General features: G+C 69.9%; 62 protein-coding genes and 1 riboswitch (2 of these 63 running past the window's edge). Of the genes, 33 read left to right on the top strand and 29 right to left on the bottom strand.

Annotated elements, in window-relative coordinates; translation table 11 throughout:
* Positions 1-235: the 5' portion of a hypothetical protein gene (locus AB0H78_RS12715; protein WP_363234351.1), read on the bottom strand. 122 nt of this gene lie to the left of the window's left edge; only the first 235 of its 357 coding nucleotides appear in the window; the start codon lies at positions 233-235; the stop codon falls past the left edge of the window.
* 87 nt (positions 236-322) lie between these two features.
* Here AB0H78_RS12715 and AB0H78_RS12710 point away from each other — a divergent pair, with 87 nt between their 5' ends.
* The 3 genes from AB0H78_RS12710 to AB0H78_RS12700 are packed head-to-tail and all read left to right on the top strand — an operon-like array spanning position 323 to position 3,782.
* Complete coding sequence (locus tag AB0H78_RS12710) at positions 323-1,246, top strand: MurR/RpiR family transcriptional regulator (protein WP_363234350.1); 924 nt, start codon at positions 323-325, stop codon at positions 1,244-1,246.
* 12 nt (positions 1,247-1,258) lie between these two features.
* On the top strand, positions 1,259-2,212 hold the full coding sequence (gene murQ, locus AB0H78_RS12705) for an N-acetylmuramic acid 6-phosphate etherase (protein WP_363234349.1): 954 nt from the start codon (positions 1,259-1,261) through the stop codon (positions 2,210-2,212).
* A 46-nt stretch (positions 2,213-2,258) separates the two neighbouring features.
* On the top strand, positions 2,259-3,782 hold the full coding sequence (locus AB0H78_RS12700; protein ID WP_363234348.1) for a PTS transporter subunit EIIC: 1,524 nt from the start codon (positions 2,259-2,261) through the stop codon (positions 3,780-3,782).
* Between the two features lie 55 nt (positions 3,783-3,837).
* Here AB0H78_RS12700 and AB0H78_RS12695 read toward each other — a convergent pair whose 3' ends face one another.
* Positions 3,838-4,779, bottom strand: a complete 942-nt coding sequence (locus AB0H78_RS12695) for an NADP-dependent oxidoreductase (RefSeq protein ID WP_363234347.1) — start codon at positions 4,777-4,779, stop codon at positions 3,838-3,840.
* A gap of 210 nt (positions 4,780-4,989) precedes the next feature.
* On the opposite strand from AB0H78_RS12695, the gene AB0H78_RS12690 reads away from it, so the two are divergent.
* The 4 genes from AB0H78_RS12690 (at position 4,990) to AB0H78_RS12675 (ending at position 6,875) form a co-directional block, all read left to right on the top strand.
* The gene (locus AB0H78_RS12690) at positions 4,990-5,280 is read left to right on the top strand and encodes a hypothetical protein (protein ID WP_363234346.1); all 291 of its coding nucleotides are present in this window, start codon (positions 4,990-4,992) and stop codon (positions 5,278-5,280) included.
* Positions 5,277-5,519 carry a hypothetical protein gene (locus AB0H78_RS12685; RefSeq protein ID WP_363234345.1) on the top strand — a complete coding sequence of 81 codons (243 nt, stop codon included), beginning with the start codon at positions 5,277-5,279 and terminating at the stop codon, positions 5,517-5,519. Before AB0H78_RS12690 ends, AB0H78_RS12685 begins: the two co-directional genes overlap by 4 nt.
* Positions 5,520-5,652: 133 nt before the next feature.
* Positions 5,653-6,513 carry an NAD(P)-dependent oxidoreductase gene (locus AB0H78_RS12680; protein ID WP_363234344.1) on the top strand — a complete coding sequence of 287 codons (861 nt, stop codon included), beginning with the start codon at positions 5,653-5,655 and terminating at the stop codon, positions 6,511-6,513.
* A gap of 77 nt (positions 6,514-6,590) precedes the next feature.
* Positions 6,591-6,875 carry a hypothetical protein gene (locus tag AB0H78_RS12675; protein ID WP_363234343.1) on the top strand — a complete coding sequence of 95 codons (285 nt, stop codon included), beginning with the start codon at positions 6,591-6,593 and terminating at the stop codon, positions 6,873-6,875.
* A 9-nt stretch (positions 6,876-6,884) separates the two neighbouring features.
* On the opposite strand, the gene AB0H78_RS12670 is transcribed toward AB0H78_RS12675, so the two are convergent.
* A complete protein-coding gene (locus AB0H78_RS12670) occupies positions 6,885-7,394 on the bottom strand; it encodes a YceI family protein (protein ID WP_363234342.1) in 510 nt (169 codons plus the stop codon).
* 124 nt (positions 7,395-7,518) lie between these two features.
* Between AB0H78_RS12670 and AB0H78_RS12665 the strand changes: the two genes are divergently transcribed.
* From AB0H78_RS12665 to AB0H78_RS12650, 4 genes are all read left to right on the top strand, one after another.
* On the top strand, positions 7,519-8,031 hold the full coding sequence (locus tag AB0H78_RS12665; protein ID WP_363234341.1) for a MarR family transcriptional regulator: 513 nt from the start codon (positions 7,519-7,521) through the stop codon (positions 8,029-8,031).
* Between the two features lie 98 nt (positions 8,032-8,129).
* On the top strand, positions 8,130-8,312 hold the full coding sequence (locus tag AB0H78_RS12660; protein WP_363234340.1) for a hypothetical protein: 183 nt from the start codon (positions 8,130-8,132) through the stop codon (positions 8,310-8,312).
* A 130-nt stretch (positions 8,313-8,442) separates the two neighbouring features.
* Positions 8,443-8,778: a helix-turn-helix domain-containing protein gene (locus tag AB0H78_RS12655; protein WP_363234339.1), complete on the top strand. Its 336-nt coding sequence runs from the start codon at positions 8,443-8,445 to the stop codon at positions 8,776-8,778.
* Between the two features lie 95 nt (positions 8,779-8,873).
* Positions 8,874-9,248, top strand: coding sequence for a VOC family protein (locus tag AB0H78_RS12650; protein ID WP_363234338.1), 375 nt, complete (start codon positions 8,874-8,876; stop codon positions 9,246-9,248).
* Positions 9,249-9,462: 214 nt separating this feature from the next.
* Here AB0H78_RS12650 and AB0H78_RS12645 read toward each other — a convergent pair whose 3' ends face one another.
* On the bottom strand, positions 9,463-9,690 hold the full coding sequence (locus tag AB0H78_RS12645) for a hypothetical protein (RefSeq protein ID WP_363234337.1): 228 nt from the start codon (positions 9,688-9,690) through the stop codon (positions 9,463-9,465).
* Between the two features lie 117 nt (positions 9,691-9,807).
* On the opposite strand from AB0H78_RS12645, the gene AB0H78_RS12640 reads away from it, so the two are divergent.
* The 4 genes from AB0H78_RS12640 to AB0H78_RS12625 all read left to right on the top strand — a co-directional run bounded on the left by AB0H78_RS12640 (position 9,808) and on the right by AB0H78_RS12625 (position 12,234).
* A complete protein-coding gene (locus tag AB0H78_RS12640) occupies positions 9,808-10,653 on the top strand; it encodes a helix-turn-helix transcriptional regulator (protein ID WP_363234336.1) in 846 nt (281 codons plus the stop codon).
* Entirely contained in the window at positions 10,628-10,837 is a 210-nt protein-coding gene (locus AB0H78_RS12635) for a DUF397 domain-containing protein (RefSeq protein ID WP_363234335.1), read from the top strand. The genes AB0H78_RS12640 and AB0H78_RS12635 overlap by 26 nt, the downstream gene beginning before the upstream one ends.
* A 74-nt stretch (positions 10,838-10,911) precedes the next feature.
* Entirely contained in the window at positions 10,912-11,472 is a 561-nt protein-coding gene (locus AB0H78_RS12630; protein ID WP_363234334.1) for a TIGR03086 family metal-binding protein, read from the top strand.
* A 30-nt stretch (positions 11,473-11,502) separates the two neighbouring features.
* The gene (locus AB0H78_RS12625) at positions 11,503-12,234 is read left to right on the top strand and encodes a VOC family protein (RefSeq protein WP_363234333.1); all 732 of its coding nucleotides are present in this window, start codon (positions 11,503-11,505) and stop codon (positions 12,232-12,234) included.
* Between the two features lie 263 nt (positions 12,235-12,497).
* Here AB0H78_RS12625 and AB0H78_RS12620 read toward each other — a convergent pair whose 3' ends face one another.
* From AB0H78_RS12620 to AB0H78_RS12605, 4 genes are all read right to left on the bottom strand, one after another.
* On the bottom strand, positions 12,498-12,698 hold the full coding sequence (locus AB0H78_RS12620) for a hypothetical protein (protein WP_363234332.1): 201 nt from the start codon (positions 12,696-12,698) through the stop codon (positions 12,498-12,500).
* Between the two features lie 1,375 nt (positions 12,699-14,073).
* On the bottom strand, positions 14,074-15,066 hold the full coding sequence (locus tag AB0H78_RS12615; RefSeq protein WP_363234331.1) for an aldo/keto reductase: 993 nt from the start codon (positions 15,064-15,066) through the stop codon (positions 14,074-14,076).
* 52 nt (positions 15,067-15,118) lie between these two features.
* Positions 15,119-15,532, bottom strand: coding sequence for a cupin domain-containing protein (locus AB0H78_RS12610; protein WP_363234330.1), 414 nt, complete (start codon positions 15,530-15,532; stop codon positions 15,119-15,121).
* 49 nt (positions 15,533-15,581) lie between these two features.
* Entirely contained in the window at positions 15,582-15,905 is a 324-nt protein-coding gene (locus AB0H78_RS12605; RefSeq protein ID WP_363234329.1) for a carboxymuconolactone decarboxylase family protein, read from the bottom strand.
* A 214-nt stretch (positions 15,906-16,119) separates the two neighbouring features.
* Here AB0H78_RS12605 and AB0H78_RS12600 point away from each other — a divergent pair, with 214 nt between their 5' ends.
* From AB0H78_RS12600 to AB0H78_RS12590, 3 genes are all read left to right on the top strand, one after another.
* Entirely contained in the window at positions 16,120-17,025 is a 906-nt protein-coding gene (locus tag AB0H78_RS12600) for a helix-turn-helix transcriptional regulator (protein WP_363234328.1), read from the top strand.
* A gap of 184 nt (positions 17,026-17,209) precedes the next feature.
* Positions 17,210-18,091, top strand: a complete 882-nt coding sequence (locus AB0H78_RS12595; protein ID WP_363234327.1) for a hypothetical protein — start codon at positions 17,210-17,212, stop codon at positions 18,089-18,091.
* 56 nt (positions 18,092-18,147) lie between these two features.
* Complete coding sequence (locus AB0H78_RS12590; protein ID WP_363234326.1) at positions 18,148-18,726, top strand: Uma2 family endonuclease; 579 nt, start codon at positions 18,148-18,150, stop codon at positions 18,724-18,726.
* 71 nt (positions 18,727-18,797) lie between these two features.
* On the opposite strand, the gene AB0H78_RS12585 is transcribed toward AB0H78_RS12590, so the two are convergent.
* The 5 genes from AB0H78_RS12585 to thrC all read right to left on the bottom strand — a co-directional run bounded on the left by AB0H78_RS12585 (position 18,798) and on the right by thrC (position 24,207).
* On the bottom strand, positions 18,798-19,919 hold the full coding sequence (locus AB0H78_RS12585; protein ID WP_363234325.1) for an NADH:flavin oxidoreductase: 1,122 nt from the start codon (positions 19,917-19,919) through the stop codon (positions 18,798-18,800).
* Positions 19,920-20,088: 169 nt separating this feature from the next.
* The gene (gene groL / locus AB0H78_RS12580; protein WP_329120805.1) at positions 20,089-21,711 is read right to left on the bottom strand and encodes a chaperonin GroEL; all 1,623 of its coding nucleotides are present in this window, start codon (positions 21,709-21,711) and stop codon (positions 20,089-20,091) included.
* A gap of 310 nt (positions 21,712-22,021) precedes the next feature.
* Entirely contained in the window at positions 22,022-22,225 is a 204-nt protein-coding gene (locus AB0H78_RS12575) for a cold-shock protein (RefSeq protein ID WP_005315736.1), read from the bottom strand.
* Between the two features lie 417 nt (positions 22,226-22,642).
* A complete protein-coding gene (locus AB0H78_RS12570; RefSeq protein ID WP_363234324.1) occupies positions 22,643-22,918 on the bottom strand; it encodes a MoaD/ThiS family protein in 276 nt (91 codons plus the stop codon).
* The gene (gene thrC, locus AB0H78_RS12565) at positions 22,915-24,207 is read right to left on the bottom strand and encodes a threonine synthase (RefSeq protein ID WP_363234323.1); all 1,293 of its coding nucleotides are present in this window, start codon (positions 24,205-24,207) and stop codon (positions 22,915-22,917) included. The genes AB0H78_RS12570 and thrC overlap by 4 nt, the downstream gene beginning before the upstream one ends.
* A gap of 17 nt (positions 24,208-24,224) precedes the next feature.
* Positions 24,225-24,351: riboswitch (SAM riboswitch) on the bottom strand.
* A gap of 152 nt (positions 24,352-24,503) precedes the next feature.
* Here thrC and AB0H78_RS12560 point away from each other — a divergent pair.
* The 3 genes from AB0H78_RS12560 (at position 24,504) to AB0H78_RS12550 (ending at position 29,011) form a co-directional block, all read left to right on the top strand.
* A complete protein-coding gene (locus AB0H78_RS12560; RefSeq protein WP_363234322.1) occupies positions 24,504-25,457 on the top strand; it encodes a glucosyl-3-phosphoglycerate synthase in 954 nt (317 codons plus the stop codon).
* Between the two features lie 37 nt (positions 25,458-25,494).
* Positions 25,495-27,540 carry a hypothetical protein gene (locus AB0H78_RS12555; protein ID WP_363234321.1) on the top strand — a complete coding sequence of 682 codons (2,046 nt, stop codon included), beginning with the start codon at positions 25,495-25,497 and terminating at the stop codon, positions 27,538-27,540.
* A gap of 100 nt (positions 27,541-27,640) precedes the next feature.
* Positions 27,641-29,011, top strand: a complete 1,371-nt coding sequence (locus AB0H78_RS12550; RefSeq protein ID WP_363234320.1) for a trehalose-6-phosphate synthase — start codon at positions 27,641-27,643, stop codon at positions 29,009-29,011.
* Between the two features lie 36 nt (positions 29,012-29,047).
* On the opposite strand, the gene AB0H78_RS12545 is transcribed toward AB0H78_RS12550, so the two are convergent.
* From AB0H78_RS12545 to AB0H78_RS12530, 4 genes are all read right to left on the bottom strand, one after another.
* A complete protein-coding gene (locus AB0H78_RS12545) occupies positions 29,048-29,581 on the bottom strand; it encodes a hypothetical protein (RefSeq protein WP_363234319.1) in 534 nt (177 codons plus the stop codon).
* Positions 29,582-29,604: 23 nt separating this feature from the next.
* Positions 29,605-30,459: a trehalose-phosphatase gene (gene otsB / locus AB0H78_RS12540; RefSeq protein ID WP_363234318.1), complete on the bottom strand. Its 855-nt coding sequence runs from the start codon at positions 30,457-30,459 to the stop codon at positions 29,605-29,607.
* 281 nt (positions 30,460-30,740) lie between these two features.
* Positions 30,741-30,989, bottom strand: coding sequence for a DUF3263 domain-containing protein (locus AB0H78_RS12535; RefSeq protein WP_363234317.1), 249 nt, complete (start codon positions 30,987-30,989; stop codon positions 30,741-30,743).
* 13 nt (positions 30,990-31,002) lie between these two features.
* The gene (locus tag AB0H78_RS12530; RefSeq protein ID WP_363234665.1) at positions 31,003-32,223 is read right to left on the bottom strand and encodes an extracellular solute-binding protein; all 1,221 of its coding nucleotides are present in this window, start codon (positions 32,221-32,223) and stop codon (positions 31,003-31,005) included.
* A gap of 263 nt (positions 32,224-32,486) precedes the next feature.
* Between AB0H78_RS12530 and AB0H78_RS12525 the strand changes: the two genes are divergently transcribed.
* The 3 genes from AB0H78_RS12525 to AB0H78_RS12515 all read left to right on the top strand — a co-directional run bounded on the left by AB0H78_RS12525 (position 32,487) and on the right by AB0H78_RS12515 (position 35,593).
* The gene (locus AB0H78_RS12525; RefSeq protein ID WP_363234316.1) at positions 32,487-33,419 is read left to right on the top strand and encodes an ROK family protein; all 933 of its coding nucleotides are present in this window, start codon (positions 32,487-32,489) and stop codon (positions 33,417-33,419) included.
* Entirely contained in the window at positions 33,419-34,558 is a 1,140-nt protein-coding gene (gene nagA, locus AB0H78_RS12520) for an N-acetylglucosamine-6-phosphate deacetylase (RefSeq protein WP_363234315.1), read from the top strand. Before AB0H78_RS12525 ends, nagA begins: the two co-directional genes overlap by 1 nt.
* Positions 34,559-34,639: 81 nt before the next feature.
* The gene (locus tag AB0H78_RS12515; RefSeq protein ID WP_363234314.1) at positions 34,640-35,593 is read left to right on the top strand and encodes a 1-phosphofructokinase family hexose kinase; all 954 of its coding nucleotides are present in this window, start codon (positions 34,640-34,642) and stop codon (positions 35,591-35,593) included.
* Here the strand turns inward: AB0H78_RS12515 and AB0H78_RS12510 are convergent.
* Entirely contained in the window at positions 35,580-36,524 is a 945-nt protein-coding gene (locus AB0H78_RS12510) for a CBM35 domain-containing protein (protein WP_363234313.1), read from the bottom strand. The two genes, AB0H78_RS12515 and AB0H78_RS12510, sit on opposite strands and share 14 nt — an antisense overlap.
* Positions 36,525-36,575: 51 nt before the next feature.
* Positions 36,576-38,237, bottom strand: coding sequence for a diguanylate cyclase CdgB (cdgB, locus tag AB0H78_RS12505; RefSeq protein WP_363234312.1), 1,662 nt, complete (start codon positions 38,235-38,237; stop codon positions 36,576-36,578).
* A 302-nt stretch (positions 38,238-38,539) separates the two neighbouring features.
* Here cdgB and AB0H78_RS12500 point away from each other — a divergent pair, with 302 nt between their 5' ends.
* The gene (locus AB0H78_RS12500) at positions 38,540-39,094 is read left to right on the top strand and encodes a flavin reductase family protein (protein ID WP_363234311.1); all 555 of its coding nucleotides are present in this window, start codon (positions 38,540-38,542) and stop codon (positions 39,092-39,094) included.
* On the opposite strand, the gene arfB is transcribed toward AB0H78_RS12500, so the two are convergent.
* Positions 39,091-39,555, bottom strand: coding sequence for an alternative ribosome rescue aminoacyl-tRNA hydrolase ArfB (arfB, locus tag AB0H78_RS12495; RefSeq protein WP_363234310.1), 465 nt, complete (start codon positions 39,553-39,555; stop codon positions 39,091-39,093). The genes AB0H78_RS12500 and arfB overlap by 4 nt on opposite strands.
* 179 nt (positions 39,556-39,734) lie before the next feature.
* Between arfB and AB0H78_RS12490 the strand changes: the two genes are divergently transcribed.
* Complete coding sequence (locus tag AB0H78_RS12490) at positions 39,735-40,310, top strand: TerD family protein (RefSeq protein WP_363234309.1); 576 nt, start codon at positions 39,735-39,737, stop codon at positions 40,308-40,310.
* An 86-nt stretch (positions 40,311-40,396) separates the two neighbouring features.
* On the top strand, positions 40,397-41,404 hold the full coding sequence (locus AB0H78_RS12485; protein WP_363234308.1) for a hypothetical protein: 1,008 nt from the start codon (positions 40,397-40,399) through the stop codon (positions 41,402-41,404).
* A gap of 7 nt (positions 41,405-41,411) precedes the next feature.
* On the opposite strand, the gene AB0H78_RS12480 is transcribed toward AB0H78_RS12485, so the two are convergent.
* The 5 genes from AB0H78_RS12480 to AB0H78_RS12460 form a co-directional block, all read right to left on the bottom strand.
* On the bottom strand, positions 41,412-41,675 hold the full coding sequence (locus tag AB0H78_RS12480) for a hypothetical protein (protein ID WP_363234307.1): 264 nt from the start codon (positions 41,673-41,675) through the stop codon (positions 41,412-41,414).
* A 9-nt stretch (positions 41,676-41,684) separates the two neighbouring features.
* Positions 41,685-42,818: a hypothetical protein gene (locus AB0H78_RS12475; protein ID WP_363234306.1), complete on the bottom strand. Its 1,134-nt coding sequence runs from the start codon at positions 42,816-42,818 to the stop codon at positions 41,685-41,687.
* A 33-nt stretch (positions 42,819-42,851) separates the two neighbouring features.
* Positions 42,852-43,259 (bottom strand): hypothetical protein, encoded by a 408-nt coding sequence (locus AB0H78_RS12470; protein WP_363234305.1) that lies wholly within the window; start codon positions 43,257-43,259, stop codon positions 42,852-42,854.
* Between the two features lie 335 nt (positions 43,260-43,594).
* Positions 43,595-44,200, bottom strand: a complete 606-nt coding sequence (locus AB0H78_RS12465) for an ankyrin repeat domain-containing protein (RefSeq protein WP_363234304.1) — start codon at positions 44,198-44,200, stop codon at positions 43,595-43,597.
* A 175-nt stretch (positions 44,201-44,375) separates the two neighbouring features.
* Positions 44,376-44,930, bottom strand: coding sequence for a heme-binding protein (locus tag AB0H78_RS12460; RefSeq protein ID WP_363234303.1), 555 nt, complete (start codon positions 44,928-44,930; stop codon positions 44,376-44,378).
* Between the two features lie 227 nt (positions 44,931-45,157).
* On the opposite strand from AB0H78_RS12460, the gene AB0H78_RS12455 reads away from it, so the two are divergent.
* The 3 genes from AB0H78_RS12455 (at position 45,158) to AB0H78_RS12445 (ending at position 47,649) form a co-directional block, all read left to right on the top strand.
* On the top strand, positions 45,158-46,369 hold the full coding sequence (locus tag AB0H78_RS12455) for a sensor histidine kinase (RefSeq protein ID WP_363234302.1): 1,212 nt from the start codon (positions 45,158-45,160) through the stop codon (positions 46,367-46,369).
* Positions 46,366-47,028, top strand: coding sequence for a response regulator transcription factor (locus AB0H78_RS12450; protein WP_363234301.1), 663 nt, complete (start codon positions 46,366-46,368; stop codon positions 47,026-47,028). Before AB0H78_RS12455 ends, AB0H78_RS12450 begins: the two co-directional genes overlap by 4 nt.
* A gap of 123 nt (positions 47,029-47,151) precedes the next feature.
* Positions 47,152-47,649 carry a hypothetical protein gene (locus AB0H78_RS12445; RefSeq protein ID WP_363234300.1) on the top strand — a complete coding sequence of 166 codons (498 nt, stop codon included), beginning with the start codon at positions 47,152-47,154 and terminating at the stop codon, positions 47,647-47,649.
* A 9-nt stretch (positions 47,650-47,658) separates the two neighbouring features.
* Here the strand turns inward: AB0H78_RS12445 and AB0H78_RS12440 are convergent, their stop codons facing one another.
* Positions 47,659-48,324 carry a pentapeptide repeat-containing protein gene (locus AB0H78_RS12440; protein WP_363234299.1) on the bottom strand — a complete coding sequence of 222 codons (666 nt, stop codon included), beginning with the start codon at positions 48,322-48,324 and terminating at the stop codon, positions 47,659-47,661.
* A gap of 93 nt (positions 48,325-48,417) precedes the next feature.
* Between AB0H78_RS12440 and AB0H78_RS12435 the strand changes: the two genes are divergently transcribed.
* On the top strand, positions 48,418-49,419 hold the full coding sequence (locus tag AB0H78_RS12435; protein ID WP_363234298.1) for a zinc-binding dehydrogenase: 1,002 nt from the start codon (positions 48,418-48,420) through the stop codon (positions 49,417-49,419).
* An 85-nt stretch (positions 49,420-49,504) separates the two neighbouring features.
* Entirely contained in the window at positions 49,505-50,746 is a 1,242-nt protein-coding gene (locus AB0H78_RS12430; RefSeq protein ID WP_363234297.1) for a phospholipase D-like domain-containing protein, read from the top strand.
* Positions 50,747-50,876: 130 nt separating this feature from the next.
* Here the strand turns inward: AB0H78_RS12430 and AB0H78_RS12425 are convergent, their stop codons facing one another.
* Both AB0H78_RS12425 and AB0H78_RS12420 read right to left on the bottom strand, forming a co-directional pair.
* Positions 50,877-51,359 (bottom strand): GNAT family N-acetyltransferase, encoded by a 483-nt coding sequence (locus AB0H78_RS12425; RefSeq protein WP_363234296.1) that lies wholly within the window; start codon positions 51,357-51,359, stop codon positions 50,877-50,879.
* Between the two features lie 9 nt (positions 51,360-51,368).
* A complete protein-coding gene (locus AB0H78_RS12420) occupies positions 51,369-52,244 on the bottom strand; it encodes an aminoglycoside phosphotransferase family protein (RefSeq protein WP_363234295.1) in 876 nt (291 codons plus the stop codon).
* On the opposite strand from AB0H78_RS12420, the gene AB0H78_RS12415 reads away from it, so the two are divergent.
* Positions 52,243-52,980, top strand: a complete 738-nt coding sequence (locus tag AB0H78_RS12415; protein WP_363234294.1) for a rhomboid-like protein — start codon at positions 52,243-52,245, stop codon at positions 52,978-52,980. The genes AB0H78_RS12420 and AB0H78_RS12415 overlap by 2 nt on opposite strands.
* Here AB0H78_RS12415 and AB0H78_RS12410 read toward each other — a convergent pair.
* A protein-coding gene (locus AB0H78_RS12410; RefSeq protein WP_363234293.1) for a thioredoxin domain-containing protein crosses the window boundary here: on the bottom strand, positions 52,946-53,061 show its 3' portion. The gene runs 622 nt beyond the window's last position; 116 of the gene's 738 nt are visible here — the last part of the coding sequence; its start codon lies beyond the right edge, outside the window; it ends in the stop codon at positions 52,946-52,948. The two genes, AB0H78_RS12415 and AB0H78_RS12410, sit on opposite strands and share 35 nt — an antisense overlap.

Here is a 53,061-nt window from a genome sequence, read left to right as displayed (position 1 = left end):
AGAGCGGCCACCGCCCGTACTTCTCCAGCAGCGCGTCCTGTACGTCCTGAGCGACCAGCCCCAGCACGAACTCGGCGCCCTCGGGCCACTGCTCCACCCACCACCGCCGCTGCGTCACCGCGTCCTCCACCAGCGACACGACATCGGCATCGGCCACGTCGCGGGCCGCCAGATCGGCGAGTACGAGCGCGCGGGCCGCGTGCAGGGACTGTTCCAGGGGGCTCAGAGGATCCATACGTCCCATTGTCTCCTTGTCCCAGGTCACACGATCGGGACCTTGGGGGTCTTGACGGACGCCCACCTCTGAAAATATCTTTCAAATGTGACCAATCGAGTGAAGGAAATTTTCACCGGCGACAGCGCCCCGCCCGCCCCGGCCGCCCTCGCGGCCAAGGTGCGCACGCTCGCGCCGTCCATGACGCGCTCCATGCAGCGGGTCGCCGAAGCCGTGGCCGCCGATCCGGCAGGCTGCGCGGCCCTCACCGTCACCGGTCTCGCGGAGCTCACCGGCACCAGCGAGGCCACCGTGGTCCGCACCGCCCGCCTCCTCGGCTACCCCGGCTACCGCGACCTGCGCCTCGCACTGGCCGGCCTCGCCGCCCAGCAGCAGTCGGGCCGGGCGCCCGCGGTGACCGCCGACATCGCGGTGGACGATCCGATCGCGGACGTCGTCGCCAAGCTCGCGTACGACGAGCAGCAGACCCTCGCCGACACCGCGGCAGGCCTGGACACCGTCCAGCTGGGAGCGGCGGTCTCCGCCCTCGCCTCCGCCCGCCGCATCGACATCTACGGAATCGGCGCGTCCGGCCTGGTCGCCAACGACCTCGCCCAGAAGCTCCTGCGCATCGGCCTCATCGCCCACGCGCACACCGACCCGCACCTCGCCGTGACCAACGCCGTGCAGCTCCGCTCCGGCGACGTGGCCATCGCGATCACCCACTCCGGCTCCACCGGCGACGTCATCGAGCCGCTGCACGCCGCCTTCGAGCACGGTGCGACGACGATCGCGATCACCGGCCGCCCGGACGGCCCGGTCAGTCAGTACGCCGACCACATACTGACCACCGCCACCGCCCGCGAGAGCGAACTGCGCCCCGCCGCGATGTCGTCGCGGACCTCTCAACTCCTCGTCGTGGACTGTCTATTCATCGGCGTCACCCAGCGTACGTACGAGACGGCGGCCCCTGCCCTCGCCGCTTCGTACGAGGCACTCGCACACCGTCACTCGCCCCGCACCAGGAAGTAGAGCCGCACGACCATGACCTCCACCTCCACCACCCCCGCCGCCTCCGACGAGAACTACGGCGAGCTGCGCGCCCAGCTGGCGACCATGGCCACCGAGGCGTACCGCCCCGAGCTCGCCGAGATCGACACGCTCCCCACGCTCGACATCGCCCGGCTGATGAACGGCGAGGACGCATCCGTCCCCACCACCGTCGCCGCCCAGCTCCCGCGCATCGCGGCCGCGATCGACGACATCGCCGCCCGGATGTCGCGCGGCGGACGCCTCATCTACGCGGGTGCGGGCACGGCAGGCCGCATGGGCGTCCTGGATGCCAGCGAGTGCCCGCCCACCTTCAACACCGACCCCGCCGAGGTCGTCGGCCTGATCGCGGGCGGCCCGTCCGCCATGGTCAAAGCGGTCGAGGGCGCCGAGGACTCCAAGACCCTCGCGGCCGAGGACCTGGACTCCCTGGCCCTGACCGCCGACGACACCGTCATCGGCATCTCGGCCTCGGGCCGTACCCCGTACGCGATCGGAGCCGTCGAGCACGCCCGCGCCAAGGGAGCGCTCTCGGTGGGCCTGTCCTGCAACGCCGACAGTGCACTGGCGGCTGCCGCGGACCACGGCATCGAGGTCGTCACGGGCCCCGAACTGCTCACGGGCTCCACCCGCCTGAAGGCCGGCACGGCCCAGAAGCTGGTCCTCAACATGATCTCGACGATCACGATGATCCGGCTCGGCAAGACGTACGGAAACCTCATGGTGGACGTCCGCGCCTCCAACGAGAAGCTCCGCGCCCGCTCGCGCCGCATCGTGGCCCTGGCCACCGGCGCCGACGACGCCGAGATCGAAACGGCGCTCACCGCGGCCGATGGCGAGGTCAAGACGGCCATCCTCATGATCCTGGCCGAGCTCGACGCCCCCACGGCCATCACCCGCCTCACCACCACCAAGGGCCACCTCCGCGCGGCCCTGACCTCCCCCTGACCCACCACCCGCACCCGAACCCCCCGCACAGCAAGGCACCCGCACCATGGCTACTGACAAGAACCGCGCCACCGCCGCCGCGATCCTCCCCCTCGTCGGCGGTGCGTCCAACGTCTCCTCCATCGCCCACTGCATGACCCGGCTCCGCCTCGGTCTCGTCGACCGCACGCTCGTCGACGACGACGCGCTCAAGGCACTGCCGGACGTCATGGGAGTGGTCGAGGACGAGACGTACCAGATCGTCCTGGGCCCCGGAAAGGTCGCCAGGGTCACCCCCGAGTTCGAGGCGCTGGTCGCCGAGGGCAAGGCCGCGGCTCCCCAGCCGCCGGCACCCGAATCGGCCCACACGGCCGACGAGCTGGCAGCCCAGGGCGCAGCCATCAAGGCGGCGCAGAAGGCGAAGAACGCCACCCCGTTCAAGCTCTTCCTCCGCAAGATCGCCAACATCTTCGTCCCGCTGATCCCGGCCCTGATCGGCTGCGGCATCATCGCGGGCATCAACGGCCTGCTGGTCAACGCGGGCTGGCTCCCGGGCATCACCCCCGCCCTCGCCTCGATCGCGTCGGGCTTCATGGCACTGATCGCGGTCTTCGTCGGCTACAACACGGCGAAGGAGTTCGGCGGTACGGCGATCCTGGGCGGTGCGGCAGCGGCGGTCATCGTCTTCCCGGGCGTCGCGAACGTCACCGCGTTCGGCGAGAAGCTCTCCCCCGGACAGGGCGGCGTGCTCGGCGCCCTGGGCGCGGCGATCCTCGCCGTATACGTCGAGAAGTGGTGCCGCAGGTGGGTCCCGGAGTCCCTGGACGTCCTCCTCACCCCCACGATCACGGTCCTGGTGACCGGCCTGGTCACGCTCTTCGGCCTGATGTACGTCGCCGGTGAGATCTCCACCGCCATCGGAACCTCGGCCACCTGGCTCCTCGCCCACGGCGGCGCGGGTGCGGGCTTCATCCTCGGCGGCCTGTTCCTCCCGGTAGTGATGCTCGGCCTGCACCAAGCACTCATCCCCATCCACACCACGCTCATCGAGCAGCAGGGCTACACGGTCCTGCTCCCGATCCTGGCGATGGCGGGTGCGGGCCAGGTCGGCTCGGCGATCGCGGTCTACCTGCGACTCCCCCGCAACCTCTCGATCCGCAAGACGATCAAGTCGGCGCTCCCCGCAGGCTTCCTGGGCGTCGGCGAGCCGCTCATCTACGGTGTCTCGCTCCCGCTGGGCCGCCCGTTCATCACGGCCTGCATCGGCGGCGCGTTCGGCGGCGGCTTCGTAGGCCTCTTCAACCAGCTCGGCGACACGGTCGGCTCCACCGCGATCGGCCCCTCGGGTTGGGCCCTGTTCCCCCTCCTCCAGGGCAACCACGGCCTGGGCACGACGATCGCGATCTACGCGGGCGGCCTGCTGGTCGGCTACATCGCGGGCTTCGTAGCGACGTACTACTTCGGCTTCACGAAGCAGATGCTGACGGAGTTCAACGTCACGGCCGACGAGGCGGCGGCCGAGGGCCTGCCCTCGGCGGACCCGTCGGCGTCCCTGGCGCACGACAAGGAGAAGGAACCGGCAGCGGCCTGACCCACCCCTGCTCACCAGGAGGCGGCACCCCAACCGGAGTGCCGCCTCCGGCAGTTCACGGACCGACCGACAGCACCAGCTTCCCCGTCGTCCGCACCGACTCCCCCAACGCATGCGCCTTCGCGGCCTGTTCGAGCGGGAACGTGGTGTCCACGACCACCCGCAGCTGCCCGCCCTCCACCAGCGCCGTGAGCTCCAGCAGCCCCGCCCTGTCCGGTTCGACGAGGACGAAGCCGGCCCTCGGATCAGCAGGGAAGGTGTCGTCCGGCGGGATGACGGAGATCAGCCGACCGTCCGGGCGCAGAGCGCTGAGCGAGCGCGCCCAGTAGTCGCCGCCGACCGTGTCCAGGACCACGTCCACGCCCAGGCCCGCACCGCGCAACACCTCAGCGAAATCAACGGTGTTGTAGTCGATCAGCTCGTCCGCGCCCAGGTCTCGCAGGAACGCGTGCTTGGCGGCGCTCGCCGTGCCGATCACGTACGCACCCCGCGCCTTCGCGATCTGGACCGCCAGATGGCCGACGCCGCCCGCCGCCGCATGGATCAGGACGCGCTGCCCCGGCTGTACGTCGGCCGTGTCGACCAGCGCCTGCCACGCTGTCAGGCCCGCCAGCGGGAGGGCGGCCGCGTGGATCGCGTCGAGCGTGGCGGGGCGGCGGGCGAAGTGGCGGGCGGGCGCCGTGACGAACTCGGCGTACGCGCCTGCCGGATGGGGGAAGCGGGGCATGCCGTACACCTCGTCGCCGGGGACATGGATCGCCACTCCGTACCCCGCCTCCTCGACCACACCGGCCACATCGATGCCGAGCGTGAAGGGCGGTACGGCACCCGTCGAGAACCGGCCGCGGGCCCGGGTCTTCCAGTCCGCCGGATTGATACCGGCCGCCTGGACGCGGACCAGGATCTCGCCGGGTCCCGGGACCGGACGGTCCGTCTCGACGAGGTGCAGGACCTCGGGGCCGCCTGCGGAGTTCTGGCTGATGGCGCGCATGCGCATGGGACATCTCCTGGTGGTACGTGGGGTGTTCACCACCAGGGTGGGCGGAGCACGGATCCGGCTGAAGTGGCCGGACAGCCACAGTTCGCCAGGATCCGGCCACGGAGGAAGAGCGGCTGACGCCGCCGATCCACCCCGGCCATGATGAGCGTCGACTTCGTAACCAGCGTCGGGGGGGCAGCCGTGGGGTCCGGATCCAGACGTACGCGCATGGCCAGAGTGGCGGGCCCGGTGGCAGCGCTGCTCGCGCTGGCCTGCGGGTGTACGGAAGGCGGGGCCGGCAGCAAGGGGACCACCCGGCCCAGTACGAAGCCGCTCGCAGCCCCGTCGCAGCGCCAACCGGTGCCGGTGCCGGTGCCGACGCTCCATGGCACACCCCGGCTCACGACCCGGCAGCTGACGTCACTCACCTTCAAGGAAGGCGTCGACCCAGGTACGTACGGCATACCCGTCACGACTCTCCCCGACAGCGCAACAACCAAGCCGGGGCCCAGCAATTGATCAACTGGAAGACCGACATCTACCCAGGGACCACCACGCTCGCCGCCTATCCCCACGGCGGGGCCAAGCGGTTGTTCGACGACATCGGGCACGGACAGCAGCGGTTCATCGACACGGTCATCGTTCAAGTCGGCGACACCATCGCCACCTTCAACATGATGGACGTCGGACGCCAGACCCCCTTCCCGCTCTACCTCCTCGTCCGGCAGGCCGACCGCCTCGCTGCGGCCCAGCGCTAGGGGATGTCCGGCGGATGCCGCAGCCAGGGAGCGCCGGTCCCTGGATAACCGCGTCTCTCCCGCCGCTCGCGCTCCTCGCGCAGGGTTGAGGCATGGCGACAACCACGCCGGTGACGACAACGAGGAGGCAGCCATGCTGACATTGGTGACAGGCGCGACAGGCCAGGTCGGGAAGCGTTTCGTACCCCGCCTGCTGCAGAGCGCTCCCCCCGGCGACGAGGTACGCGTCCTGGTGCGCGACGCGGCCCGCGGCGAGCAGTACGCCGCGCTCGGCGCCCAGGTGCAGGTGCTGGTCGGCGACCTGCGCGACGCGGAGGTCCTCGGCAAGGCGACGGCCGGGGCGGACGCGGTGGTGAACGTCGCCGCCGCATTCCGCGGGGTGCCCGACGAGGAGGCGAGGGCGGTCAACCGGGACGCGGCAATCGAGCTGGGCCGGGCCGCGGTGGCCTCGGGCGTACGACGGTTCGTGCAGGTCAGCACGGGTCTCGTGTACGGGGCCGGCCGGGGCAGGCCCCTGGTCGAGACCGACGAGACCGTGCCGGGCGCGCACATGTGGGGCGCCTACCCCGAGTCGAAGTGGGAGGCGGAACAGGCGCTCACCGCGCTGGACGGCCTCGACGACCTGCGCATCGCCCGGCTCCCCTTCGTGTACGGCGACGGCGACCCCCACCTGGCCACCGCCCTGGAATGGGCCCCGAACTGGCCCGCCATGCAGCGCCTGCACATGGGCCACCACCAGGACGTCGCGCAGGGCCTGCGCCGCCTGCTCTACGCACCCGGGGCGCACGGCGTCTACAACATCGCCGACGACGCCCCGATCACCACGGCCGACCTCTTCCATTTCCACGGCCTGCCGGTCCCGCAGGAGGTCCAGGAGAAGGAGACCCCGGACCCCTGGCACGGCGTGATGTCCACGACCCGCATCCGCCACGAACTGGGCTACCGCCCCCTGATCCCGTCCCTCTGGACGGCACGGGACGCGGGCGTGCTCTAGGTCCCGTCCGGAGCGGGAACCGACCCCGTCGCCCCGCTCCACGTGCGGACCCGACGCCCCGCACGCATGGTGGAACCATGGCTGACACGAGCGTTTCCAAGATCTCCTGGACCGAGTTCCGCCCCCAGCAGCGCACCCTCGCCACCGGCGCCGCCCTCACCGCCCTGGGCGCGCTGACGGCGACGGTCGGCATCGGCGTACTGGTCTACGAACTCGCCCGCGCGGGCCGCAACTGGACCGGCACCTGGGACGTCCCGCCCACCGAGATGGCGTCCCGGACCCTCCACCAGGCCCAGACGGCGGCCCAGACCGCGGCAAAGGCAGGCCGAGACGCCTGGCAGAACAACCACCCGACCGCCTAAGCCCGAGCGCTACTTCACGCGGGAGAACCGGAGCGACCCGGTGACGGTCGTCAGCCCGCCCATCATGCGCAGCTGATTCCACGTGATCCCGAAATCCCCGCGGTCCACGGTGAATTCGACGTCGAGTGTGACCTCGTCCGCGCTGGTGCGGGTCACCTTCGCGGGCACGGCCCGCGGCTTGCTGACACCGCGCACGGTCAGCTGACCGTCGAGCTCGGCCGCATCCCCGTCGACCTTGGCGCCGAGCACGGCGAAGGTGATCTCGGGGTGCTTCTCGACGTCGAAGAAGTCCGCCGAGCGCAGATGGGTGTCGCGCTTGGCGTTCTTGGTGTCGATGGAGGCGGCATCGAGCTCGACGGTGCCGGTCACGCTCCCGTCGGCCTGCAGCTCCCCGCTGCCGGTCACGGTGCCGAAGGTGCCCTTCACATTGACGAGACCCCAGATCGTGCGGTGACCGACGGCCACGGTGGAGGCGCTCGCGTCGAGCTGCCAGGGGCCGGCTTCCGGGGCGACGGTCATGATCGTTCCTCCGATGATCCAAATTTGGATGACTGATGCGGGTCCCACCGTAACCAGTGATCCAAATTTGTACAACATCGCGGGCCAGGTAGGGCAAATTTGGACAACCGATACACTCAACCCCATGGCAGAGCCATCAAAATCCGACGACCGCCCCTCCGGCTGCCCCGGCCGGGGCGAGGGCCTGCTCCCCGCCGAACTGCGCGCCTGGATGCTCCTGCGCGCGGCCACAGGCGCCGTGGAGCAACGGCTGCACTCGGTGGTCAAGGACCAACTGGGCGTCTCCCACGACGAGTTCCTCATCCTCTGCCTGCTCGCCGAGGAGCGCGGAGAGTCGGGCGAAGGCGTACGCATGACACGCATCGCCGAACTCCTGGGCCGCCCCAAAACCCGCCTCACCTACCAGGTGGCCCTGCTCCAGCGCGCCGGCCTGGTCACCCGCGCCTCGGCCTGCGGCGACCGCAGAGGCGTAGAGGTCACGCTCACGGACAAGGCCCGCACCCTCCTCCGCGAGGCCTCGACGAGCCTGGCGTCGACGGTCACCGACTCCCTGGCCGAATACGTGGGCCCGGCCCAGCAAGAGGCGCTCTTCCACCTGATCCCGGACTTCGAGGGCGTCGCACCTTCCGCGGACTGATCCCCGTTCGGGGCACGCCCCTCCCGCACATCACTCAATGGAGCGAAGACCGAGCACTTCCACTATTATGACCTCGACGACATATTACGGTCCGCCGTATGCCCACTCTGTTCACGATCGAGACGGAGCCGGAGGTCCGGTCCTGGCTGGAGCTTCTGCCCGACCATCAGTTCCGCAAAGTCGAGGAATACGCCGAACTCCTCGCAGACATGGGCACACACCTGCCCATGCCGTTCGCCCGGCCCCTGCGCGACGGCGTGACCGCCGCATCGTTCTGCTAACTGTCTTCCGCAAATCCCGGATGCGCGAGACAGCTCAGGTCGACCGGGCCGTGCGGGTCCGCAAGACGTGCGAGACCGAGCACGCACCGGCCCACGTGACATACGACCGCGCCAAGGACGGAGATCCGGCATGAGCCACAGCCGCTGGAAGCTGGCCCGCGAGAAGAAGATCATCGAGGGTTACGCGGAGACCGCCGAGGTCGAGGCGGAACGGGCCGAGATCCGCCTCGCCATGGCCTTCGCGAAGGCCGTGTACGACCGCCGCCAGGAACTGGGGCTCTCACAGACCGAGGTCGCCGAGCGGGTCGGCCTGACCCAGGCCAAGATCTCCCGCATCGAGGGCGCTGACACAGTCCCGACGCTGCCGCTCCTACGCCGCCTGGCGCAAGCCCTCGATGCCTCCCTCAGCATCGCGCTCGACGCCGATCACGAGGAGGTCGCCTTCACGGCGCACTCGGCGGCGTAAGCCGGCGGGTGGTCCGCGAAGCAAACCCGGTCGCGGGGGCACCGCTCCCCTCTCTACGGTGTGACACCACCGCCCGCGATCACCACGGAGCCGCAATGCCCCCGACGATGAGACTGACCGCGATCAACCTCGACTGCCCCGACCCCATAGCCCTGGCCGCCTTCTACCAAAAGGCCACCGGCTATGAACCGCACCCCAAGTCGGACGCCGAGTTCGCGGGCCTCACCCGCGAGGACGGTCTCTTCATCGGCTTCCAGCGGGTGGACGACTACCGCCCCCCGACCTGGCCCGACCAGATCGTGCCGCAGCAACTCCACATCTGCTTCAAGACCGACGACCTGCCCGCGACGGCGGCCCACCTCCTCACCCTGGGCGCCACGAAACCGCCCCACCAGCAGGGCGAAGCCGACGGCCGCTGGCTGGTGCTCCTGGACCCGGCCGGCCACCCCTTCTGCCTGGTACGCGGCTGACCCCGCCCCTCCCGCTACGGCAGGCGCCCCTCCCGGTTGAGCTCCCTGACCAGCCCCCGCAACGCCTCCCCCGACTCCACCGGCGTCAGCACCTCCGGCGGGCAGTCCCACTCCAACCCACCACCCGGCGGCCGGAGTTGCACGAACCCGCCCTCACGCGCCATGACGCGCCCCACCCTCCCGCTGCGCGCATCGACCGCGTACGTACCGACCTTCACCGCGCCGCCCCCGCTCCCACGCCGTGCAGTACGGCGACGAGCCGCAGCGCGGTATCGATGGTGCAGCGCCCCAGATCGACCAGCGGCAACCCGCCCCGGTCCGCGAAGGACACGGGGTCCACCCGCAGCGAGGGCAGCGCGACCCCCACCGCCATGAGCCCCGCGCCCAGCTGCTCCACGGCCTCCTCCGCGGCCCGCACCCGCTCCTGCCCGGTCATCGCCATCGCCCGCTCCTCCACGCTGAGTGTTCGCTTTCACCACACAGCGTGGTCGCGACCGCTCTACGCTTTCCAGTAGCAACACCCCAACAAAGCCTGTTGCTGGATCGGGAGTTGATGCGCATGACCGGACCGAAGGACCTCGACCCCTCATCGCGCCGCATCATGATCGGCGAGGAGTTGCATCATGCACGGGAGCGGGCCGGGCTGACCCAACAGGCCCTGGGTGAGCGCCTGTTCGTGAGCGGGTCGTACGTGGGTCAGATGGAGGCGGGGACGAGGCGGATCCTGCCGGACATGGCGGCGAAGCTGGACGAGATCCTGGCGACGGGGGGCTTCTTCGTTCGCCATTGCGTGAAGGCGAACAGGTCTAAGCACCCTGAGCACTTTGCGGAGGCGGCGGAAGCCGAACTTCTGGCCACCGCAATCATGGAGTACGGGGCGATGCTGATCCCTGGCCTGCTCCAAACTCCCGACTACGCCCGCGCAGTCTTCCTCGACTACCAGCCCACAGCGCCGGACGCGACGATCGACAAGCTCCTGAATGCCCGGGTCGAGCGCGCTCGGCTTCTCGATGGCCCAACATGCCCTTTGTTGTGGGTCGTTCTTGACGAGGCGGCTCTCCGCCGCCCGGTCGGTGGACCTGCTGTTATGGCCTCCAACCTGCATCACATTGCCGACTTGATGCGGAAACGCCGGGCCGTCGTCCAGGTGCTCCCGTTCGCAGCCGGAGGACACGCCTCCCTGCACGGCTCACTCAAGATCATGCACTTCGACGACGCGCCTCCACTCACTCTCATCGAAGCGCCCGCCACGGGCCGACTGTTGGACGATCCAGCCACAGTCGCCCGCCATCAGCTGTCCTACGATCTGCTCAGGGCCAACTCGCTTACCCCAAAACAATCCCTGGCCTTGATCTCATCGGTGGCGGAGGATTACGCGCATGAAGATCACAGCTTCCAACCGTGACATGGCCGCGCCCATCTGGCGCAAGTCCACCTACAGCGGCGGCGAGGGCAACAACTGTGTAGAGATCGGCAACGGCCACTCCCACGTCGTCCCCGTCCGCGACTCCAAGAACCCCACCGGCCCGAAGCTCGTGCTTCCCGCCGCCGCCTGGTCCGCGTTCATCGCAGACCTCAAGCAGCCCTAACCAGTCCGACACCCGCCCCACACGTCCGTAAATCACTGGGACACCCGACCAGAACCGCTCTACCCTCTCCCCCCGTGACTACAACGGCGTCAGTAGCAGATCTCGCGCGCGCGAGCAGGGCCGTCGGCGACCTGATCGCCGAGATCAGCACCGAACAGTGGGCGGCCCCAACCCCCTGCACGGAGTGGAACGCGCGCGATGTGGTGCACCACCTGGTCGGCATGGACCTGGTGTTCGCGGCCATGCTCGAAGGCAGGCCACTCCCCGAACGCGGCGCAGACGTCCTCGGTGAAGACCCCGCCGAAGCTTTCCGCGCCTCCAGTACGGCACTGCAAGCCGCCTTCTCCCGCCCAGGCGTACTGGAGCAGATCTTCCAGGGCCCCATGGGACACGCAACAGGCGCCGACCGCCTGCAGATCCGCCTCAGCGACCTGCTCGCCCACGGCTGGGACCTCGCCCGGGCCACCGGAATCCCCACGGCCCTGCCCGATGACCTCGCCGAGCAGTCCTTGAACTTCGCGCAGTCACAACTCCCCACCCAGTCCCGCAAGGGCCGCTTCGCCGAGCCCCAGCCCGTCGCGGACACCGCCCCGGCCATCGACCGCCTGGCCGCGTTCCTGGGTCGCCCGGTCTGACCGGCAATACGAATCGGAGATACACGGGATATGACAAGCCATCTGTCCGCGATCTGCTTCAACGCAACCCACCCATCCGACCTGGCGCGGTTCTGGTCCGGGCTCCTGCGCTGGGAGTTGGCCGACGCTAAGGACGGCGGCAGCGCCGCGATCCAGCCCCCTGACAGCTCCGGCTTCCGTATCCGCTTCCTGGAGAGCCAGGACCCGAAGACCCGCCAGAACCAGGCGCACTTCGACCTCACGAGCGCCGCACCCGAGGACCAGGGGAAGACGGTGTCCCGAGCCCTGGAGCTCGGCGGAAAGCACATCGATGTGGGCCAACTCCCCGAAGAGGGGCACGTGGTGCTCGCCGACCCGGACGGCAATGAGTTCTGCGTCATCCCGGCTGGCAACAACTTCCTTGCCGACACCGGCGTCATCGGGGCACTGGCCTGCGACGGCACACAGGCGGTCGGCTATTTCTGGAGCGAGACGCTGGGCTGGCCCCTCGTCTGGGACCAGGACGAGGAGACCGCGATCCAGTCGCCGCAGGGCGGCACGAAGCTCACGTGGGGCGGCCCGCCGGTGGCCCCGAAGTCGGGCCCGAACAGGCTGTACTTCGAGCTGGCGGTACCCGCCGGGTCCGACACCGACTGGACCACGGAGATCGCCCGCCTGACCTCACTGGGCGCGACGCGCACCGCCGCCGGCGCGGACGACAGCAGCCCGCTCCTGATGCTCGACCCCGACGGAAACGAATTCACCGTGACGCGACCCCGGTAGGCCGGTGGTCAGTGCCGTCCGGAGGGCCGCCCGAGTTTGCCCCTCTGCCTGACGAAATACCAGAGGCAGCAGCAACTCGCCACGACAGCAAGGAGACCCCACCCTGCGCCGATTCCCGAGACGATGAGAAATACGGACACGGCGGCCGCCAAAGCGACGAGCACAACAGTCAGTTTGACGTACCACCGCACACCCGCCCGCTGTTCCATGGTCCATCCCACGCGACCCATACGCCCGTCCTTTCCCGTGCAATCAGGAAGCATTCACCGAGGGAACCTGACGGCCGCGATCCCCGCTCCCACAGCGACCATGGCGACAAGAGGCGCGACCCAGGCGTGCGTAACAGGCGCTCCGCTCAGCGTTATGACCGCACCGATGAGTACGTAGACGGCCAGGAACCCGAAAGCCAGGCTCGCCACGGGGTGGTCGCGGGTCCGGCCTTCCAACGCCTCGATCCGCCCCATGGGCCAACTCTCATTACCCTTAGTGGTCATGGGATTCCGGGTGCCCCCGCCACCCCAGTTGAACCCCACAACAGCACGAAGCCCGCCCGATCCACCCCGACTCCTACCCGGTGCTTCTAGTCGGGGTCGGGAGGGTGGGCCCCCCTGCCGACCGATACCTGGAGTGTGGCGTTTCCGGGCCGGAGTAAAGGGCGCTCCCTGCGGTCGCGTCGCTGCGCGATGGCCCTCCGGGCCACCCTTGACACCGCCCCTCCACCGCAAAAACTTGGCGGGTTATCGGTCGGCAGAGGGTCCTGGCCGCATAGAGGAGAGCATCCACCGGGGTGCGGTCAGCCCGTGGCCGAACCACACCCGCCGGGGGCCGGGCCGGTGACCCGGTCCGCGACCCGCACCGGGGCGGGGCGGGCGAACCACCGCACCCGCTGAGCACGTGGCGCGGGCCTGCCCGGCGGATGCGGGACGGCGGACCGGACTCCCGGGGAGCGATTCGCGCCCCTAACTGAACACACACCCACCCCACGCCCGACGAACACACGACACACAGGCATCGTTGCAGGTCACAGCCCTGCACCCCGGGGACCGGATGGTTGAGGGCTCAACTGGGTCACCTAAGGGGCACCCCCGGCGCGGGGAGCGGAGCTCCACCCCGGACGCTGTGACGCCAACCGCCCCGCCGAAGTGCCCCGCAGCCGAACCCACCAGTCCCACCGGTCCGCAGGAGCAGCGCGGTCTCCACGAAACCCCAGCCCCGTCGCGGCAGCAGCCAGCGGGACGAGCCCCCAGGACTCGGCCTACGACGCGCAGCGTCGTACATCCCGAAACACCAACAACGAGCCGAGCCGCGCGACCGACAACCGGCGCACGCCCCCCACCTGTTCGCCGTAGCCAGCTTCCTTGCGCCGAAGGCGCGAAACGAAACCCGCAGGGCGCCCCCGGCCCGAAGCCCATCACCCCCGGGGCAGAACCCTCAGATGACCCCGAATACGGTCAGCACTCCCGCCACAGCGAGAATCGATCCGCAGACGATATACAGGACGCGACTGTATATCCGGGACGCATTGCCCCCGCTCCTGCCGAATACGATGCGCGATTTCGCCTGATCGCCCCGCGCAGACCGCTTGTTCAGGGCCACTACAGCTACACCCACAGCTGTCATCAAGAGCCCAATGACTACGGACATCTTCACTCCCCCTTGTGATGCGGTTGGTCAGCGTTTCCGCCCGTTCCACATGGACACGAGGACATAGACAATGACGGCGGCCACCACCACGACGAAAACGGCAGGAAGCCACGGCGGCCCGTCAGGGCGGTCCGTCTGGGCCAGTACTGTCGAAGTCGAAGTCATGGACTCCCGAGTACCCCGAATCCCCCGCGGCTACCTACCGACGTAGCCCATGTGCGTCTCGTTGTAGCGATCTCCGTGCACGCCGATCCGTGCCGCCACCGCGTCGAGGTCCGCCAACTCCTCCGCAGACAGCGCAACTTCCGCCGCCCCCGCGTTCTCCACAACCCGCTCAATCCGCCGCGTACCCGGAATCGGCACGATCCACGGCTGCTGCGCCAGCAGCCAGGCCAGCGCGACCTGCCCGGCCTTGGCGTCCTTCGCGCGGGCCAGCGTGGTGACGTGGTCGACCAGCGCCTGGTTGGCCGTGCGGTTGTCCTCGCTGAAGCGCGGGATCGACGTCCGTACGTCTCCCTCGCTGAAGGAGGTGGCCGCATCGACCGTCCCCGTCAAGAAGCCCTTGCCCAGCGGGCTGAACGGCACGAAGCCGATGCCGAGTTCGGCCAGCGTCGGCAGGACCTCCGGCTCGGGGTCGCGGGTCCACAGCGAGTACTCGCTCTGCACGGCGGTCACCGGGTGCACCGCATGCGCCCGCCGGATCGTGGGCGCCGCCGCCTCCGACAGGCCGAAGTGGCGTACCTTTCCCGCCTGTACGAGCTCACCCACCGCGCCCGCGACCTCCTCGACGGGCACATCGGGGTCCACCCGGTGCTGGTAGAAGAGGTCGATGGTGTCCGTACGCAGCCGGCGCAGCGAGGCGTCGGCCACCCGCCTGATCTGCTCGGGGCGGCTGTCGAGGCCGACCGACTTCCCGTCCCCCTCCCTGATGTCCCAGCCGAACTTCGTCGCGATCACGACCTGGTCCCGGACCGGGGCAAGCGCCTCGCCGACGAGCTCCTCGTTGACGTACGGGCCGTAGACCTCGGCCGTGTCGAAGAACGTGACCCCTCGGTCAACTGCCGCGCGCAGTACGCCGATCATGTCCGCGCGGCTGCCGGGGTTCGGGCCGTAGCTCTGGGACATGCCCATGCAGCCCAGGCCGACCGCCGAGACCGTAAGGCCTTGGCCCAACGTCCGTGTGTGCATCGCCGATCTCCTCGAATGGGAATGGGAAGGGGAATGGGGTGAGTGTCGTAGGTCAGCGCCCGGCGGACTTCAGCGCCGTGGCGTACTGCTCGTCGGTGACAGGCTCCAGCCAGGTGGTGCCGTCGCTGGTCTCGTCGCCCACCAGCATGGCGATGTGGGCCATGAGCGTGGTGTCGGTGGCGCCGTGCCAGTGCTCCTCACCGGCCCCGCACTTGACCGTCTGCCCAGCGGTCGCCAGCGCTACCGTCCCGTCGCGGGTGCCGACCAGGCCGACGCCGTCGGTGATGTAGAGGGTCTGGCCCTTTGCGTGGGAGTGCCAGTTGGTACGGGCGCCGGGGGTGAAGCGGACCAGAGCGGCGGCCAGGCGGGCCGGGTCGGACGGCGCCTCGATCGGGTTGAGGTAGACGTCGCCGGTGAAGCGCTCGGCCGGGGCCTTGGCGGTGGGGGTGGAGGTGATGTGTTCCACGGCGGGATTCCTGCTTCCTTGATATGGGTCAGGCGTGTCGGCGGGCCGGTCAGGCGGAAGGCCGTTCGTCGGCGATCTTCTTCAGCAGCGTGATCGCGGTCATCGCGTTCGGCCAGCCCGCGTAGAAGGCGAGGTGCGTGATCGCCTCGGACAGTTCCTCGACGCTCAGGCCGTTCTCCAGCGCCTTGCCCAGGTGATACGGCAGCTGCTCCCCGCGATACAGCGCGGCCAGCACGCTCACGGTGACCAGGCTGCGGTCCCGGGGCGACAGGCCGGGGCGCTCCCAGATGTCGCCGAACAGGACCTCGTCGGTGACCTCGACCAGCTTCGGCGCGATCTCGGCCAGCTCGCGGGGTGCGGATTGCTTCGCCATGTGGTGGCTCACTCCCTGTGATGGTTTTCGTGCGTCCCCGACAGGTCCACTCTCTGCGAGACGGGCCCGCCCGGCAGCGCGAGGGGATCGATCGACCGCCCTCCCCATCGAGGAAACCGCAGGTCACCCACTCACGGAAGGCACTGCTGTTACACGTACTGACAGGACACCCCAGGACACCCCACGCCCGCCGCACCACGCCTAGCCTGGCTGTATGGACACTGCCCGCGACATCCGTGAGTTCCTCGCCAGCCGCCGCGCGAAGATCACGCCTCAGCAGGCCGGCCTGCCCGCGTACGGCGGGAATCGCCGCGTCCCGGGACTGCGCCGCGAGGAAGTCGCCCTCCTGGCCGGTGTCAGCATCGACTACTACGCCCGCCTGGAGCGCGGCCACCTCGCAGGCGCCTCCGAGGAGGTCCTGGACGCCGTCGCGAACGCCCTCCAGCTCGACGACGCCGAGCGCGCCCACCTCTACGACCTGGCCGCAGCCCAGCGCACCCGCCCCGCCCGCCGCGCGAAGAGGCCCCGGGGGCCGATCCCCGCGAGCATCCAGCGCGTCCTCGACTCCATGACGGACAGCCCGGCCTTCGTACGCAACGGACGCCTCGACATCCTCGCGATCAACCGCCTCGGCCGCGCCCTCTACGCGCCCCTGTTCACGTCCGGCACACCCCGACCCCGCCCCGTGAACATCGCCCGCTTCCAGTTCCTGGACCCCGCCGGGCGGGACTTCTTCCCGGACTGGGACGCGTCTCTCAACACCACCGTCTCACTCCTCCGTACGGAGGCCGGTCGCACGCCACACGACACCGAACTCACTGCCCTCATCGGGGAGTTGGTCACCCGCAGCGACGAGTTCCGAACCGCCTGGGCGAAGCACAACGTGCGCCTGCACCACACCGGCAGCAAGCCCTTCCGCCACCCCGAAGTCGGCGAACTCCTCCTCGACTTCGACGCGATGGCCCTCCCCGCCCAGCCCGACCTCACGCTCACCGCGTACAGCGCGGAGCCCGGCACGCCCGCCCACGACGCGCTGCGCCTGCTCTCCGCCTGGGCGGCGACCGAGAACGCATCGGCAGCGGCCCCCGAGGCTCAAGCCCCGCGCCCCGAGCGCTCTTAACAAGGAACGGGTGGAGGGTCTCAACCCGCCCACCCTCCCCGGTTGTTGACTTTCCGCGATCGGCTTGCCACGCAGCGTTGCGACGGTCTAACGTGCCCGAATAGCGAACAAAATCAACCCCCGCCGGTGCTACCAACACCGAACGGGGGTCTGACCACCGAGACCTTGACTGCCGAGGATCCCAATGGCTGCTGCCAACTTTAGTGCTGCCCCCTCCCCCGCGCACGCTTCACCCCACCCCCTCGCCAACCCGGGGTACGGCAAGCGCTCCGCGCCGGACCAACTCGCCCGCGAAGCAACCGACTTCGCGCACCTCCCCGCCCGCGAAGCCGCGATCGCCGCCTACGTCGACCGGCTCCCCGACGGTGCGGACATCTCCGTGAAGACCCTGGCCAAGCACCTCCCCTACGGCCAGTGCGCCCTGCGGACCGCCCTCAACACCATCCAGCGCGCCGGACATCTGCGCCGGGGCCGCGAGCACATCGCCGGAAGCGGCAGCGCACGTTGGGTGACCCGCACCTGGTTCTCGCGGACCCCGCGCGACGACGCCTGGTGGGCCGTCTTCGCCACCGGCGACCAGCCCAAATCCCCGCAACACCCCACCCGCAGCCGCGCCTTCATCCTCCTCGCCGCCCTCGGCCGGTCCGCGCCCAGCCTCTCCCTCTCGGCCCGCGACTGCCACGATCTCGAACCCCTGGCCGACCGCTGGTTCGCGCACGGCGCGACGGAAGCGGAGATCCTGCGCGCCCTGGTGGCGGGCCTCCCCGCCGTAGTGCACCGCGCGGCCGGTCTCGTACGCCGCCGCCTCACCGACCAGCTCCCACCCGAGCGCCCAGCCGCTCCCAGCGCTCCCAGCACGCCCCGCGTCCTCCGCGTCCTGGAGTGCGCCAAGTGCGGCACCCCCGCCCGCCCAGAGGCCCTCCCGGGCGGCGAGTGCGCCCCGTGCCGGGGCGAGCAGCCGCCCCCGCCCGCCACCGCGCCCCTCCCCGCCGCAGCAGTCCACGCCTACGCGACCCAGGCCCGCGCGGCAGCAGCCGTCCGCACGACCGAAGGGACACGAACATGACCGTGCAGCTCACTCGCGCCAAAAGCGGGGCACGATGTAGGGGAGGAGGCGACGCCATGACCCCCAGCACCGCTGAGCACGCCCAGATGTCCGTCGAGGACTTCGAGCAGATCGCACACCACGCTCCGGAAACGGTGCGGCTCGAATTCATCAACGGAAGGCTCGAGGTCAAGGCAATGCCCGACGGTGCCCACGGTGAGATGCTCATGTGGCTGATCCGGCAGTGTATGCAACAGCGACCGGAGCTGAACCTCATGCCCGAGCGGGGCGTCAAGGCGGAGGCCTATCGCAAGGGCCGTGCTCGTACAGACGCGGTGCTCGCTCCCCTGGGCCACTTCACCGCGCACCACGAGTGGTCCGACACCGACGGCATCCTCATGGCTGTCGAGATCACCTCCAGCGACGCCGACACCAACCAGCGCGATCGCATCGACAAGCCCATCGGCTACGCCGCCGCCGGCATCCCCGTCTACCTCCTGATTGACCGCGACGACGACACCGTCACGGTTTTCAGCGACCCGAAGGGCGGGGCGTACCAACAGCGCCCGTCGTATCCCTTCGGCGAGGCCGTCGAGCTGCCCGCGCCCGTGGGCATCACTCTCGATACCGAGGAGCTGAAGCAGTTCGCAGGCTGACGCCCGAGGGCGGCACCCCCACCGTGCGGGGATGCCGCCCTCGTCTGCTTACCCGGCCGCCAACCAACCGCTCAGCTCAGCGACTTGATCGCCGCCGCGTCGTACGCCTTCAGCTCCGACGTACGCCCCTCAAGCACCTTCTGCGCCCACTCCGGGTCCTGGAGCAGCGCACGCCCCACCGCGACCATGTCGAACTCGTCGCTCTCCAGGCGGTCCAGGAGATCGTCGATGCCCTTCGCCTCCGAGCCCTTGCCCGCGAACGCGGCGAGGAACTCGCCGTCGAGGCCCACCGAGCCGACCGTGATCGTGGGCTTGCCGGTGAGCTTCTTCGTCCAGCCCGCCAGGTTGAGGTCCGAGCCCTCGAACTCCGGGAGCCAGTAGCGGCGCGTGGAGGCGTGGAAGACGTCGACGCCCGCGTCGGAGAGCGGGGTCAGGAAGTCCGCGAGCTCCTCGGGGGTCTCGGCCATGCGGGCCGTGTAGTCCTGCTGCTTCCACTGCGAGTAGCGGAAGAGGATCGGGAAGTCGGGCGAGACCGCCGCGCGGACCGCGGCCACGATCTCCACCGCGAACTTCGTACGGGCCGGCAGGTCGCCGCCATACTCGTCCGTACGGACGTTGGTGCCCTCCCAGAAGAACTGGTCGAGCAAGTAGCCGTGCGCGCCGTGCAGTTCGACCCCGTCGAAGCCGATGCGCTCCGCGTCGGCCGCCGCCTGCGCGAAGGCCGCGACGACGTCGTCCAGGTCCTGCTGCGTCATCGCCTTGCCGGTGACCTCGGCGCCCGCTCCGGTGATGCCCGAGGGGCCGACCGGCGGGGCGTCCGCGAAGGGGGGCTGTCCGGCTTCGCGGACCATGCCGATGTGCCACAGCTGGGGCATGATCGTGCCGCCCGCCGCGTGCACCGCGTCCGCGACCTTCTTCCAGCCCGCGAGCTGCTCCTCGCCGTGGAAGCGGGGGACGCTGTCGCTCTGGCCCGCCGAGTCGTGTCCGACGTAGGTGCCCTCGGTGACGATCAGGCCGACGCCCGCGGCCGCACGGCGCGCGTAGTACGAGATCACGTCGTCCGTCGGGATGCCGCCCGGGGAGAACATCCGGGTCATGGGGGCCATCACGATGCGGTTCGGGACGGTGAGGCCGTTGAGCTGGACCGGGCGGCCCAGTATCTGTGCGGCGCGGTCTGCGGCTACGACTGTCACGTGGGGGCTCCTTGCGGCGGGGGCGCTGAGATATGTGCGTATGCATCAACCTCAACCGTCTCGCGGAGTGCGGCATTCCCGGATACGACGAAGGGCGGCACCCCCGTTTCCAGGGGTGCCGCCCTCGTTCGCGTACAGCTATGTACTACCGATCCGCCTCAGGAGGGGATCAGAAGTCCATGTCACCGCCCGGCATACCGCCACCGGCCGGCGCGGACGCCTTCTCCGGCTTGTCGGCGATGACTGCCTCGGTGGTGAGGAACAGCGCGGCGATGGACGCGGCGTTCTGCAGGGCAGAGCGCGTGACCTTCGCCGGGTCGATGATGCCTTCGGCGATCATGTCCACGTACTCGCCGGTCGCGGCGTTGAGGCCGTGACCGATCGGCAGGTTGCGGACCTTCTCGACGATGACGCCACCCTCAAGACCACCGTTGACGGCGATCTGCTTGAGCGGGGCCTCCAGCGCGAGCTTGACCGCGTTGGCGCCGGTCGCCTCGTCGCCTTCGAGCTCGAGCTTCTCGAAGACCGCGGAGGCCTGGAGGAGCGCGACGCCGCCACCGGCGACGATGCCCTCTTCGACGGCCGCCTTGGCGTTGCGGACGGCGTCCTCGATACGGTGCTTGCGCTCCTTGAGCTCAACCTCCGTCGCGGCGCCGGCCTTGATGACGGCCACGCCGCCCGCGAGCTTCGCCAGGCGCTCCTGGAGCTTCTCGCGGTCGTAGTCCGAGTCGCTGTTCTCGATCTCGGCGCGGATCTGGTTGACGCGGCCGGCGACCTGGTCGGACTCGCCCGAACCGTCGACGATCGTCGTCTCGTCCTTGGTGATGACGACCTTGCGGGCGCGGCCGAGCAGGTCCAGGCCCGCGTTCTCGAGCTTGAGGCCGACCTCCTCGGAGATGACCGTGCCGCCCGTGAGGATGGCGATGTCGTTCAGCATGGCCTTGCGGCGGTCGCCGAAGCCCGGGGCCTTGACGGCGACGGACTTGAACGTGCCGCGGATCTTGTTGACGACCAGCGTCGACAGAGCCTCGCCCTCGACGTCCTCCGCGATGATCAGCAGGGGCTTGCCCGACTGCATGACCTTCTCGAGCAGCGGAAGGAGGTCCTTCACGTTGCCGATCTTGGAGTTGACGATCAGGATGTACGGGTCGTCGAGCGACGACTCCATGCGCTCCATGTCGGTGGCGAAGTACGCCGAGATGTAGCCCTTGTCGAAGCGCATGCCCTCGGTGAGCTCAAGCTCAAGGCCGAAGGTCTGCGACTCCTCGACCGTGATGACGCCTTCCTTGCCGACCTTGTCCATCGCCTCGGCGATGAGCTCGCCGATCTGGGTGTCGGCGGCGGAGATGGAGGCGGTCGAAGCGATCTGCTCCTTGGTCTCCACGTCCTTGGCCTGCTCAAGGAGAGCGGCGGAGACGGCCTCGACGGCCTTCTCGATGCCACGCTTGAGGGCCATCGGGTTGGCACCGGCGGCTACGTTGCGCAGGCCCTCACGCACGAGCGCCTGGGCGAGAACGGTGGCGGTGGTCGTACCGTCGCCGGCGACGTCGTCCGTCTTCTTGGCGACTTCCTTGACCAGCTCGGCGCCGATCTTCTCGTACGGGTCCTCGAGCTCGATCTCCTTGGCGATGGAGACACCATCGTTGGTGATCGTGGGGGCGCCCCACTTCTTCTCAAGGACGACGTTGCGGCCCTTGGGACCGAGGGTCACCTTGACGGCGTCGGCGAGCTGGTTCATGCCGCGCTCGAGACCGCGCCGGGCCTCCTCGTCGAACGCGATGATCTTGGCCATGTGAAGTGGTCCTCCCGGACAGGGGTGGCGTTCTTCAGGATCGCGCCGGTGCCCGCGACGGACGGCTGCTGCCCAGGTGGTTCCTTGCCCCACCAGAACTGCGAGCCTCACTGACCCGATCCACGTTTTTAAGTGGTGCAGTCTGTCACTCTCACCTGGAGAGTGCTAACGCCAATGATTAGCACTCGACCCATGCGAGTGCAAGCGGGTCTTACGTATTCCCTGCTCACAGGGGATGCACGAGGGGCCCGCATCCCAGTGGGATGCGGGCCCCTCGGCGTGAGTGCGTCGCTGGTCGGTCGCGCCGGGATCAGACGGCGAGCTTGACCATGTCCGCCTGCGGACCCTTCTGGCCCTGCGAGATCTCGAACTCCACTCGCTGACCTTCTTCAAGGGTGCGGTAACCGTCCATCTGGATGGCGCTGTAGTGGACGAAAACATCCGCACCACCGTCGACCGCGATGAAGCCGTACCCCTTCTCCGCGTTGAACCATTTGACGGTGCCCTGAGCCATGCCTAACTCCCCTATTACTGGCCCTTACACAGGACCCGCACTTCGCGGACCCGGGTCAGACCTTGCGCCGTAACGCGTCGACCGCGGCTGAATGTATCTGCCCAACTGCCGTCTGCAACAGGTCAATCGGACGAGAATTCTGTGCACAGCCGAACGGAAGAATCGGGGGATTTCAACAGATCTCGGGTCAACTCGGGCCAGGCAAAGGGCACTTACGGCGCGAAAGACTCGAACACATTGCCCTCACCTTGTCGCGATCTCATATGCACCTGGCACGGGCGACGAAGGGGGCTGCCCCAACTGTACCTCCCTTAACCCTGCAGAATTGCCCCCTCCGCTTCTATCGCGGAGAGGGCAACGGCTGTCACGCAGAGGTGTGTTGGGGATCCAGCGGCGGGGATCCAACGGCAGGGGCGATCAGCCGCCCGCGACCGCCGGGATGATCGAGACGCCGGCGCCGTCCGGAGTGACGGCCTCCAGGCCGCCCTCGAAGCGGACGTCGTCGTCGTTCACGTACACGTTCACGAAGCGGCGCAGCTTGCCCTGGTCGTCCAGGACGCGGGCCGCGATGCCCGTGTGGTTCTTCTCCAGGTCGGCGATGACCTCGGCGAGGGTCGCGCCCTCCGCCGGGACCTCGGCCTGGCCGCCGGTGTACGTACGGAGAATGGTCGGAATACGGACCTTGACGCTCATACGAGGCCAGCCTCTCGGAAGGAATCCAGGGTGGGGCGGATGGTGGCGGAGAGACCCGTGGAGTCGGAGAGTCCGTCCAGGGTCTTGAGGCCGTCGCCCGTGTTGATGGCGACCGTCTCCTCGGACGGGTCGATCACACCCGCTTCGAGCAGCTTGCGCAGGACGGCGAAGGTGGTGCCGCCCGCCGTCTCCGCGAAGACACCCTCGGTGCGCGCGAGGAGCTTGATCGCTTCGACGATCTCGGGGTCGGTGACGTCCTCGACCGCACCGCCCGTGCGGCGGGCGATGTCGATGACGTACGGGCCGTCGGCCGGGTTCCCGATCGCGATCGACTTGGCGATGGTGTCCGGCTTCACGGGGCGGATCACGTCGTGGCCCGCCTTGTACGCGGAGGAGACCGGGTCGCAGCCCTTGGCCTGGGCGCCGTAGATCTTGTACGGCTTGTCCTCGACGAGGCCGAGCTTGATCAGCTCCTGCAGCCCCTTGTCGATCTTCGTCAGCTGGGAGCCGGAGCCGATCGGGATGATCAGGTTGTCCGGGAGCCGCCAGCCGAGCTGCTCGCAGATCTCGTACGCGAGCGTCTTCGAGCCCTCGCCGTAGTACGGGCGCAGGTTGATGTTGGTGAAGCCCCAGCCCTCGCCGGCCGGGTCGCCGATGAGTTCCGAGCAGAAGCGGTTGACGTCGTCGTAGTTGCCCTCGATGCCGACCAGCTCGCCGCCGTACACGGCCGCGGTGATGATCTTCGCGGGCTCCAGGTCGTGCGGGATGAAGACGCAGGACTTCAGGCCGGCCCGGACCGCGGCGGCGCCGACAGCGCCCGCCAGGTTGCCGGTGGAGGAGCAGGAGAGCGTGGTGAAGCCGAAGGCGCGGGCGGCCTCGACGGCGATCGCCACGACGCGGTCCTTGAAGGAGTGCGTCGGGTTGCCGGAGTCGTCCTTGACGTACAGGCCGCCGGTGATGCCCAGCTCGGCGGCGAGCCGGTCGGCCTTGATCAGCTTGGTGAAGCCGGGCTCGAGGTTCGGCTTGGTGGCCACGTCGGCGGGGACGGGCAGCAGGGGCGCGTAACGCCAGATGTTGTTCGGGCCCGCCTCGATCTGCTTGCGCAGACCTTCGGGGTCGCCGCTCGGGAGGTTGTACGCCACTTCGAGCGGCCCGAAACACTCTTCGCACACGAAGCTGGGGCCGAGCGGGAAGCGGGCGGAGCATTCGCGGCAGGAAAGCGCGGCTGCGGGTCCGAGATCGACCTCGGCGGGGGTTTCCGTGGCGCTTGCAACTGTTTCTACAGCCATGATGGCGAGGCCCTTTCTCCTCATCTTCCTCACGACGCACTTCGCCGCAAGACGGAATTGGCACCGTCCCCACCTGACCTCGCGGTCGGCGGGATGGTTGCCGGGACTTCAACGGGCCGTTCCCTCAGTCCCTCTGGATGAGCGCTATGACCACGGGCCCAAGGGCCCGGGTGTTTGTCAGCGCGGCGACCCCGACATGCGACAGTCATCCGCGTTGTTCAAGACTGTAACCGAACCCCCGGATCGTGGAGAGGGCCCGTCCGAACCGCGAGATACACAGCCAAGGAGACAGACTCGTGCTGGATGAGGTGGAGCGCTGGCTGAGCAGGCGTTCCTGGGCGGCCGCAGACCGCCCGCTGGACCAGCTGATGGCCGCCAAACGTGAGAAGCGCGGCACTTCGGTGAGCGTCGTGCTGCCCGCGCTGAACGAGGAGGAGACGGTCGGCGAGATCGTCTCCGTCATCCGCCGCGAGCTGATGGCGCCGCTCGGCGTCCCTCTCGTCGACGAGCTCGTGGTGATCGACTCGGGCTCCACGGACCGTACGGCCGAGGTCGCGGCGGCGGCCGGGGCACGGGTGGTGCACCGGGACGCGATCCTGCCCCGGATACCCGCCCTGCCCGGCAAGGGCGAGGTGCTCTGGCGCTCGCTGCTCGTGACGTCCGGGGACATCGTGTGCTTCGTCGACGCCGACCTCAAGGAGTTCTCGGCGGACTTCGTCTCCGGGATCGTGGGACCGCTCCTCACCGACCCCGGCGTGGCATTCGTGAAGGCGATGTACGACCGCCCGCTCGGAGACGCTGCCGGGCAGGGCGGCCGTGTGACGGAGCTGGTGGCCCGCCCGCTGCTCAATCTGCACTGGCCCCAACTGGCCGGATTCGTACAGCCGTTGGGCGGTGAGTACGCGGCCCGCCGCTCGCTCCTGGAGCAGCTCCCCTTCCCCGTCGGGTACGGCGTCGAGCTCGGCCTGCTCGTGGACGCGCTGCACACCGTGGGCCTGGACGCGCTGGCCCAGGTCGATGTGGGCGTACGCAAACACCGCCACCAGGACGGGCAGGCGCTCGGGCGGATGGCCGCCTCGATCTACCGCACGGCGCAGCTGCGGCTCTCGCGCGGGCATCTGGTGCGGCCCGTGCTCACCCAGTTCGAACGCGGGGAGCAGGGATTCGAGCCGCGCACCCATGCGGTGGACACGGAGGAGCGGCCGCCCATGGGCCAGATCAGTGAGTATGCGGAGCGTCGCGTGGCGTAGCCGTCGACGATCATGTTGTCTGCCTAAATTCCCCTTTATGTGGCATAGACAACCAAAAGGCACGCCGCTGCTCCGCGCTGCGGCCACTCGCTTCGCCGGGGCGCTCGTCGCCTCGGCCACCGCGGCCACCGCGCTCACGGGCCTGGCCGCCTCCCCCGCTTCCGCCGACGTGATCTCGCCGTTCGCCAAGCGCTACGACGAATCCCTCTACGGCGATTTCAAGACCATCGGCAACACGGTCATGGGCTGCCCCACGACCCCCGCCGACATGGCCGCGCGCTGCGCCGTCGCCGCGGACGGCCAGGGCCGGGACAACAACAACACCTTCGTCATGGAGCGGATCAACGCCGCCGGTACCGAGGCCGACTTCGGCTCCAGCACCGGCCGGGTCGTCATCCCCGACGGCGCCAAGGTCGCGTACGCCCGGCTCTTCTTCGGCGGCAACGACGGTACGTACCGCGGCCCCAGCGGCGCCCAGCTCCTGCGCTGTGACATCTCCGGCGCCAATGTGCTGCCCTCGCCCGGCGAGCCCCTCGACGCGGTGCCCGTGGCCGGCGTGAACGGCGCGGCCCCCACCAAGGTCACCCCCGCGAACCTGGTGCGGGACCCGGCCACCACCAACGGTCCGCACTACTACACGGGCGAAGCCGACGTCACGAACCTGTTCAGCGGCATCACCGGCACCGGAGCGGCGATTCCCGTCGCGGTCGGCGACATCTGGGCGCCCACCGGCAAGGGCTGTGTGGCCGGCTGGTCGATGACCGTCGTCTACAAGTACGACGCCCCGAACGCCCAGCACGCCCCCGACCGCCGCAACATCTATGTCTACGGCGGCCACGTCCTGCAGCGCTCCACCTCCCCGGCGACCACGGTCACCGTCGACGGCTTCTACCGCACCGCCGGAAAGCCGCGGGCGAGCGTGACCGCGTACGAGGGCGACTGGAACACGGCGGGCGACCGGTTCGCCGTCGGCGGCCAGAACATCACCGAGTCCCACACCGGCAACACCAACAACTTCTTCATCTCCGAGGACGACGGCGCGCTCGTCCCGAAGATGGTCAACAACCTGAGCATCGACGCGAAGGAGTTCGACGTCACGTCGGGCTCCGGGCGGGCTGCGGGCACCGAGCCCATCCCGGTCGGCGCCACCTCCACCACGCTGAGCTTCAGCACCCGCGGCGACACCTACGTCCCCTCGGCGTTCGCGCTGTCCGTCCCGGTCCCGGACCTGGAGGTCACCAAGACGTCCAGCCCGAAGTCGGTGCGGCCCGGGGACACCGTGACGTACACGGTCAAGGCGAAGAACATCTCCCGGCTGCCGTACCCGAACGCCAAGTTCGCCGACGATCTGTCGCAGAGCCTGGACGACGCGACGTACAACAACGACGCGAAGGCGACCATCGGCAAGGCCACCTACGACGCGCCGAGGCTCAGCTACACCGGGAACATCCCGGCCGGGCGGACGGCGACCATCACGTACTCGGTGAAGGTCAACGACCCCATCAGCGGTGACGGCAAGCTGCTCAACGATGTCGACGTGACCTCGCCCCGCTCCAACTGCGAGGAGGGCTCGACCGACCCGCACTGCGCGACGACCACACCGATCATCGAGCCGCCGCAGCTGATCGTCGACCCGGGCGAGTTCCCCGTGAACCCGCCGCCCGGCAACATCGTCATCCCGATCATCATCCGCAACCCGGACGAGGTCCCGCGCGAGGCCGAGGTCCCCGACGGGGAGGGCGGCGTCAAGGAAGTCACCGTCCCGCCGCACAGTGAGGTCAAGGTGCCCCTGACCATCAAGGTGCCGAACACCCCGGGCAAGAAGACCACGTACAAGCTGGTGATCCCCAACAGCATCTGCGCCGAGGGCAGCACCGACCCGAAGTGCACGTTCACCTTCACCGTGGGCAAGGTCCAGGGCCGTCCCACGCCCCCGAGCGCGAGCCCGAAGCCGGAGCCGACCGGCCCCGAGCTGGCAGAGACCGGCTCCGACTCGCACACCCTGCTGTACGGCGGGCTCGCGGCGACCCTGTGCGGGCTCGGCGCGCTGATCCTGGCGGCGGTACGCAGCCGCAAGGACTGACCTGCATCTGACCCGCCCCTGAGGGCATTGCATACGGCCGGATCCCTGACGGGGTCCGGCCGTACGTTTGAACGGGTCCGGGGCGGGCTAGCTTGGCCGTATGGCTTCCACGCACGGTGCTCCTGAGGTTCTCGTCGCGTCCAATCGCGGCCCGGTTTCGTACGCAGTCGGTGACGACGGCACGATCGAGGCCAAGCGGGGCGGCGGCGGTCTGGTCTCCGCGCTCAGCGCCGTCGACGACAAACTGTGGGTGTGCGCGGCCCTCGGCGATGGCGACCGGGAGGCGGTACGGCGCGGGGTGGGCGAGCCCGGGGTGCGGATGCTGGACATCGACCCGGATGTGCACACGGCCGCGTACAACGACATCGCCAACTCGGTGCTCTGGTTCGTCCACCACATGCTCTACCAGACGCCGCTGGAGCCGGTCTTCGACGCGGAGTTCCGGGAGCGGTGGGAGGCGTACCGCACGTACAACCGCGCCTTCGCGGAGGCGCTGGCGCAGGAAGCGGGCGAGGGGGCGGCCGTCCTGGTGCAGGACTATCACCTGGCGCTGGTGCCGGGGATGCTGCGCTCGCTCCGGCCCGACCTGCGCATCGGGCACTTCTCGCACACGCCGTGGGCGCCGGTCGAGTACTTCCGGATGCTGCCGGACGCGATCGCCGACGAGCTGCTCGACGGGATGCTCGGGGCCGACCGGCTCGGCTTCCTGACGCGGCGGTGGGCCGATGCCTTCGAGCGGTGCGCGCAGGGGCGGCTGGGGGACACGCGGGTCTCCGTGTACGGGCTCGGGGCCGACGCCGACTTCCTGCGTGCGCGCGCGCAGGAGGCGGACGTGGAGGAGCGGATGGCGGCTCTGCGGGAGCAGATCGGGGACGGCCGGCAGGCGATCGTGCGGGTCGACCGCACCGAGCTGTCGAAGAACATCGTGCGCGGGATGCACGCGTACCGGGAGCTGCTCGATACCCGGCCCGAGTGGCGGGAGCGGGTGGTGCATGTGGCCTTCGCGTATCCGTCGCGGCAGGACCTGGCGGTGTACCGGGAGTACACGGCGGAGGTGCAGCGGGTCGCCGATCAGATCAACTCGGCTTACGGGACGGCGGGTTGGACTCCGGTGGTGCTGCACGTCAAGGACGACTTCGCGCGGTCGCTGGCCGCGTACCGGCTGGCGGACGTGGCGCTGGTCAACCCGATCAGGGACGGCATGAACCTGGTGGCCAAGGAGGTTCCTGTCGTCTCGGACGACGGGTGCGTGCTGGTGCTCTCGCGGGAAGCGGGGGCGTGGGAGGAGCTGGCCGAGGACGCGATCAGCGTGAACCCGTACGACGTCTCGGGGACGGCCGACGCGCTGCACGAGGCGCTGTCCATGCCGGAGGGCGAGCGCGCGGAGCGGACGAAGCGGCTGGCGGTCGCGGCGACCGCGCTGCCGCCGCAGCAGTGGTTCCTGGAGCAGTTGGAGGCGCTGCGGGGTTAGCCGGGATCAGTTGGGGTCAGTTGGGGTCAGTTGGGGTCAGTTCTTGCGGCAGCCGGTGGCGAGGGGGGTGAAGGTGAACTTCTTGCCCTCGTCGATGCCGGAGGCCTGGGAGTAGGTCGGGGAGTCGACCTCGTACCAGACGTCGTCCTTCTTGCTGTTGCCGTTGACGTTGTCGAGCTCCACGCACCAACGGGCCTGGCGCAGCACGCGGTTGTACGTCTCGGTGCCGTGCTGGACCTGCTTGCAGTCCTGGACGGTCTCGGTGGTGTACCAGGTGCGGGTCGTGCGCTTCTTGCCGCTGCCGCTCTTCGAGGTGTGCTTGACCCGCCGGGTGTGGCTGCCGCTGCACTCCTTCACCATGTGCGGGCGGGTCGCGCGGGTGGAGCGCTGCGGGGTGGAGCGGATGTCGTCGCGCAGGCCGGTGACGGTGTAGTCGTCCGAGCTGCCGGATCCCGACCCGGACCCGGACCCGGACCCCGATGCGCCCGAACCGCCGCTGCCTCCGCAGGCGGTGAGCAGGGCGGTGAGGGTCAGGGCGGTGGCGGCGAGGACGGCGTGTGTGGGGCGCATAGGGGTGTGATCGTACGGCCCTGTCAGCTGCCCCCTGCGACCGCCTCCGCCAGGGACGCGAGGAAGCCGACGACTGCGGCGGGTCCGGGGACCAACAGGTCGGCGCGGTCGGCCAGTTCGGGGACTTCCGCGCTGCCGCTGCAGACGAGGAGCCCCGGGAGGCCGTCGGAGCGGAGCTTCTCGACGGCGGCGAAGGCGGGGAGGTCGCCGAGGTCGTCGCCCGCGTAGAGGACGGCTTCGGCGCCGACTTCGGTCAGGTACTCCTCCAGCGCCACGCCCTTGTCCATGCCGGGGGGCCGCAGCTCCAGGACCATGCGGCCGGGCTCCACGATCAGGCCGTTCCGCGCGGCGAGCTCGCCGAGCGGGCCGCGCAGCGCCTCGAAGGCGGCCTGCGGATCGGAGGCGCGGCGGGTGTGGACGGCGAGCGCCTGCCCCTTCTCCTCGATCCAGGTGCCCCGCCAGGCCCCGAACTCTTCGAGTACGCCGGGGAGTTCGGCGCGTGCGGTGGCGACGCCGGGGTGGGGGGCGGGGGTGCTCACGGTGCCGGTGACGGCGTCCCAGCGCTCGGAGCCGTAGTGGCCGAGGACGGTGAGGTGTTCGAGGCCGGGGACGCCCGCGAAGCCCCCGTACCGTACGGCGACTCCGGCCGGCCGGCCGGTGACGACGGCGACGGACGCCACGCGGGGCGCGAGGGCTGCGAGCGCGGGGACCGCGCCGGGGTGGGCGCGGGCCTGCTCCGGGTCGGGGACGATCTCGGCGAGCGTTCCGTCGAAGTCGAGGGCGACGACGGCCCGGTGGGGCGCGGAGAGGATCGCGGCCAGGCCTTCGCGGCCTGCGGTGGTGCCGGGGGTCGGAAGGGTGTGCGAGTGGCTGCCCATGGGGTGACCCTATCGGGGTGCGGGGGCTGGGTGCGGCTGGGTGCGGCTGGGTGCGGCTGGGTGCCTGCGGCGCAGATCCCCTACCCGCCCCTTCCCGAAACTGGGGCAGAGCCCCAGACCCCCTCGGCCCCGGTATGCGGGGGCTACGCCCCCTGCGCCCCCGTACGCGGCCTTCAGCCACGTGTCCTCAATCGCCGGACGGGCTGATTTTGCTGAACTTCGCTCGCACTCGCGCCGTCAAAGCGATGGTGGGCAAAATCAAGCCCCCGAAGCGGCGGGGCCTACCGCCGACCCCGTTTCGCGTCGCGGAGCCGGCGCAAGCGGTTCACCGTCACCGGGTCCCGCTCCAGCGCCCTCGCATCGTCGAGCAGCGCGTTCAGGAGCTGGTAGTACCGCGTGGGCGAAATCCCCAGCCGCTCCCGTATCGCCCGCTCCTTCGCCCCGGGGCCGGGCCACGACTCCCGTTCCACCGCGAGGACCGCGAGGACGGAGTCCAGCTCCGCCTCGTCCCCGCCCCCTGTTCCGGCCACGCCCGACAACGTACTACTCGGCGCTCTGGGCCGTCTGTGCCGTCGTCTGGAGCTGGCTGAGAACCGTCGCCGGCTGGCTTCCCGGCGCCACCGCCTTGCCGATGTTCTTCTTGATCGCGTCGCTCACCGTCGGCCACGAGGTCTTGTCCACCGGGGGCAGCTGCGAGGAGGGCAGCGCGTCCAGGAAGGCCTTGAGGTCCTTGTGCTCGGGGTCCCTGGACATCGCGTCCGAGGCGGAGACCGTGGCCGGCAGCAGGTCGTACTGGCCCGCGAAGTCCAGGACGTTCTTGTCGCTGAAGACGTCGTCGAGGAACTTGCCGATCTCCGCGCCGTGACCGTTCTGCTTGAAGCCCATGATCCAGTCGGCGACGCCCATGGTCGCCTTCGTCCTGCCGCCGAGGCCCGGCATCGGCACCATGCCGACCTTGATGCCCTTGGCCACCGCCTGCTTCACCAGCGTCGGGTGGCCGTTGAGCATGCCGACCTGGCCGTTGATGAAGGCCTTGTACGCCACTGCGCGGTCGAGCTTGCCGGGGGCGACCGGGCCGGTCAGACCCGCGCCCACCAGGTTGTCCTTCAGCCAGGAGAAGGTCTTGATGTTGGCGGCCGAGTCGATCGTGTAGGAACCGACGCTGTCCGTGTAGCCGTCGCCGCCGCTGAGCAGCCACTGCATCGTCTCGGCCTGCGCCTCTTCGGTGCCGAGCGGCAGTGCGTAGGGGTACTTCACGTTGTCCTGCTTGAGCTTCTTGGCGTCCGCCTCGAGCTCGTCCCAGGTGGTCGGTGCCTTCGCTATCCCGGCGTCGGCGAACATCTTCTTGTTGTAGAAGAGCAGCCGGGTGGAGGCGACGAAGGGCATTCCGTACTGGGTACGGTTCTGCTCGCCCGCGTCGGTGAGCGTGGAGAGGAAGTTGGCCTGCACAGGGACGGAGAGCAGGTCGTCCGCGCTGTAGAGCTTGCCCTGGTCCGCGTAGTCGGAGTACGCGCCGATCTGCGCGATGTCGGGGGCCTTGCCCGCCTTGACCATCTCCGCGACCTTGGCGTCGACGACCTTCCAGGAGTAGGCGGTGACGTCGATCTTGATGCCGGAGTTCTTCGCCTCGTAGGCCGATGCCAGCTTGTCCCAGTACTGCTGGGTGCTGGGACCGTCGTTGGGGTCGTAGTTGGCCACGACCACCTTCAGGGTGACGTCGTCGGAGCCGGTGCCGGTGCCGCAGCCCGCCAGCGTTACTGTCATGCCGAGCGCGGCAACAGCCGCCGTCAGACCCACATAGCGCCGCTGCACCACAGCTCTTTCCCACCCTTAGAGTTTCAGTCGGTCCCCCGTGACGTCCTGTCGCAATGAGCTGCGATTTTCCCTCACGGCAAGCTATGAGGTCTACACCACCCACATATCGCTTGTGCAACGCCCCCCTCTGTAGGCCGAGGTTTTGTATGGCTGCGCAACAATCCAGCACAGTGGACTAGACCTCTCCGGGGTTTACGGGCGACACTTGCCCCGTGAGACATGTCATCGCCCTTGATGTGGGCGGCACCGGTATGAAGGCCGCCCTGGTCGGGGCCGACGGCACCCTCCTCCACGAGGCCCGGCGGGCCACAGGACGCGAGCGCGGGCCCGAGGCTGTGGTCGAGTCGATCCTCGTCTTCGCGGAGGATCTGCGCGCGTACGGCGAGGAGCACTTCGGCGAGAGCGCCGCCGCGGCAGGCGTCGCCGTCCCCGGCATCGTCGACGCCGCGAACGGCATCGCGGTCTACTCCGCCAACCTCGGCTGGAGCGACCTCCCCATGCGGGAGCTGCTCTCGGCCCGGCTCGGCGACGTGCCGGTCGCGCTCGGCCACGACGTACGCACCGGAGGCCTGGCAGAGGGACGTATCGGAGCCGGCAAGGGCGCCGACCGCTTCCTCTTCCTGCCCCTCGGCACGGGCATCGCGGGCGCGATAGGAATCGACGGCCGGATCGAGGAAGGCGCGCACGGGTACGCGGGCGAGATCGGCCATGTGGTCGTACGCCACCAAGGCGTTCCCTGCAGCTGCGGACAGCGCGGCTGCCTGGAGCGGTACGCCTCCGCGTCCGCCGTCTCCCTCGCCTGGGCCGAGGCCTCCGGCGACCCCTCCGCGGACGCCGCGGACTGCGCCAAGGCCGTCGCCTCGGGCGATCCGAAGGCCGCCGAGGTCTGGCAGAACGCGGTCGACGCGCTCGCCGACGGCCTCGTCACCGCGCTCACCCTGCTCGACCCCAGGACCCTGATCATCGGTGGCGGTCTCGCCGAGGCCGGGGAAACCTTGTTCGTACCCCTGAGGGCCGCTGTCGAGGAACGCGTGACGTTCCAGAAGCTTCCCCACATCGTCCCGGCGGCCCTTGGGGACACCGCCGGATGCCTGGGCGCAGGGCTGCTCGCCTGGGATCTACTCTCCACGGAGGTATCCGCCTGATGGCCGCAGAAAAGGTTCTCACCGGGGCTCGTGTCGTGCTGCCGACCGGGACCGTCGACGGCGGGCGGGTCATCGTCGAGGGCTCGCAGATCGTGGGCGCGGCCCCCGAGAGCGCCGAGATCGTCGACCTGACCGGGCACTGGATCGTCCCCGGCTTCGTCGACATGCATGTGCACGGCGGCGGCGGCGCGTCCTTCACCTCGGGTACGCCGGAGGAGATCCTCAAGGGCGTACGGACCCACCGCGAGCACGGCACCACGACCATCGTGGCGTCGACCGTGACGGGCACGATGGAGTTCCTGGCCGAGCGGGCCGGGCTGCTCTCCGAGCTCGTCGAGCAGGGCGATCTGGCGGGCGTGCACTTCGAGGGCCCGTTCATCTCCCCCTGCCGCAAGGGCGCGCACATGGAGGAGCTGCTGCGCGACCCCGACCCGGCCGACGTACGCAAGCTGATGGACGCGGCGCGCGGCACGGCGAAGATGTTCACCCTGGCCACCGAGATGCGCGGCGGCCTGGACTCGGTGCGGATGCTCGCCGAGAACGGCGTCATCGCGGCCATCGGCCACACCGATGCGACGTACGAGCAGACGGTGGAGGCCATCGACGCGGGCGCCACCGTCGCCACCCACCTCTTCAACGCGATGCCGGGCCTCGGCCACCGCGCGCCGGGCCCGATCGCCGCCCTCCTGGAGGACGAGCGGGTCACGGTCGAGCTCATCAACGACGGCACGCATCTGCACCCGGCCTCGCTGGAGCTGGCGTACCGCTCGGCCGGCTCCTCGCGCGTCGCCTTCATCACGGACGCGATGGACGCGGCGGGCTTCGGCGACGGGGTCTACCACCTCGGGCCGATGGAGGTCGAGGTCAAGGACAGCGTCGCGCGGCTGGTGGAGGGCGGCTCGATCGCGGGCTCGACGCTCACGCTCGACACCGCGTTCAAGCGCGCGGTGACCGTCGACAAGCTCTCCGTCGACGACGTCGTACGGTCCATCTCGGCCAACCCCGCGCGGCTGCTCGGCATCGACGACAAGGTCGGCTCGCTGGAGCCGGGCAAGGACGCGGACCTGGTGGTGCTCGACGCCGAGTTCACACTCGTGGGCGTCATGCGCAAGGGTGAATGGGTGATTGACCCCAAGTAGTCCGATTCGAGCGTCCGTTGGAGCGGAAGCGGTTGGTCCGGAGGCCTGGGCCAACCGCTTCCGCTTTGACATGATCAGTCCGTGCTTCTGACCGTCACCCTGAACACCGCCCTCGACATCACCTACCGCGTCCCGGCGCTGGTCCCGCACGCGAGCCACCGCGTGGACGCCGTCACCGAACGCGCGGGCGGCAAGGGCCTGAACGTGGCCCGGGTGCTGGCCGCCCTCGGCCACGAGACGGTCGTCACCGGCTTCGCGGGCGGCGCCACGGGCGAGACGCTGCGGTCCCTTCTGGCAGCGGCACCGGTGACCGACGCGCTGGTCCACTCCAGCGGCACCACCCGCCGCACCATCGCGGTCGTCGACGCGGCGACCGGCGACACGACGCAGCTGAACGAGGCCGGGCCGCTGATCTCCGCCACGGAGTGGGAGATCTTCCTGGCCCGGTACGGCAAACTCCTGGCCGGCGCCTCGGCGGTGGCCCTGTGCGGCTCCCTGCCGCCGGGGGTGCCGGTCGGTGCGTACGCCCAACTCGTCCGCGAGGCCCGCACGGCGGGCGTCCCCGTCCTCCTGGACACCAGCGGCGAACCCCTGCGCCGTGGCATCGCGGCCCGCCCCGACCTGGTCAAGCCCAACGCGGACGAGCTGGCCCAACTGACCGGATCCCGCGACCCGTTGCGCGCCACGAACGACGCGCGACGCCGCGGCGCCCGTACGGTGGTCGCCTCGCTCGGCGCCGAGGGCATGCTCGCCGCGACCCCCGAGGGGACCTGGCAGGCGCTGCCGCCGGCCCGGCTGGCGGGCAATCCGACGGGCGCGGGCGACTCGGCGGTGGCGGGGCTGCTGTCGGGCCTCGTGGAGCAACTCCCGTGGCCCGAGCGGCTGTCGAGGGCCGTGGCGCTTTCGGCGGCGACGGTCGCGGCGCCGGTCGCGGGCGAATTCGACCGGAAAACCTACGAGGACCTGCTCCCTCGGGTGCAGGTCCTCGATGCGGCGTCCGGCACGGCGGCCGGCGGTACGGTCACTTCTTCGTGATCGCCAGCCAGTCGAGGATGGCGTTGCACTGATTGCCCGTCTCGCAGGAGATCTTGATCGTGTTCTCGCCCTGCTTGAGCTGCACCGGCGCCCAGGTGGTCTGCCAGTTCTTCGTCCAGTCCGCGTCCGTGGACTTTATGAAGTTCTTCAGACCGAGCGGCGAGCTGTTGGCCTTGTCGTTCACCGTCAGGGTGGCGTTGGCGTCGGCGGCCGGGATCGAGTAGCGCACGGACAGCTTGTACTCGCCCGCCTGCTCGACGTTCGCCTGCCACGTGACCGACGAGCCCACCGCGTTGAAGCCGTTGATGTACGCGCCGCCGGTGCCCTGCGCGCCCGTCACCGTCTTGTCGGTGATGGCGCCGCCGCCCAGCTTGAGCGTCGCCGCGTCCTGCTTGGGCAGCGGGGCTTCCGGCGACTGGGACGCGGGATCGGTGGGCTTCACCGACTGGCCGGTGTCGGAGGAGGCCGTGCTGCCGCTGCCTCCGGCCTTGTCCTTCGTGTCGTCGCCGCCGTTCATCAGCGCGACGGTGATGCCGATCACCACGACCACGACGACCGCGACCGCGCCCATCAGGATGCCCTTGTGGTTCGGGCCCCGGCCGCCGCCGTTGTCGTCGTCCTGGTAGCGCGGCTGCTGCGGCGGGACGCCGCCCCCGTAGGTCTCCGGGGCCGCGTACTGGGCGGTCGGCTGGGTGTACTGCTGCTGGCCGTACTGCTGCTGGTTCTGCTGCGGCTGCTGCTGGCCGTACTGGCGCTCGCCGACCGTGCGGACCTGGTTGTAAGAGGTCCTGGGCACCCCCGGCTGCTGCTGGCCGCCCGCAGACGGGCCCGGGTAGCCGTAGCCGCCGCCACCGGGCGGCGGGACGGCGCCTGCCGCACGGCCGTCCTCGTACAGGTAGCCGAACGGATCGTCGTCCTCGGGCGTGCTCATCCCTAGTACTCCTCACACATCGCTGACCCGGGGGAGCCTACCCCGTACGGATTAACCCGCCCGACGATGCACCTTCGCCCGGGAGCGCTTCTCCACATACATCCGCTGGTCAGCGGAGCGCAATACCTCTTCTACGGACATTCCGCACTCGGCCCATCCGATGCCGAAGCTCGCCCCGACGCGGACCGCGCGGCCGTCCACCCGTATCGGCGGAATGATCGCGTTCCGCAGGCGCACCGCCAGGTCGGCCGCGTCGGCCGCGCCCAGACCGTCCGCGAGGACCACGAACTCGTCGCCGCCGAGGCGGGCCACCGTGTCGCCGTCGCGCACGCCCGTCGTCAGGCGGCGGGCGACCTCGATGAGAACCGCGTCACCCGTGTGGTGGCCGAAGCGGTCGTTGATCGACTTGAAGCCGTCCAGGTCGCAGAAGAGGACCGCGAGGCCCTTCGTGCCGTCGTCGGGTGCGGTCGCCGAGGTCGAGGGGGCGATCGTGTGGACGTGGTGGTCGTACGGACTCGCGCCGGCCAGGCCCGTACCGAAGTCGAAGTCGTGCGTACGGGAGGCGGACTCCGCCGCTCCCCCTTCGTACGCAGCGTCCAACGCCTCTATGGCCGTCTCGCGCACCGCGTAGGGGCGCGCGCAGAGCCGGGAGCTCAGGCGCGAGCGGAGCTCGGCGCTGTTCGGCAGCCCGGTCAGCGCGTCGTGCGAGGCGCGGTGCGCCAGGTGCAGTTCGTGGCGCTTGCGCTCCTCGATGTCCTCGACGTGGGTGAGGAGGAAGCGGGGGCCGTCGGCGGTGTCGGCGACCACGGAGTTGCGCAGCGAGACCCAGACGTACGTCCCGTCGCGCCGCCCGAGCCGCAGCTCGGCCCTGCCGCCCTCGGCGGAGGTGCGCAGCAGCGTGCCCACGTCCTCGGGGTGGACCAGGTCGGCGAAGGAGTACCGGCGCATCGCGGCGGCGGGGCGGCCCAGGAGGCGGCAGAGCGCGTCGTTCGTACGGAGCAGACGGCCGTGCTGGTCGCCGCCCATCTCCGCGATGGCCATGCCGCTCGGTGCGTACTCGAAGGCCTGCCGGAAGGACTCCTCGCTGGCGCGCAGCGCCTGCTGCTCGCGCTCCAGGCGGACCAGGGCGCGCTGCATGTTGGCGCGCAGCCGGGCGTTCGAGATGGCGATGGCCGCCTGGGAGGCGTACATCTGCAGCGCTTCCTGGCCCCAGGGGCCGGGACGGCGGCCGCCGCGCGGGCGGTCGACGGAGATGACGCCGAGGAGCTCGCGGCCGCTGCCCGATGCGTACATCGGGGCGTAGAGGCGGTCGCGCGGGTGCCACTCGTCCTCGAAGCGGGGCTCGGGGCCGTCGGTGTGCCACTGCGGCACGTCGTCCTCTATGAGGACCCAGCCCTCGGTGTGCGGGATGAAGACGAGATCGCCCCAGGCGTCGCCCATGGAGAGGCGGCGCTCCCAGGAGGTGCGGGAGCCGACGCGGCCGGTGATCAGGGCCTCGGCCGCGGTGGATCCGGCGAAGGCGGCGACGACGAGGTCACCGTCGGGGCGGACGAGGTTGACACAGGCCAGTTCGTAGCCGAGTCCTGCGGTGATGCCGTCGGCGACGACCTGGAGGGTGTCCGCCAGGCTCCGGGCCGTATTGAGGTCGGTGACCACCTGGTGCAGCTGACGCAGGGTGGCAAGGCGGACGTAAGGCTCCGACTCGGTCTCCATCACTCGCACCCCCCGAGACCTCGACAGCAACTCCTGGGTTCTGAACGGCACTCTTGTTGCAGCTTCACGGCCACTGAATCACAGGGAGCTGTCCACCCGGTACACAGGGTCAACAAATATTGGCGTACGTGACTCAAGTCACATCAGGGGATGAAGGGTTCGAGGTGGGAAATGGGAGCGCTCCATCGGTTTCTTGAACGCAAGTCAGCCATATATTGACCAGAAATCAACGGGTCCTAGGACTTGGGACCGGGCCCAGCGCCCGATGTGTCGCTATACCACCCGGCACTAGCGTTTCCTCTGTGCTTCAGACAACCCCTGCCCCGCGAACCGAAACCGTCCCCCATCCTGAGGGGGTGAGCAACGAGGAGTTCCGCGCCGCCATGTCGCGGCTCGCCGCCGGAGTGGTGCTGGTCACCGCGCACGACCCCGACGACGGACCGCGCGGCGAAGACGTGGGCATGACGGCGACCGCGTTCCTTTCGGTGTCGCTGGAGCCGCCACTGGTGATGGTGTCGGTGCGCAACGGCTCGCGCATGGACGACCTGCTGGCCGAGCAGCCCCTCTGGGCGGCCTCGCTCCTCGCCGAGAGCCAGCGCCACATCGCGGGACGCTTCGCGATGAAGGGCCGCATCAGCGACCGGCTGCTCTTCGAGGACATCCCCTACGCCCGGGGCAAGGAGTCGGGGGCACCGCTGGTGGGCGGCGCGCTGGCGACGCTGGAGTGCCGTACGGAGAAGCGTGTGGAGGCCGGGGATCACACCCTGGTCATAGGACGGGTCCTCACCGCGGACCTGCCGAGCGCGGAGGGCGGCCCGCTGACGTACTTCCGGGGGCGTTACCGTCAGCTGGGCTAGTCCCAGCCGCTTCCCGTGCGGCCGCGCTTGGTGTCGCTGCGCTGCTTCTTGTTCCGCAGACGGCGTTCGTTGATGCCCCGGGGGATCTTCGTGGCGCGGCGCGGCTTGGGCGGGGGCGCGGTCGCCTCGGCGAGGAGGGACGCCAGGCGCACCAGGGCCATCTCGCGGTTGCGCCACTGCGAGCGGTGCTCCGAGGCCCGTACGGAGATGACGCCGCCGACCAGCCGCGAGGCGAGCCGCTCCAGCGCCCGGTCCTTCCAGACCTCGGGCAGCGCCTCGGTCTTGGCTAGGTCGAAGCGGAGCTCCACCTGGGAGTCACTGGTGTTCACATGCTGGCCGCCAGGGCCCGAGGAGCGCGAGAAACGCCACATGAGCTCGGCCTCGGGAAGTGAGACGGAGCCTCGGATACTGTGTTTTCCCGGGGGTGGGCCCCCGGACCCCCTGAGTTCGCGACCGGACATGTGCACCATGGTCGCCTGTCCGGGCCCGTCCCGTCACCCTGTTTCTTCCGTCCGGGTCACAGGGGTAAAGAAAGTAAAGGGCGTCAGGAACCTCTCGGTCCCCTCCCTGCGTTATGTCAGGTGACGGTAGCTTCGTGACCGCACGGAGCCCGTACACCAAGACGGAAAGGGACCATCCCATGGCTGTAAGCCTGTCCAAGGGCGGCAACGTCTCCCTCACCAAGGAGGCCCCGGGCCTGACCGCCGTCACGGTCGGCCTCGGCTGGGACGTCCGCTCGACCACCGGTACCGACTTCGACCTCGACGCCTCGGCGATCGCGGTGAACACGGCCGGCAAGGTCTTCTCCGACGCCCACTTCGTCTTCTTCAACAACAAGGCGACGCCGGACCAGACCATCGTCCACACCGGTGACAACGTCACGGGCCAGGGCGACGGCGACGACGAGCAGATCAAGGTCAACCTGGCCGGTCTGCCCGCCGACATCGAGAAGATCGTCTTCCCGGTCTCGATCTACGACGCCGAGAACCGCTCGCAGAACTTCGGCCAGGTGCGGAACGCCTTCATCCGCATCATCAACCAGGCCGGCGAGGCGGAGATCGCCCGCTACGACCTGAGCGAGGACGCCGCCACGGAGACCGCCATGGTCTTCGGCGAGCTCTACCGCAACGGCGCGGAGTGGAAGTTCCGCGCGGTCGGCCAGGGCTACGCCTCGGGCCTGACCGGCATCGCCCAGGACTTCGGCGTCAACGTCTGATGTTCTGACGGTCGCCGCGCATCGGCGGACCGCCCCTGAGCCCCTGGCAGCTTGCCGGGGGCTCAGGTGTTCCTGAGGGGGGAACTGTGATCGTTCGGAAGACGACGGGTGAGGCGCAGTCGCTGATGTGGGACGGCGACGATCTGGTCGATGTGGTCGGCGGCCGCCGGTGGGGTCCCGATGGTGTGGAGCATCGCGCCCCGCTTGTCCATGGGCTGCCCTTCGACCGGGGGCTCGTCTCCTCGTCGGGCCGCTTCACGGTGGTGTACGCCGAGCGCGGCACCGAGGCGCTGCTGCTCGACGGCGGCCGCCCTGTCCGTGAGTTGGGCCGCAGTCGCGACCACGCAGAAGATTCCGATTACCCGGTGGCGCTCGGGACGCTGCGGGACGGCCGCGAGGTCCTGGTGCACTGCCCGGATGAGTACAACGTCCTGGAGATCGAGGATGCGGAGTCAGGTGAGCGGCTGACCCTGGGTGAGCGCACTCCTCGGGACGTCTTCCACTCGCGCCTGGCGGTGAGTCCGGACGGGACACACCTGCTGTCGGCGGGCTGGTTTTGGCATCCGTTCGGGGTCGTCGAGGTGTTCGATCTCGACCAGGCGCTGACGGACCCTGCCGTACTCGATGGCCGCGGCGTACTCCCCATGTCCCCGGCCACCGACGCCGAGGTGGTTTCGGCCTGCTGGCTCGACGGTGATCGTCTGGCCGTGGCGACAGGGGAGGAGCCCCTCGACGATGACGAGTCTCCCGCCCTGGGCCCACAGCGGTTGGCGGTGTGGTCGCTCTCCGAGAGCCGATGGCTCCGTCGAAGCCGTACCGCCCTCGCCATCGGCACACTCCTCGCACGCGGCGACACGGTCATCTCGCTGTACGGCCATCCGACGCTGATCGACGTCGACACGGGTGCTGTGATGGCGGAATGGCCCGATGTCGAGGTGCCGCACAAGGACAGGAGCTACGGGGTCGACGATCTCCCGTCGCCTGTCGCTGCCCTGCACCCCGACGGAACCCGCCTGGCGGTCGCTCAGCCGGAAGGCATCGCGCTCATCGACCTTCCCGGAAGAGGCGGATCGCAGGTGCCGCCCCGGGACTGAACACCGCTCAGAGCGCTTCCACCGCGGCCATCAGCGGGAGAGGCGCGACGGCCAGCGCCATCGCCCCAGCCGCCAGGCCGCCGCGGATCTCGCGCTGGGCGCGGATGCCCAGGACGGCCGCGACCGGCGACAGCAGGAACAGCGCCAGATAGCTCCAGTGCCAGCCCTCGTCGACGGTCAGGAAGATGCCCAGCGCCGGGTAGGCGACTGCGGCGACGACCGTGAGATTACGGACTCGGGAGAGCCAGAGGTCGAGATCGCCGACGTCCATGAACTGCACTCAGACCGCCCTGTGGTCGTAGCCGGCCGAGTCCACCTCGGGGAAACCGTCCGCCGCCGAGAAGCCGTTGACCGCCGCCGACATGGCCAGGGCGAGTGCGCTCAGGGCGCTCGCCATCGTGTCGAACGCCTTGGCCGCCTCGGCCCACAGCTGCATGATCCGGATGGCTTCCGCGGCGCACAGCGCGAACATCGCGATCGATGCCGCCTGGCCGCCGATCGGGATCAGGTTGACGGCCTCCGCGGCGGCCAGGTTCACCAGCCAGATCACCAGCATGTCCGAGAACATCACGATGAACGATTTGAGGAACTCGGCGAACTGGAAGGCCAGTTGGGCACCTTCGGCATAGCACTGGCGGAGTGATTCGAAGGTTTCCTTGAACTCGCCGAGCTTCTGCATGAACTCGTCGAAGTAGACGGTCGCGGCGTCCGCCGCGTTTCCGTCCCAGGTGATGCCGACGTTGTTGGTGCCCTTCTTCACGTTCGCGGACACCGACTCGCAGAACGATCCGAGATTGCTCCAGATCTCCGCGCAGTCGTTGTAGTTGTTCCAGTCCCCCACGATCCAGTTCGTCACTTCGCCGAAGGGGTCGAAGTCGAAGAGGAGTTTGGAGGCCTCCACCGCCATCGCCGAGGGGCTGCCCAGGTCGAGGATGGAGCCCAGGGTCTTCTGGACCGGGCTCATCTTGTACTCGTCGACGTGCCCCATGGCGTACTTGACGATCGGGTTGCTGGGGTCGCCCGGCTTCTTCAGTACGTCCGCCGCGTCGCTCGTATCGGCGAAGTCGTCCGCACCGCCGCCGTCCCCCTGCCCGCCGCCCACCTTGGACCCCGGGTAGGTGGCGTCGAGCTTCGCCGCCGCGCCGCGGTCCGTCGTGCGGTAGTACGCGGCCGCCTTGGCCAGTTCGCGGCCCGAGGCGTCGAGGACCTTCTGGGCCTTGCCGAGGGCCTTTTTCGCCTCGCTCACATAGTGGTCGTGGTCGCCCGCCACCATGTCGAAGAGGTGACCGCCGCCCGCCCTGTCGATCTGGGCGGAGTCCACGTACGAAACCGCCTGCGTGCTGTTCTCCGCGGCGCGCGACACGAGCTTCGAGAAGCCGTCAATCGCTCCCGGCTCGACCTGAAAATCTGGCATTTCAGCTCATTCCCCCGTAGTGGCACGTCATCGTCAGTACGCCGACCAGCCGCGGCCGTCGTGCCGGGACTTGGTGCCGCCGTCCCTGAGCGCGGTGCGGCGCTCCTCGTCGATCTCTGCCTGTGCCGCGGCGATCTGGCGTTCGCCCTCGGCCGCCAGCTCCGCCCGCTCCGCTTCGGAGAGCGCGGCCCACCGTGCGGTCATGGGCGCCGCCTGCGTGAGGATCTCCTCGGAGTACGCCGACACCCGTGCCGCGTCCCGCAGGCTGGAGCGCCCGGCGAGCACGTCCTGGGCCATCTCCTTGAGCGCGTCACCGCCGCGCCCCGAGGAGAGCTCCTCCAGGGACTTGCGCAGCAGGCGCGCCTGCGCGGGGTCCTGCCTGGTCATCTCCAGCAATTCGGAGTCGTCGAATCGCTCCGGAGACCCGGGGCCCTCGCTCATACGCCCTCCCGGTGCGGCGGTTCGGTCGTGCTGCTGACACCGGAAACCTACCCAGCTCCCGGGCACAGCTCCAGTACACCCCCGTCACAGATACGTCACTGAAGTGAGCGTCAAATGTCCGCCAAAAGGTCCCCATGAGTCCGCCAGGGAACGGCGATGCCCAACAGGCGTACGCCTGCGGGCAGTCGGGGGGTGTCGCCCGGGGCGAGGTCCACGGCCTCGATGCCGTCCCGGAAACCGTCGCGTCCAAAGCCCGCCCGTGACATACGCCACGCGGCGGCCGGAGGAGACCGCGGCGTTCTAGCCGGCGGCCTGGACCGCGGCGGCCCTACGGGTCATTCCGCGGCCCTGAGCAGGGCCGCGATCTCCTCGAAGCCGCGCCGTTCGGCGTGGACCAGGGCGGTGACGCCGTCTCCGTCCGGGAGGCCGGGGGTGGCGCCTGCGGCGAGCAGGATCTCCACGACCTGCCGGTGCGCGCTGCCCCCGTCGCCGAGGATCACCGCCTCCAACAGGGCAGTCCAGCCAAGGCGGTTGACGTGGTTCACGTCGATGTCCGTCTCGGCCAGGACGGCCTTCACGTAACGGACGTGTCCGCGCTCGGACGCCGGGATGACCGAGACGCCGCCGAATCGGTTGCGCAGGGTCAGGTCGGGGCCGGCCGGCAGCAGCGTCCGCATCATGGCGACGCTGCCCGTCACTCCGGTGACCAGCCAGGCGCTGTCCTCACGGGTGTCCTGGGCGTTGACGTCCGCACCGGCGGCGACCAGGATCCCGGCCGCCGCCACGTGGTCGCCGAGCGAGGCGATCAGCAGCGGGGTGCGCAGGTCGGTGTCGCGGGCCTCGGTGCGGGCCCCTGCGTCGAGCGCGGCACGCACCGCGTCGGCGTCGCCGCGGTCGGCGGCGGTCAGCAGGGCGCGGTCGGCTTCGCTGAGGGAGGGCATGTCAGTACTCCTGGGACAGTCCTGGACAGGTCGTCGGGTGGGCGCCCGGCGGGCACGACACGGCCCGGCCCGGGAAATGCGGACCGGCGGCACAGGGTACGGGGGAGAACCATGCGCCGCCGGAGTCTGTGGGGGCGCTCCTGGGAGCGCCCCGTCAGGGCAGGACCTGCGGGACCTACTTGTTGAGCTCGGCCACGCCGGCCTGGGCGAACTTCTCGTCCTGGTCGCCGGAGGGCGCACCGGCGACACCGATGCCCGCGATCGGGGCGCCCTTCGAGGTGACGGGCGCGCCGCCGCCGAGGAAGAGGGTGCCGGGGATGTCCTTCAGCGTCGGGGCCTTCTCGAGGCGCTTGGCCAGCTCGGAGGTCGGGGCGTTCCAGGAGACGGCGGTGAACGCCTTCTTCTCGGCGGCCTCGAAGGCCTGCGGGCCGGCGCCGTCGCCGCGCATCGTCAGGATGGTGCGGCCGTCACGGTCGACGACCGCGACGGAGACCTTCTGGTTGTCCTTCTTCGCGGCGTCGAGCGCGGCCTCGGCAGCCTTGGTGGCGGCCTCCAGCGTCAGGTGCGTCGTGGTCGCGGTGTTCTTGTTCTTGGCGTCGGCGGCGACGGCGGCGGGAGCGGCGGCCGGGCCGGCGGCGCTCGCGGTGACCGCACCGAAGGTGCCGGCCGCGACGGCGGCGAGAACGGCGCCGGAGGTGATGACGGTCGAGCGGCGCGAAAGCTTCTGCATGGTGACTCCTGGGGAGAGCGAGATGTGGACGGTGGTTCCTTCTGCTCTCCATCCTGGGTCCGGAACCGGCCCCCACCCGTCGACGTTCCGGCTGCTCACGGGCTGCCGAGCGGCCGACCCCGGGGTCATCCGATCGGTTGACCCCGGGGGCGGCCGACCGCATGACAATGGGAGTGTTTGCCCAGATCGGAGCCGCAGCGAGAGCCGCAGAGGGAGGTGCAGTGGCCATGCCCGAGATCCAGCGCACGAACACCGACGGAAGCTACGACGTGGACGCCCGGCGCCTCACCACCGTCATGCACGCCGCGTTCTTCCTGCTGCTGGCCGTGGCCCTGGCCCGCTTCCTGCTGCGCCACCCCGGAGGCGCCGCCCGCACCCCGTGGATCATCGCGCTGACCGTCGTCGTGGCACTGGTCTACGTCGTCGGGCTCGTACGCGGCACCACGCAGCGCCCCCTGGCGGAGCAACGACTGTGGCTGACGCTGGTGGTCGCCGTGTGGGTGGTGCTCGTCGTGCTGGCGCCCAGTTTCGCCTGGTGCGCGGTGCCCCTCTTCTACACGGGCCTGCGCATGCTGCCGACCCGTGCGGCCCTGATCCTGGTCGCCCTGCTGACCGGTTTGGTGATCGCCGCCCAGCTGCGGCTCGCGGGCCGCTGGGACCCGGATCTGGTGCTCGGCCCGCCCGCGGTCGGACTGATCGCCACGGCCGTGTTCCTCACGATGGAACGGCAGGCGGCACGCCAGCGCATCCTGATCGACGACCTGATCCGTACGCGCAGGGAGCTCGCCGCCTCCGAGCGGCGCGAGGGGACGCTCGCGGAGCGCCAGCGCCTCTCCATGGAGATCCACGACACCCTCGCGCAGGGCCTGTCCAGCCAGCAGATGCTGCTGCAGGCCGCCGAGCGGGTGTGGGTGTCGGATCCCGGCAAGGCGCGGGGGCATGTCCGTACCGCGGAGTCCGTCGCCGAGCACAACCTCACCGAGGCCCGCCGCTTCGTGCACGACCTGGCCCCCGCCGACCTCGCCCACGGCCTGGAGGAGGCGCTGCGCGCCGTCGCGGCCCGCGGGTCCGGCGACTCCCTCACCGTCCGCGTCCATGTCGACGACGGCGGGCGCACCCCGCGGCTGCCCGACCGGGTCCAGTCGGCGCTGCTGCGCATCGCGCAGGGCGCGCTGGCGAACGTACGGGAGCACTCCGGCGCCACCACCGCCGCCATCACCCTCACCCTGCTCGACGACCAGGCGCTCCTGGACGTCGCCGACGACGGCCACGGCTTCGACCCGGCGTCGCTGCCGGATTCGCCCTCCGGCGTACGCGGCCACGGGGTCCCCGCGATCCGGGCCCGGGTCCGCCAGCTGGGCGGCACCCTGGCCATCGAGTCGGCGCCCGGCGAGGGCACGGTCCTGTCGGCAGCAATCCCTTTGGAGCCCCGAGCATGAGCAGCGCCCCGAGCACCCCGAGCACTCCGAGCACCCCGATTCGCATCCTGCTGTGCGACGACCACGTGGTCGTACGCGCGGGACTGCTCGCCCTCCTGGACAGCGCCGACGGCATCGAGGTCGTCGGCGAGGCGGGCACGGGCGAGGAGGCCATCGCGCTCGTCGCCAAGGTCGCCCCGGACGTGGTCCTGATGGACCTCCAGCTCGGCGAGGGCATCGACGGGGTGGAGACCACGCGCCGGCTCACCTCGGGCCCGGCGCCCACGCCGCACGTGCTGGTCCTCACCACGTACGACACCGATGCCGACATCACCCGTGCCATCGAGGCGGGCGCGACGGGCTATCTGCTGAAGGCGGAGCGGCCCGAGGAGCTGTTCTCGGCGATCCAGGCGGCGGCGCAGGGTCGTACGACGCTCTCCGCGCCGGTCGCCAGCCGCGTCATGGCCAATATGCGCAAGCCGCGGCCCACCCTGACCGACCGCGAGCGCGACATCCTCGCGCAGCTCGCGCACGGTCTGGGCAACCGGGAGATCGCCAAGGCCCTGTTCATCAGCGAGGCCACGGTCAAGACCCACCTGGGGCGGATCTACGACAAGCTCGGGGTCGATACGCGGGCGGGCGCGGTGTCGGTGGCGAAGGAGCAGCGGCTGCTGCCCTAGGGAGGGCTGCTGCCCTAGGGAGGGCTGCTGCCCTAGGGAGGGCTGCTGCCCTAGGGAGGGCTGCTGCCCTAGGGAGGGCTGCTGCCGCGATCAGGGGGCGGGCGGCGTGGGACCATCGGTGACGTGCTCGACATCGGCTACTCCCTCTCGCGTCGCTTCCCCGACCCCCCGCAGACCGACTACCGCCGTGCGGACGTCCGCGCGCTGCGCCACGACCTCTTCTGCGGGGACGTGTATCTCGCCGACACCAAGGCGGACCGGGAAGTGTCCACAGCCTGGGGATGGGTTCCGGTGCTCGACTTCGCGTGGGCGCTGTGCGACATCGTCGAGGAGATCGACCGGGATCCGCGCGGCAGCCGGTCGGCCAACCGTCAGTACTCCGAGATCGACTTCACCGAGTCCACGGACCGGATGATCTTCGAGCGGCGCTTCGGGTGGGTGGATGTGGAGGCCGACTGGATGGATGCGGAGGAGGCTCCGCTCACGTTCGGGTTCCGGTTGCTGCGGCGTGAGGCGCGGGACTTTCTGCACGATCTGATCGCGGACCTGGCCGACATGCACGAAGGTCTGGGCGACAACCCGGCGATCTGGGCCCTGCAGGCCAAGTTCCCCCGCCTCTGAGCGGGGGGATCAGTTCTCCACTCGTACTCCGATCTGGGCCGCGAACGAGGGGGCCAGGTCCATCAGTTGGGTGGGGCTGATCACCGCGCCCGACAGCCGGTCCACACCCCTCGCGATGTCCAGCACCGCCGTCGTGCGCAGGTCCACGTCCTTCAGCCTCGCCCCGCTGAAGTCCGCCCGGCGCAGCTCGCAGCCCGCGAACTCCACGCGCTCCAGCTGCGCCGAACCGAAGTCCGGCTCGGAGAGCACGCAGCCCTCGAAGGTGACGTCCTTCAGGCGGGCCTCGCGGAGGTTCAGATAGTCGATCTTGCCGCCGCGCACCACCACCCGCTCCAGGACCGCCCCGTGCATCTGCACCCCGCCCAGGCGCGCGTCCACCACCTCCACGTCCCGCAGCGAGGCCCCCGCCAGGTCCGTGCCGACGCCCTTGATCCCTGTCAGTACGGAGTCGATGAAGCGGGCCCGGACCAGATGCGCCTCGTCCAGCGCGCACTCGGTCACCGCGCAGTCCATGAAGCGGGCCCCCGCCCCGTCCTGGCCCGTGAAGTCCTCGCCCCGGAACTCCAGGCCGTCGTAGTCCCCGTCCGGTTCGAGTCCACGGCCGCTGTACGGGCTCAGCGGGGGAAGCCGCACCTCGGGGCGTCTGATCACGGGAGTCTTCTTGCGCGCTGCCATGTGTCCATGCTGGACCACACCACTGACAACGGCGCCCACCGGTAACGGTGCGCTCCTTGACCTCAAGCAGACTTGAGGTAGCACGCTGCCCCCATGAGAGCGATACGACTGCACGCATTCGGCCCGGCGGAGAACCTCACCTACGAGACGGTGGCGGACCCCGTACCGGGCGCCGGCCAGGTCCGGATCAAGGTTGCCGCCTCCGGCGTCCACCTCATCGACACCGCCCTGCGCGAGGGAATCCCCGGCCCGTTCCCCACGCTGCCCGAACTGCCGACCATCCCCGGCCGCGAGGTCGCGGGCGTGGTGGACGCGGTCGGCGAGGGCGCGGACCCTGCCCTGCTCGGCAAACGGGTCGTGGCGCACCTCGGCACGAACCCGGGCGGTTACGCCGAGCTCGCGGTCACCGCCGCCGCCCAACTCCACGAACTCCCCGACCAGTTGGGCGACGCCGAAGCGGTCGCGATGATCGGCACAGGACGCACCACCCTGGGCATCCTCCAGTTCGCCGGCCTGGACGCCGACAGCATCGCGATCGTCCCGGCGGCGGCGGGCGGCATCGGCACGCTCCTGGTGCAGTACGCGAAGAACCAGGGGGCCACCGTCATCGCCCTGGCCGGCGGCCCGGCGAAGACCGCCCGCACCCAGGAGAACGGCGCCGACCTCTCCGTCGACTACACCGACCCCAACTGGCCCTCGCTCGTCCGCACTTACCTCGCCGGCCGCACCGCCACCGTCGTCTTCGACTCCGTCGGCGGCATCACCGCCCGCGCCGCCGTGGACCTCCTCGGCAAGGGCGGCAGGCATCTGGTCTTCGGCTGGTCGGGCCAGGGCCTCCATGACGGCTCCCCGCTCTCCTTCACGGAGGACGAACTCGCGGAGCGCGGGATCACCTCCCAGTTCGTACTGGGCCCCGCGATGCTCAAGGCGGCAGGCCCCGGCGGCATCCGCACCCTGGAGACCCGCGCCCTCACCGAGGCCGCAACAGGCCGCCTGCGCCCGGCAGTTCAGCGCTACCCGCTGTCGAACGCCGCCGAAGCACACCGCGCACTGGAGTCACGGGGCACGATGGGCAAGGTGATCCTGACCCCCTGAAACGCACTCGCCCCACCTTCCCCACGGTTGTCACGCCCGCTTACGCTGCGCGAGTCGTAACGACCATGTAGGGGGAAGCATGTTCATGGCACGAATACGTCCACGGCTGCGCGGGATCCTTCCGGCGGCGTTCATCGCCCTGGGACTCACCGCCGGAGGGCTGGCGCCCGCCGCTCCCGCCGCAGCCGCGGTGATCCCGGTCGGGCCGATCTTCAACAAGCCCACCGGCACGACCGCCGAGCAGCAGACCATCCGCAACCAGGCCCGGACCCTGATCCAGAACGCGGACTCCGGCGCCATCATCCGGCTGGCGATCTACCACTTCTGGGACGACACCATCGCCACCGAGCTGGCGAACGCGAAGGGCCGCGGGGTCAGCGTGCGGGTGGTGATGGACGAGAGCACCATCAGCTCCACCTCCGCCCAGCCCGACGACTCCACGTACAACATCCTGAAGTCCGCTCTCGGCACGGACACCGCACAGGGCTCCTTCGTGAAGCTCTGCACCAAGTCGAGCTCCTGCCTCGGCCCGGCCGGCACGGGGATCAACCACAACAAGTTCCTGACCGTCACCAGTGCGGGCGGCGGCACCGCCAAGGACGTGGTGATGCAGCTGACCAGCAACCTGTCGCCGTCCAACTACAGCAAATACTGGAACAGTTCGCTGACCGTGGCGGGCAACAGCACCCTGTACGACTCCTACATCGCGTACTTCGCCAAACTGCCGGCCCAGAATCGATCCGCCTGGACCTACACCACCGAGCCCGCGGGCGACTACAAGACCTACTTCTTCCCGCGTGCCGGGACCGACTCGTCCACCGACACGGTCGTCAACATGCTCGACAACGTGCAGTGCACCTGGTCGGACACCGCCGGAGCGCACCGTACGACGGTCCACGCCGCCATGCTGAAGATCAGCAGGCAGGCCGTCGCCGACAAACTGCGTTCCCTGGCCCAGGCCGGCTGTCTCGTCGACGTCGTGTACAGCGACTCCGACCCTGCCGCCTGGAGCGCCTTCCACGGTGTGACCAATCTGCAGGCGCGCTGCTATCAGGACGGCCGCGTCACGCCGACCTCGCGCCTGATCGTGCACTCGAAGAACCTGATGATCAACGGGATGTACGACGGCTCCGTGCAGCAACTGGCCTGGACCGGCAGTCACAACTGGAGCGGCCCGGCCCTGCGCAACAACGACGAGAGCATGCTGAAGATCAGCAACACCTCCGTCGTCTCGGCCTTCGAGGCGAACTTCAGCGCCGTACGCGCAGCCGCCTACCCCGGCACCAACGACAACACCGACCTGTGCAAGGCGGACGACACCGACTGACCAGCCGGCTGCCCCGCGCTCGGACCTGCACCCGGCCCCGGTCGCCCGCCCCTGCGGCGGACGGCCGGGGCTCCGCCGTTTCGCGCTGCCAACTGCCAACTGCCAACTGTCAGCTGTCAGCTGTCAGCTGTCAGGCCGGTCGCGCCGCCCCCAGCTCCGCCAGCGCCCCGTCCGTGAGGCGGTAGACGGTCCACTCGTCCTGCGGGCGGGCGCCCAGCGCTTCGTAGAGGCGGATCGAGGGTTCGTTCCAGTTGAGGACCGACCACTCCAGGCGCTGGTAGCCGCGGTCGACGCAGGTGCGGGCCAGCTCCGTCAGGAGCGCCTTGCCGTAGCCGCCGCCCCGCTTGTCGGGGCGGACGTACAGGTCCTCCAGGTAGATGCCGTGCACCCCACGCCACGTCGAGAAGTTGAGGAACCACAGGGCGAATCCCGCGGGCTCGCCCGTCTCCGTCTCGGCGATGAACGCGTACGCGGCCGGGCGCTCGCCGAAGAGCGCTTCGTGCAGCTGCGCCTCGGTGGCCTGCGCCTCGTGGAGGGCCTTCTCGTACTCCGCGAGCTCGCGAACCATGGCGTGGATGACGGGGACGTCGGCGGGTGTGGCATTTCGGATCATGCGGGCAGATTAGGGGAGCAGGGCACGGGCGACTTCCACCTGTCCGGGATCCAGACGCCGTTCGCCCTCCTCCAGGCGCCATAGCGAGCCCTGCAGTACGCGCGCGAGCGTCCAGGCCCGCGCCCGCTCCCGGTCCAGCTCCATGACGTCGGTCATCAGCTCGAAGCGGCGCAGCAGCCTGCCCTCCTCCCAGCGGTTCCACAGTGCGGGCAGCAGCTCGAAGCAGGGGTCACCGGTGAGCGGCTTGGGGTCGATGACCAGCCAGGGTTCGCGCCGTGCGGCCAGGACGTTGTCGAAGTGCAGGTCCCAGTGGAGCAGTTGCCCGTCCGCCGCCGCCTCTGCCGCCACCTCCCGCAGCGCCGCCTCGCAGTCCTTCAGCAGCCGGCGTTCCGCTTCCTCCGCGAGGGAGTCGAGCACGGCGGGCACGCGGTCCAGAAGCCCTGCGGCGATGTCCGTGAGGCCGCGCATCCCCTGCGGCGCCTTCACCGCGTTGATCCGCACCAGCAGCTCCGCGATGACCCGGGTCGCCGCCAGCACGTCGGGTACGGAGGCGAGCGGGCGGTCCTCGTCGAGCCGTTCGAGGAGCATCGTCCCGGATTCCGGGTCGTGGTCGAGCAGCCGTACGGCCCCGTCCCCGCCCCATGCCCGCAGCGCGTACGGCTCCCCCGCCGTCTCCTCGTCGACGTCCTGCACCTTGAGCGCGGCCCGCACCCCGTCGGCCTCCCGCAGCACGGGCAGCACCACCGAGACGTGGCCGCGCATCGGCGGCCCCTCCTGTCTCAGGCCCCACCGCCGCAGGAAGTCCGTGCTCCGCTCCAGCAGTCCCAGGTCCTCCGGAATGTCGTTCACGGCACGGAGCGTACCGACATGCGTCAATCGCCCCATGAGCAGCTCCAGCCCCGTCAGCAACCCAGGCCCCGGCCCCAGTCCCCTGAGCGGCCCCGTGCACCACTCCCCCGCGCACCGCGCCCTGCACGCCGTGTGGGCGTACATCCGCAGCGCCCCGGGCACCTACATCTGGCTGGCGATCCTCTTCCTGACGACCGTCGCCATGCGCCACATGTCCCCGGAGTTCCTGGACGACTTCCTCGGCAAGCGCTCCACCAACATCAACAACCTCACGAGCACCCCGATCCGGGTCCTCTTCCAGAGCGCGATGTGGATCGACGGATCGAGCTGGCTGCCGTACGCCGTCCTCTACTCGATCTTCCACGCACAGGCCGAGCGCTGGCTGGGCACCGCGCGCTGGATCGCCGTCCTGGCGGCGGCGCACATCCTCGCCTCGTACATCAGCGAGGGCGCGCTGCTCTGGGCGGTCCACCACGGCCATGCCGCCTCCAGCATGGTCAACACCCTTGATGTAGGCGTCAGTTACGCGCTCGCCGGGGTCGTCGCCGTCCTCACGTACCGGATCGCACCGCCCTGGCGCTACGTCTACCTGATCGGCGTCCTCGTCATCTACGGCGCCCCGCTGCTCACCGGCCGCACCTTCACCGACCTCGGCCACTTCACCTCGGTGCTCATCGGGCTCGCCTGCTACCCGATCACGCGCGGCCACGGCGAGCCGTGGAACCCGATGTCGCTGTTCAGGCGAGGCCGGCAGCCTTCAGGTACGCGGTGAAGCCCGCCGCGTCGTAGAGCGCGTCGTCCGTGACCGCCCTGCCGTCGACGAGGACGGTCGGCGTGCCCTCCGCGTTCGCGG

The sequence above is a fragment of the Streptomyces sp. NPDC050738 genome, from assembly GCF_040654175.1.
Taxonomy (GTDB): Bacteria; Actinomycetota; Actinomycetes; order Streptomycetales; family Streptomycetaceae; genus Streptomyces.
Note: the sequence above shows the minus strand (reverse complement) of the source record. Positions and strands in the feature narration are given on the sequence as shown.

Bases quoted from the DNA above. Each gene is read 5' to 3' on its own strand.
- murQ (WP_363234349.1), top strand. From the start codon at position 1,259: ATGACCTCCACCTCCACCACCCCCGCCGCCTCCGACGAGAACTACGGC.
- AB0H78_RS12700 (WP_363234348.1), top strand. From the start codon at position 2,259: ATGGCTACTGACAAGAACCGCGCCACCGCCGCCGCGATCCTCCCCCTC.
- AB0H78_RS12695 (WP_363234347.1), bottom strand. From the start codon at position 4,779: ATGCGCATGCGCGCCATCAGCCAGAACTCCGCAGGCGGCCCCGAGGTC.
- AB0H78_RS12690 (WP_363234346.1), top strand. From the start codon at position 4,990: ATGGCCAGAGTGGCGGGCCCGGTGGCAGCGCTGCTCGCGCTGGCCTGC.
- AB0H78_RS12680 (WP_363234344.1), top strand. From the start codon at position 5,653: ATGCTGACATTGGTGACAGGCGCGACAGGCCAGGTCGGGAAGCGTTTC.
- AB0H78_RS12675 (WP_363234343.1), top strand. From the start codon at position 6,591: ATGGCTGACACGAGCGTTTCCAAGATCTCCTGGACCGAGTTCCGCCCC.
- AB0H78_RS12670 (WP_363234342.1), bottom strand. From the start codon at position 7,394: ATGACCGTCGCCCCGGAAGCCGGCCCCTGGCAGCTCGACGCGAGCGCC.
- AB0H78_RS12665 (WP_363234341.1), top strand. From the start codon at position 7,519: ATGGCAGAGCCATCAAAATCCGACGACCGCCCCTCCGGCTGCCCCGGC.
- AB0H78_RS12660 (WP_363234340.1), top strand. From the start codon at position 8,130: ATGCCCACTCTGTTCACGATCGAGACGGAGCCGGAGGTCCGGTCCTGG.
- AB0H78_RS12655 (WP_363234339.1), top strand. From the start codon at position 8,443: ATGAGCCACAGCCGCTGGAAGCTGGCCCGCGAGAAGAAGATCATCGAG.
- AB0H78_RS12650 (WP_363234338.1), top strand. From the start codon at position 8,874: ATGCCCCCGACGATGAGACTGACCGCGATCAACCTCGACTGCCCCGAC.
- AB0H78_RS12645 (WP_363234337.1), bottom strand. From the start codon at position 9,690: ATGGCGATGACCGGGCAGGAGCGGGTGCGGGCCGCGGAGGAGGCCGTG.
- AB0H78_RS12640 (WP_363234336.1), top strand. From the start codon at position 9,808: ATGACCGGACCGAAGGACCTCGACCCCTCATCGCGCCGCATCATGATC.
- AB0H78_RS12635 (WP_363234335.1), top strand. From the start codon at position 10,628: ATGAAGATCACAGCTTCCAACCGTGACATGGCCGCGCCCATCTGGCGC.
- AB0H78_RS12625 (WP_363234333.1), top strand. From the start codon at position 11,503: ATGACAAGCCATCTGTCCGCGATCTGCTTCAACGCAACCCACCCATCC.
- AB0H78_RS12620 (WP_363234332.1), bottom strand. From the start codon at position 12,698: ATGGGGCGGATCGAGGCGTTGGAAGGCCGGACCCGCGACCACCCCGTG.
- AB0H78_RS12615 (WP_363234331.1), bottom strand. From the start codon at position 15,066: ATGCACACACGGACGTTGGGCCAAGGCCTTACGGTCTCGGCGGTCGGC.
- AB0H78_RS12605 (WP_363234329.1), bottom strand. From the start codon at position 15,905: ATGGCGAAGCAATCCGCACCCCGCGAGCTGGCCGAGATCGCGCCGAAG.
- AB0H78_RS12600 (WP_363234328.1), top strand. From the start codon at position 16,120: ATGGACACTGCCCGCGACATCCGTGAGTTCCTCGCCAGCCGCCGCGCG.
- AB0H78_RS12595 (WP_363234327.1), top strand. From the start codon at position 17,210: ATGGCTGCTGCCAACTTTAGTGCTGCCCCCTCCCCCGCGCACGCTTCA.
- AB0H78_RS12590 (WP_363234326.1), top strand. From the start codon at position 18,148: ATGACCCCCAGCACCGCTGAGCACGCCCAGATGTCCGTCGAGGACTTC.
- groL (WP_329120805.1), bottom strand. From the start codon at position 21,711: ATGGCCAAGATCATCGCGTTCGACGAGGAGGCCCGGCGCGGTCTCGAG.
- AB0H78_RS12575 (WP_005315736.1), bottom strand. From the start codon at position 22,225: ATGGCTCAGGGCACCGTCAAATGGTTCAACGCGGAGAAGGGGTACGGC.
- AB0H78_RS12570 (WP_363234324.1), bottom strand. From the start codon at position 22,918: ATGAGCGTCAAGGTCCGTATTCCGACCATTCTCCGTACGTACACCGGC.
- thrC (WP_363234323.1), bottom strand. From the start codon at position 24,207: ATGGCTGTAGAAACAGTTGCAAGCGCCACGGAAACCCCCGCCGAGGTC.
- AB0H78_RS12555 (WP_363234321.1), top strand. From the start codon at position 25,495: ATGTGGCATAGACAACCAAAAGGCACGCCGCTGCTCCGCGCTGCGGCC.
- AB0H78_RS12550 (WP_363234320.1), top strand. From the start codon at position 27,641: ATGGCTTCCACGCACGGTGCTCCTGAGGTTCTCGTCGCGTCCAATCGC.
- AB0H78_RS12545 (WP_363234319.1), bottom strand. From the start codon at position 29,581: ATGCGCCCCACACACGCCGTCCTCGCCGCCACCGCCCTGACCCTCACC.
- otsB (WP_363234318.1), bottom strand. From the start codon at position 30,459: ATGGGCAGCCACTCGCACACCCTTCCGACCCCCGGCACCACCGCAGGC.
- AB0H78_RS12530 (WP_363234665.1), bottom strand. From the start codon at position 32,223: ATGACAGTAACGCTGGCGGGCTGCGGCACCGGCACCGGCTCCGACGAC.
- nagA (WP_363234315.1), top strand. From the start codon at position 33,419: ATGGCCGCAGAAAAGGTTCTCACCGGGGCTCGTGTCGTGCTGCCGACC.
- AB0H78_RS12510 (WP_363234313.1), bottom strand. From the start codon at position 36,524: ATGAGCACGCCCGAGGACGACGATCCGTTCGGCTACCTGTACGAGGAC.
- cdgB (WP_363234312.1), bottom strand. From the start codon at position 38,237: ATGGAGACCGAGTCGGAGCCTTACGTCCGCCTTGCCACCCTGCGTCAG.
- arfB (WP_363234310.1), bottom strand. From the start codon at position 39,555: ATGTCCGGTCGCGAACTCAGGGGGTCCGGGGGCCCACCCCCGGGAAAA.
- AB0H78_RS12490 (WP_363234309.1), top strand. From the start codon at position 39,735: ATGGCTGTAAGCCTGTCCAAGGGCGGCAACGTCTCCCTCACCAAGGAG.
- AB0H78_RS12480 (WP_363234307.1), bottom strand. From the start codon at position 41,675: ATGGACGTCGGCGATCTCGACCTCTGGCTCTCCCGAGTCCGTAATCTC.
- AB0H78_RS12475 (WP_363234306.1), bottom strand. From the start codon at position 42,818: ATGCCAGATTTTCAGGTCGAGCCGGGAGCGATTGACGGCTTCTCGAAG.
- AB0H78_RS12470 (WP_363234305.1), bottom strand. From the start codon at position 43,259: ATGAGCGAGGGCCCCGGGTCTCCGGAGCGATTCGACGACTCCGAATTG.
- AB0H78_RS12465 (WP_363234304.1), bottom strand. From the start codon at position 44,200: ATGCCCTCCCTCAGCGAAGCCGACCGCGCCCTGCTGACCGCCGCCGAC.
- AB0H78_RS12460 (WP_363234303.1), bottom strand. From the start codon at position 44,930: ATGCAGAAGCTTTCGCGCCGCTCGACCGTCATCACCTCCGGCGCCGTT.
- AB0H78_RS12455 (WP_363234302.1), top strand. From the start codon at position 45,158: ATGCCCGAGATCCAGCGCACGAACACCGACGGAAGCTACGACGTGGAC.
- AB0H78_RS12450 (WP_363234301.1), top strand. From the start codon at position 46,366: ATGAGCAGCGCCCCGAGCACCCCGAGCACTCCGAGCACCCCGATTCGC.
- AB0H78_RS12440 (WP_363234299.1), bottom strand. From the start codon at position 48,324: ATGGCAGCGCGCAAGAAGACTCCCGTGATCAGACGCCCCGAGGTGCGG.
- AB0H78_RS12435 (WP_363234298.1), top strand. From the start codon at position 48,418: ATGAGAGCGATACGACTGCACGCATTCGGCCCGGCGGAGAACCTCACC.
- AB0H78_RS12430 (WP_363234297.1), top strand. From the start codon at position 49,505: ATGGCACGAATACGTCCACGGCTGCGCGGGATCCTTCCGGCGGCGTTC.
- AB0H78_RS12425 (WP_363234296.1), bottom strand. From the start codon at position 51,359: ATGATCCGAAATGCCACACCCGCCGACGTCCCCGTCATCCACGCCATG.
- AB0H78_RS12415 (WP_363234294.1), top strand. From the start codon at position 52,243: ATGAGCAGCTCCAGCCCCGTCAGCAACCCAGGCCCCGGCCCCAGTCCC.
- AB0H78_RS12420 (WP_363234295.1), bottom strand. From the start codon at position 52,244: ATGGGGCGATTGACGCATGTCGGTACGCTCCGTGCCGTGAACGACATT.